The organism is Kribbella sp. NPDC050124 (assembly GCF_044460355.1).
In the GTDB taxonomy this organism is placed as follows: Bacteria; Actinomycetota; Actinomycetes; order Propionibacteriales; family Kribbellaceae; genus Kribbella.
On the sequence record NZ_JBITJU010000004.1, the window covers coordinates 57,672 to 115,177 of the forward strand.

52 protein-coding genes (2 of these 52 cut by a window edge) are annotated in these 57,506 nt (G+C 68.6%); 28 read left to right on the top strand and 24 right to left on the bottom strand.

All coding sequences use genetic code 11. The features are described 5' to 3' along the window. The 4 genes from mptB to ACIBL3_RS12575 form a co-directional block, all read right to left on the bottom strand. Nucleotides 1-81, bottom strand: partial view of a polyprenol phosphomannose-dependent alpha 1,6 mannosyltransferase MptB gene (gene mptB / locus ACIBL3_RS12560; RefSeq protein ID WP_396353416.1) — the start only. The gene continues 1,404 nt to the left of window position 1, outside the view; the window shows 81 of its 1,485 coding nt (coding positions 1-81); its start codon is at nt 79-81; the stop codon falls past the left edge of the window. 50 nt (nt 82-131) lie between these two features. Beyond that, entirely contained in the window at nt 132-896 is a 765-nt protein-coding gene (locus ACIBL3_RS12565) for an ABC transporter permease (protein WP_396353417.1), read from the bottom strand. Continuing rightward, nucleotides 893-1,882 carry an ATP-binding cassette domain-containing protein gene (locus tag ACIBL3_RS12570; protein WP_396353418.1) on the bottom strand — a complete coding sequence of 330 codons (990 nt, stop codon included), beginning with the start codon at nt 1,880-1,882 and terminating at the stop codon, nt 893-895. The genes ACIBL3_RS12565 and ACIBL3_RS12570 overlap by 4 nt, the downstream gene beginning before the upstream one ends. Nucleotides 1,883-2,111: 229 nt before the next feature. After that, on the bottom strand, nt 2,112-2,741 hold the full coding sequence (locus ACIBL3_RS12575) for a PadR family transcriptional regulator (protein ID WP_396353419.1): 630 nt from the start codon (nt 2,739-2,741) through the stop codon (nt 2,112-2,114). A 56-nt stretch (nt 2,742-2,797) separates the two neighbouring features. On the opposite strand from ACIBL3_RS12575, the gene ACIBL3_RS12580 reads away from it, so the two are divergent. After that, nucleotides 2,798-3,619, top strand: coding sequence for a GNAT family N-acetyltransferase (locus ACIBL3_RS12580; RefSeq protein WP_396353420.1), 822 nt, complete (start codon nt 2,798-2,800; stop codon nt 3,617-3,619). Here ACIBL3_RS12580 and ACIBL3_RS12585 read toward each other — a convergent pair whose 3' ends face one another. The 5 genes from ACIBL3_RS12585 to ACIBL3_RS12605 all read right to left on the bottom strand — a co-directional run bounded on the left by ACIBL3_RS12585 (nt 3,620) and on the right by ACIBL3_RS12605 (nt 9,475). Continuing rightward, nucleotides 3,620-4,240 (bottom strand): hypothetical protein, encoded by a 621-nt coding sequence (locus ACIBL3_RS12585; protein WP_396353421.1) that lies wholly within the window; start codon nt 4,238-4,240, stop codon nt 3,620-3,622. A 3-nt stretch (nt 4,241-4,243) separates the two neighbouring features. Next, nucleotides 4,244-5,692, bottom strand: a complete 1,449-nt coding sequence (locus ACIBL3_RS12590; protein WP_396353422.1) for a PASTA domain-containing protein — start codon at nt 5,690-5,692, stop codon at nt 4,244-4,246. A gap of 37 nt (nt 5,693-5,729) precedes the next feature. Further along, nucleotides 5,730-6,206 (bottom strand): hypothetical protein, encoded by a 477-nt coding sequence (locus ACIBL3_RS12595; protein WP_396353423.1) that lies wholly within the window; start codon nt 6,204-6,206, stop codon nt 5,730-5,732. Beyond that, complete coding sequence (locus tag ACIBL3_RS12600) at nt 6,181-6,810, bottom strand: RNA polymerase sigma factor (protein ID WP_396353424.1); 630 nt, start codon at nt 6,808-6,810, stop codon at nt 6,181-6,183. Before ACIBL3_RS12600 ends, ACIBL3_RS12595 begins: the two co-directional genes overlap by 26 nt. A 76-nt stretch (nt 6,811-6,886) precedes the next feature. Continuing rightward, nucleotides 6,887-9,475 carry a CHAT domain-containing protein gene (locus tag ACIBL3_RS12605; RefSeq protein ID WP_396353425.1) on the bottom strand — a complete coding sequence of 863 codons (2,589 nt, stop codon included), beginning with the start codon at nt 9,473-9,475 and terminating at the stop codon, nt 6,887-6,889. Nucleotides 9,476-9,561: 86 nt separating this feature from the next. On the opposite strand from ACIBL3_RS12605, the gene ACIBL3_RS12610 reads away from it, so the two are divergent. Both ACIBL3_RS12610 and ACIBL3_RS12615 read left to right on the top strand, forming a co-directional pair. Next, nucleotides 9,562-10,851: a S8 family peptidase gene (locus ACIBL3_RS12610; protein ID WP_396353426.1), complete on the top strand. Its 1,290-nt coding sequence runs from the start codon at nt 9,562-9,564 to the stop codon at nt 10,849-10,851. A 59-nt stretch (nt 10,852-10,910) separates the two neighbouring features. Continuing rightward, on the top strand, nt 10,911-12,956 hold the full coding sequence (locus tag ACIBL3_RS12615; RefSeq protein WP_396353427.1) for an SGNH/GDSL hydrolase family protein: 2,046 nt from the start codon (nt 10,911-10,913) through the stop codon (nt 12,954-12,956). Here ACIBL3_RS12615 and ACIBL3_RS12620 read toward each other — a convergent pair. Both ACIBL3_RS12620 and ACIBL3_RS12625 read right to left on the bottom strand, forming a co-directional pair. Then, nucleotides 12,949-13,569 (bottom strand): MBL fold metallo-hydrolase, encoded by a 621-nt coding sequence (locus ACIBL3_RS12620; RefSeq protein WP_396353428.1) that lies wholly within the window; start codon nt 13,567-13,569, stop codon nt 12,949-12,951. The two genes, ACIBL3_RS12615 and ACIBL3_RS12620, sit on opposite strands and share 8 nt — an antisense overlap. Nucleotides 13,570-13,571: 2 nt before the next feature. Further along, nucleotides 13,572-14,834, bottom strand: coding sequence for an isochorismate synthase MenF (locus ACIBL3_RS12625; RefSeq protein ID WP_396353429.1), 1,263 nt, complete (start codon nt 14,832-14,834; stop codon nt 13,572-13,574). 143 nt (nt 14,835-14,977) lie between these two features. On the opposite strand from ACIBL3_RS12625, the gene ACIBL3_RS12630 reads away from it, so the two are divergent. The 19 genes from ACIBL3_RS12630 (at nt 14,978) to ACIBL3_RS12720 (ending at nt 36,202) form a co-directional block, all read left to right on the top strand. Further along, on the top strand, nt 14,978-15,676 hold the full coding sequence (locus tag ACIBL3_RS12630; protein WP_396353430.1) for a demethylmenaquinone methyltransferase: 699 nt from the start codon (nt 14,978-14,980) through the stop codon (nt 15,674-15,676). A gap of 159 nt (nt 15,677-15,835) precedes the next feature. Further along, on the top strand, nt 15,836-17,149 hold the full coding sequence (locus tag ACIBL3_RS12635) for a geranylgeranyl reductase family protein (RefSeq protein ID WP_396353431.1): 1,314 nt from the start codon (nt 15,836-15,838) through the stop codon (nt 17,147-17,149). Nucleotides 17,150-17,265: 116 nt separating this feature from the next. After that, on the top strand, nt 17,266-17,625 hold the full coding sequence (locus ACIBL3_RS12640) for an NADH-quinone oxidoreductase subunit A (protein ID WP_132147066.1): 360 nt from the start codon (nt 17,266-17,268) through the stop codon (nt 17,623-17,625). A gap of 3 nt (nt 17,626-17,628) precedes the next feature. Beyond that, nucleotides 17,629-18,183, top strand: coding sequence for a NuoB/complex I 20 kDa subunit family protein (locus ACIBL3_RS12645; RefSeq protein WP_396353432.1), 555 nt, complete (start codon nt 17,629-17,631; stop codon nt 18,181-18,183). After that, entirely contained in the window at nt 18,180-18,887 is a 708-nt protein-coding gene (locus tag ACIBL3_RS12650; protein WP_396353433.1) for an NADH-quinone oxidoreductase subunit C, read from the top strand. The genes ACIBL3_RS12645 and ACIBL3_RS12650 overlap by 4 nt, the downstream gene beginning before the upstream one ends. Next, complete coding sequence (locus tag ACIBL3_RS12655; RefSeq protein ID WP_396353434.1) at nt 18,887-20,224, top strand: NADH-quinone oxidoreductase subunit D; 1,338 nt, start codon at nt 18,887-18,889, stop codon at nt 20,222-20,224. Before ACIBL3_RS12650 ends, ACIBL3_RS12655 begins: the two co-directional genes overlap by 1 nt. Beyond that, nucleotides 20,225-21,031, top strand: a complete 807-nt coding sequence (nuoE, locus tag ACIBL3_RS12660; protein ID WP_396353435.1) for an NADH-quinone oxidoreductase subunit NuoE — start codon at nt 20,225-20,227, stop codon at nt 21,029-21,031. 2 nt (nt 21,032-21,033) lie between these two features. After that, complete coding sequence (nuoF, locus tag ACIBL3_RS12665) at nt 21,034-22,335, top strand: NADH-quinone oxidoreductase subunit NuoF (protein ID WP_396353436.1); 1,302 nt, start codon at nt 21,034-21,036, stop codon at nt 22,333-22,335. Next, the gene (locus ACIBL3_RS12670) at nt 22,332-24,764 is read left to right on the top strand and encodes an NADH-quinone oxidoreductase subunit G (protein ID WP_396353437.1); all 2,433 of its coding nucleotides are present in this window, start codon (nt 22,332-22,334) and stop codon (nt 24,762-24,764) included. Before nuoF ends, ACIBL3_RS12670 begins: the two co-directional genes overlap by 4 nt. Next, entirely contained in the window at nt 24,761-26,089 is a 1,329-nt protein-coding gene (gene nuoH / locus ACIBL3_RS12675; protein ID WP_396353438.1) for an NADH-quinone oxidoreductase subunit NuoH, read from the top strand. The genes ACIBL3_RS12670 and nuoH overlap by 4 nt, the downstream gene beginning before the upstream one ends. Then, a complete protein-coding gene (nuoI, locus tag ACIBL3_RS12680; RefSeq protein WP_396353439.1) occupies nt 26,082-26,645 on the top strand; it encodes an NADH-quinone oxidoreductase subunit NuoI in 564 nt (187 codons plus the stop codon). Before nuoH ends, nuoI begins: the two co-directional genes overlap by 8 nt. Next, nucleotides 26,642-27,487, top strand: a complete 846-nt coding sequence (locus tag ACIBL3_RS12685) for an NADH-quinone oxidoreductase subunit J (protein WP_396353440.1) — start codon at nt 26,642-26,644, stop codon at nt 27,485-27,487. The genes nuoI and ACIBL3_RS12685 overlap by 4 nt, the downstream gene beginning before the upstream one ends. Nucleotides 27,488-27,560: 73 nt before the next feature. Next, nucleotides 27,561-27,860: an NADH-quinone oxidoreductase subunit NuoK gene (gene nuoK / locus ACIBL3_RS12690; RefSeq protein ID WP_360172083.1), complete on the top strand. Its 300-nt coding sequence runs from the start codon at nt 27,561-27,563 to the stop codon at nt 27,858-27,860. An 11-nt stretch (nt 27,861-27,871) separates the two neighbouring features. Beyond that, entirely contained in the window at nt 27,872-29,743 is a 1,872-nt protein-coding gene (nuoL, locus tag ACIBL3_RS12695; protein WP_396353441.1) for an NADH-quinone oxidoreductase subunit L, read from the top strand. Beyond that, nucleotides 29,740-31,263: an NADH-quinone oxidoreductase subunit M gene (locus tag ACIBL3_RS12700; protein WP_396353442.1), complete on the top strand. Its 1,524-nt coding sequence runs from the start codon at nt 29,740-29,742 to the stop codon at nt 31,261-31,263. Before nuoL ends, ACIBL3_RS12700 begins: the two co-directional genes overlap by 4 nt. Nucleotides 31,264-31,271: 8 nt before the next feature. Next, entirely contained in the window at nt 31,272-32,849 is a 1,578-nt protein-coding gene (nuoN, locus tag ACIBL3_RS12705; protein WP_396353805.1) for an NADH-quinone oxidoreductase subunit NuoN, read from the top strand. After that, nucleotides 32,846-33,868 carry a polyprenyl synthetase family protein gene (locus ACIBL3_RS12710; RefSeq protein WP_396353443.1) on the top strand — a complete coding sequence of 341 codons (1,023 nt, stop codon included), beginning with the start codon at nt 32,846-32,848 and terminating at the stop codon, nt 33,866-33,868. Before nuoN ends, ACIBL3_RS12710 begins: the two co-directional genes overlap by 4 nt. Before the next feature lie 52 nt (nt 33,869-33,920). Then, nucleotides 33,921-34,196 (top strand): hypothetical protein, encoded by a 276-nt coding sequence (locus ACIBL3_RS12715; RefSeq protein WP_396353444.1) that lies wholly within the window; start codon nt 33,921-33,923, stop codon nt 34,194-34,196. Then, a complete protein-coding gene (locus ACIBL3_RS12720; RefSeq protein ID WP_396353445.1) occupies nt 34,196-36,202 on the top strand; it encodes a protein kinase in 2,007 nt (668 codons plus the stop codon). Before ACIBL3_RS12715 ends, ACIBL3_RS12720 begins: the two co-directional genes overlap by 1 nt. 281 nt (nt 36,203-36,483) lie before the next feature. Here the strand turns inward: ACIBL3_RS12720 and ACIBL3_RS12725 are convergent, their stop codons facing one another. From ACIBL3_RS12725 to rarD, 6 genes are all read right to left on the bottom strand, one after another. Continuing rightward, on the bottom strand, nt 36,484-38,136 hold the full coding sequence (locus ACIBL3_RS12725; protein ID WP_396353446.1) for a DUF222 domain-containing protein: 1,653 nt from the start codon (nt 38,134-38,136) through the stop codon (nt 36,484-36,486). A 121-nt stretch (nt 38,137-38,257) separates the two neighbouring features. Then, nucleotides 38,258-38,716 (bottom strand): cupin domain-containing protein, encoded by a 459-nt coding sequence (locus ACIBL3_RS12730; protein WP_396353447.1) that lies wholly within the window; start codon nt 38,714-38,716, stop codon nt 38,258-38,260. Nucleotides 38,717-38,733: 17 nt separating this feature from the next. After that, the gene (locus ACIBL3_RS12735; protein WP_396353448.1) at nt 38,734-40,146 is read right to left on the bottom strand and encodes an MFS transporter; all 1,413 of its coding nucleotides are present in this window, start codon (nt 40,144-40,146) and stop codon (nt 38,734-38,736) included. Nucleotides 40,147-40,300: 154 nt separating this feature from the next. Beyond that, a complete protein-coding gene (locus tag ACIBL3_RS12740; protein ID WP_396353449.1) occupies nt 40,301-40,783 on the bottom strand; it encodes an RrF2 family transcriptional regulator in 483 nt (160 codons plus the stop codon). A 78-nt stretch (nt 40,784-40,861) separates the two neighbouring features. Beyond that, on the bottom strand, nt 40,862-42,919 hold the full coding sequence (locus ACIBL3_RS12745) for a PhoX family protein (RefSeq protein WP_396353450.1): 2,058 nt from the start codon (nt 42,917-42,919) through the stop codon (nt 40,862-40,864). Nucleotides 42,920-43,016: 97 nt separating this feature from the next. Beyond that, nucleotides 43,017-43,934 (bottom strand): EamA family transporter RarD, encoded by a 918-nt coding sequence (gene rarD, locus ACIBL3_RS12750; RefSeq protein WP_396353451.1) that lies wholly within the window; start codon nt 43,932-43,934, stop codon nt 43,017-43,019. Between the two features lie 142 nt (nt 43,935-44,076). On the opposite strand from rarD, the gene ACIBL3_RS12755 reads away from it, so the two are divergent. Next, entirely contained in the window at nt 44,077-44,829 is a 753-nt protein-coding gene (locus ACIBL3_RS12755; protein WP_396353452.1) for a sugar phosphate isomerase/epimerase family protein, read from the top strand. Here ACIBL3_RS12755 and ACIBL3_RS12760 read toward each other — a convergent pair whose 3' ends face one another. Beyond that, nucleotides 44,830-44,958 carry a hypothetical protein gene (locus ACIBL3_RS12760; protein ID WP_396353453.1) on the bottom strand — a complete coding sequence of 43 codons (129 nt, stop codon included), beginning with the start codon at nt 44,956-44,958 and terminating at the stop codon, nt 44,830-44,832. It lies immediately after the preceding gene. 134 nt (nt 44,959-45,092) lie between these two features. Between ACIBL3_RS12760 and ACIBL3_RS12765 the strand changes: the two genes are divergently transcribed. Beyond that, nucleotides 45,093-45,854, top strand: coding sequence for a D-Ala-D-Ala carboxypeptidase family metallohydrolase (locus ACIBL3_RS12765; RefSeq protein ID WP_396353454.1), 762 nt, complete (start codon nt 45,093-45,095; stop codon nt 45,852-45,854). Here the strand turns inward: ACIBL3_RS12765 and ACIBL3_RS12770 are convergent. Together ACIBL3_RS12770 and ACIBL3_RS12775 are read right to left on the bottom strand one after the other, a co-directional pair. After that, the gene (locus ACIBL3_RS12770) at nt 45,838-46,494 is read right to left on the bottom strand and encodes an HAD family hydrolase (RefSeq protein ID WP_396353455.1); all 657 of its coding nucleotides are present in this window, start codon (nt 46,492-46,494) and stop codon (nt 45,838-45,840) included. The two genes, ACIBL3_RS12765 and ACIBL3_RS12770, sit on opposite strands and share 17 nt — an antisense overlap. Then, nucleotides 46,491-47,642: an alpha-hydroxy-acid oxidizing protein gene (locus tag ACIBL3_RS12775; protein WP_396353456.1), complete on the bottom strand. Its 1,152-nt coding sequence runs from the start codon at nt 47,640-47,642 to the stop codon at nt 46,491-46,493. The genes ACIBL3_RS12770 and ACIBL3_RS12775 overlap by 4 nt, the downstream gene beginning before the upstream one ends. Before the next feature lie 62 nt (nt 47,643-47,704). On the opposite strand from ACIBL3_RS12775, the gene ACIBL3_RS12780 reads away from it, so the two are divergent. Genes ACIBL3_RS12780 through ACIBL3_RS12790 form a run of 3 tightly spaced genes read left to right on the top strand, consistent with a single transcriptional unit; the run spans nt 47,705 to nt 50,718 of the window. Then, the gene (locus ACIBL3_RS12780; RefSeq protein WP_396353457.1) at nt 47,705-48,895 is read left to right on the top strand and encodes an MFS transporter; all 1,191 of its coding nucleotides are present in this window, start codon (nt 47,705-47,707) and stop codon (nt 48,893-48,895) included. A 27-nt stretch (nt 48,896-48,922) separates the two neighbouring features. Next, nucleotides 48,923-50,170 carry a DUF445 domain-containing protein gene (locus ACIBL3_RS12785; RefSeq protein WP_396353458.1) on the top strand — a complete coding sequence of 416 codons (1,248 nt, stop codon included), beginning with the start codon at nt 48,923-48,925 and terminating at the stop codon, nt 50,168-50,170. Further along, entirely contained in the window at nt 50,167-50,718 is a 552-nt protein-coding gene (locus ACIBL3_RS12790) for a DUF402 domain-containing protein (RefSeq protein ID WP_396353459.1), read from the top strand. Before ACIBL3_RS12785 ends, ACIBL3_RS12790 begins: the two co-directional genes overlap by 4 nt. A 21-nt stretch (nt 50,719-50,739) precedes the next feature. Here the strand turns inward: ACIBL3_RS12790 and ACIBL3_RS12795 are convergent, their stop codons facing one another. Both ACIBL3_RS12795 and ACIBL3_RS12800 read right to left on the bottom strand, forming a co-directional pair. Then, entirely contained in the window at nt 50,740-51,297 is a 558-nt protein-coding gene (locus ACIBL3_RS12795; protein WP_396353460.1) for a hypothetical protein, read from the bottom strand. A gap of 90 nt (nt 51,298-51,387) precedes the next feature. Continuing rightward, complete coding sequence (locus ACIBL3_RS12800) at nt 51,388-52,347, bottom strand: GlxA family transcriptional regulator (protein ID WP_396353461.1); 960 nt, start codon at nt 52,345-52,347, stop codon at nt 51,388-51,390. A 162-nt stretch (nt 52,348-52,509) separates the two neighbouring features. Here ACIBL3_RS12800 and ACIBL3_RS12805 point away from each other — a divergent pair, with 162 nt between their 5' ends. Continuing rightward, nucleotides 52,510-55,851, top strand: a complete 3,342-nt coding sequence (locus ACIBL3_RS12805; protein ID WP_396353462.1) for an NACHT domain-containing protein — start codon at nt 52,510-52,512, stop codon at nt 55,849-55,851. A gap of 89 nt (nt 55,852-55,940) precedes the next feature. Here the strand turns inward: ACIBL3_RS12805 and ACIBL3_RS12810 are convergent, their stop codons facing one another. Continuing rightward, nucleotides 55,941-57,020 carry a 2-oxoacid:ferredoxin oxidoreductase subunit beta gene (locus tag ACIBL3_RS12810; RefSeq protein WP_396353463.1) on the bottom strand — a complete coding sequence of 360 codons (1,080 nt, stop codon included), beginning with the start codon at nt 57,018-57,020 and terminating at the stop codon, nt 55,941-55,943. Continuing rightward, nucleotides 57,017-57,506, bottom strand: partial view of a 2-oxoacid:acceptor oxidoreductase subunit alpha gene (locus ACIBL3_RS12815; protein WP_396353464.1) — the 3' portion only. 1,505 nt of this gene lie beyond the right edge of the window; the window shows 490 of its 1,995 coding nt (coding positions 1,506-1,995); its start codon lies beyond the right edge, outside the window; it ends in the stop codon at nt 57,017-57,019. The genes ACIBL3_RS12810 and ACIBL3_RS12815 overlap by 4 nt, the downstream gene beginning before the upstream one ends.

A 57,506-nucleotide genomic window follows, 5' to 3' on the forward strand; every position in this document is an offset into this window, starting at 1 on the left:
GGCCGGCACCACCGAGGTCACCAGGCTCGCCATGGCGACTACGACGGAGCCGACCACCCCACGGACCATCGGCGAGCGCATGAGCGGAAGCTAGCCGCCCTGGGCGACTCCCCGATGAACAGCGGCTTGCGTCAGGCGGATTCCTTGCGGAAGGTCCGGGCCCCGACGGTCAGGCCGACGATCGTCAGCAGGATCACCCAGAACAGGCCCCACAGCGACGAGCTGTTGTCGATGTCGCCGCGGAACAGCGCCCGCACGCCGTTCACCACGTGCTTCAGCGGGCTGATGTCGGACAGCCGCTGCAGCCACGTCGGACCGATCTGCATCGGCAGCAGGATGCCGGACAGCAGCAGGAGCGGCATGGCGATCCCGTTCAGCAGCGGGGCCAGCGCGTCCTCGCTCTTGGTGATGAGCGCGACCGAGTACGACAGTGAGGCGAACGTCGCGCCCAGCAGGGCCACGATCACCAGCGACAGCAGCACGCCTCCCCACGGCGCCCGTAGACCGAGCGGGATCGCGGCGATCAGCAGCACCAGCGTCTGCACGACCAGTACGACGACATCCCGCAGTACCCGCCCGGCCATCAGCGCCATCCGGGACGCCGGGGTGACCCGGTCGGCCTCGATCACGCCGGCCCGGTACTCCGCGATCAGGCCGAAGCCCACGAACATCGCGCCGAACATGCCGAGCTGGACGATCAGGCCGGGGATGAAGACCTGGTAGGCGTTCGTGGTCGCGCCCTCGCTGATCTGCGCGGTGATCGGCTTCAGCAGCGGGCCGAACAGGAACAGGTACATCAGCGGCTGGCTGAGCATCAGGATGGCCCACATCGGGTTCCGCAGCGTCAGCCGCATCGCCCGCTGGAACACGATCCAGGTCTCGCGCAATACGGTCACGCCACGACCTCCTTCTCCTGCTGCGGTGCCGGGGCTTCCTCGTCCCGCAGCGAGCGCCCGGTCATGGTCAGGAACACATCGTCCAGCGTCGGGCGGTGCACCTCGACGCCGTTCAGCTCGATGCCCTGCGCATCGATTTGGCGGAGCAGGACGGGCAGTACCGACCCGCCGCGTGGGATCCGGAACCCGACCACGTCGCCGTCGGTCTCGAACCCGGTCGCACCCTCCAGCTCCTCGGCGATCTTGGTCACCGCGGGCGCGTGGGCGGCGTCGGCGAGGCTGAGCCGGACCGCGTCGCCGGAGACCTGCTGCTTCAGCGTGTCCGGGGTGCCGGAGGCAACGATCTTGCCGTGGTCGATGACCAGGATCCGGTCGCAGAGCGCGTCCGCCTCGTCCAGGTAGTGCGTGGTGAGGAAGATGGTCGCGCCACGGTCGCGGAGACCGCGGATGTGCTGCCACAGGTTCGCCCGGGCCTGCGGGTCGAGACCGGTGGTCGGCTCGTCCAGGAACACCAGCCGTGGGTCGTGGATCAGCCCCATCACGATGTCGAGCCGGCGCCGCTGGCCGCCGGACAGGGTCTTGCACTGCCGCCGCCACAGCCCCGGCAGGTCGAGCTCCTCGAACAGGCGCTGCCCGTCCGCGGCAGCCTTGGCCTTCGGTACGCCGTACAGCCGGGCGTGGTCGACGACCTCGTCTCCCGCGATCGCCTCCGGCAGCGTCGAACCGCTCTGCGGCACGTACCCGATGCCACGGCGGACGCCGACCGGGTCCTTCGCCAAGTCGTATCCCGCCACGGTCGCGGTGCCGGCGGTCGGCTTGATCAGCGTCGCCAGCATCCGCATCGTGGTGGTCTTGCCGGCCCCGTTGGGCCCCAGAAAGCCGACGATCTCTCCGTCGGCGACATCCAGATCAACCCCCTGCACGGCCTCCACCGGACCGCGCTTGGTCTTGAAAGTGCGCGCCAATCCACGCGCTTCGATCATCATGCGCCCCAGTCTGAGTGATCAACTTTGAATAGTCAATGTTGATCAAACGGTCCTCCCCGCGCGTGCTACCGCGCGCCCCAACCGCCACGTGGTCGCCGACGGGCCGTGGTCGGTTCAGCGGCTCGTGCGGGGCTAGCGGACGGGCGCACCTCACACGGCGAACAGCCCACCCGGCGTGTGCCCCACGTGCCGGGACCCTACCGCCGCAAGCGCTCGCCGTCCGCTGAATTCACTCAGCTGGTGGGGTGGGGATTTCGCCCCAGTGGGTGATCATGCCGGGGTAGGGGGTCCAGTCGGCGGGTTCGCCGGCGAAGGAGTAGTCGCCGTTGGTGACGCGTTCGTGGAAGGCGCGGGTCCAGTCGAGCTCGCCGCGGTCGCGGGCGGTGGTGATGCGGAACATCTCGACGATGTGGTTCGGCGTACCGGGGTCCTCGAACACCTGCCGCTCCGCGAACGGCTCGGCCTTCTGGCGTTGCTCGAGTTGGGTGATGCGCGCCTCGAGTGCGGCCAGCACCTCGTCGCGCTGCAGCGACCAGAGGAAGCTCAGGGTCACCATCATCCGGTCGGGGTGGAAGCCGTCCACGTTCCACAGCATCTGCCGCAGCAGCGAGAAGTACTCCGTGTCGCCGTCGGTGGTCAGCTTGTACGACGTACGCCCGGGCCTGCTCGCCGCGCCGCCCTCGAGCTCCTGCAGGTACCCGTGCTTGGCCAGCGTCCGCAGCCCGGTGTAGATCGAGCCGGGGTTGATGTTCGCCCAGTCCTGCACGTTCCAGGTGAGCAGCTCACGGCGCAGCTGGTACCCGTAGGCCGGCTGGAAGATCCGCACGACCCCGAGCAGCAGCAAGCGCGTGGTGGACATAGTCGCAGTGTAAATCCGCGCGACGCTGCGCCGGTCGAGGCGTAACCTACGTGGGCATGGACGTGCGTGTGACGAGTGACGCGGCCGCCTTCGAAGAGACGGTCTTCCCTTTCCTGCAACAGGATCCGGTCCTGCACACGATCATCATGAGCAACGTCCACGCACAGGCGTCCGGCGGTCGTACGGCGGACGAGCCGTCGTACTTCGCCTCCGTCCACGACGGCGGCAAGGTGGTCGGTGCGGCGATGCGGACCCCCGGGCGGAACGTGTACCTCGGCGCGCTGCCGGCGGAGTTCGCCGAACCGGTCGCCGACGCGTATCTCGACGTACTGCCCGAGCTGGCGGGCGTCGCAGGTGACCGCCCGGCGGCTCTGCGCTTCGCCGACCGATGGTGCGTGCGACGCGGCGGGACGGCGACCGAGACCAAGGGGACCCGCCTCCACAAGCTCGGCACGCTGACCCCGCTGGCCGCCGAGGGCTCGCCGCGGTTGATGAAGGCCGACGAGGTCGACCTGGTGGCGAGCTGGGCGAAGGCAGGATTCGCGGAGGAGCTCGGCGGAGACTACCTGGACTGGGCCAAGGACCACCTGGCGCACGGGACCATGTGGATCTGGGAGGCCGACGGTCAGCCGGTGAGCATGGTCGGGTACCACCTGCCGGTCTACGGGGCCTGCCGGGTCGGGCCGGTCTACACCCCTCCGGAGCGTCGGCGGCACGGGTACGCCGGCGCGCTCACCAGTCACGTGACCGCGGAGATCCTTGCCCAGGGCAACCAGGCGTGCCTCTACACCGACCTGGCCAACCCCACCTCCAACAAGATCTACCACCAAGCCGGCTACCGCCCGGTCGCCGACTTCGTCGAATACTTCTTCAGCTGACTATGCGGTCACGGAGCTCGTGATCAACGGGCGCGGTGGCTGGAGGCGGACCATGAGCTCCAGGTCGACGGGGCGGCTCTTCCGGGCCAGTTGTGCGCCGTCGAGAGACAGCGTTGCCGTGACGACGCACTTGCCGCCGGCGAGGGCGGTCAGGGTGCCGGCTCTGACGACGGCCTGCAGGGCGGTCAGTTCGAAGACGATCTCGAGTTCGAACTTGAACGAGTGGATCAGCAACCCGTTGGCGATGAGATCGACGTGCGGTGAGTACGTCGACCGGACGGTGTGCTGAGCGAGCGGAACGATCTCCTCGCTGCCGCTGATGGCAAGAGTCCGGCGCGCCGCGTCGGTCAGCTTCGCGTACTTGCGCCAGGCCGACAGCAAGACGTCGCCGAGGTCCAGATTCAGCAGACCCCCGGTGATGCTGCCGATCTCACGGTCGACGACCGCGATCGCCGGGCTCGACATCCGTCGGACCGAGAGCATGGCGGTCCGGGTGGTGCCGCGCTCGTTGATCGCGTCGCTGAGTGCTTTGACCGCGCCGGTCGCGGAGCCGAACAGGAGCGCGTCGGCGCTCATCGGCGCCTGGACGACCGGATCGTCGATCAGAGTTGAAGTGGTCATGGCTCAGCCCTCCTCGAGGGTGTGCGTGCCGGTGTCGGCGTGTGGCTCGAGCCGCACGACCGGCAGCGCGGGCGACTGGTTCGATTCCGTGATCCTCGGATCGCGCAGCGCGGACTGCCGTACGGCGACCTTGACCTTGTTGCGGACAAAACTCTGGTCGAGCTGAAGTCGCGCCAGGCGGTAGACGGCGGCGCCGACGCCCAGCAACACCGCCGCTACGACTATGGCCGGCAACGCTGACGGCGACGGATCGAATGTCACGGCGACCGGGGTTCCCACCGGAACGAGAGTGCCGGCCGCAGGCTGCTGGCTCACGATGTCGCCGTCACTGTCCGATCCACCGCCGAACACCAGTCCGACCGCGGACAACGCTGTACGAGCTTGATCAGCGCCGCCCCCGACCAGGTCCGGCACCGGAACCAGCGGGAGTGGGACGAGAGTCACGGTCACCACGCTGCGGGGCTTCACGAACGTGCCTGCTGCCGGCTTCTGACTGGCGACCGTGCGATCGTCGGCCGGCTTGCCACCAAGCACCAGACCGGCGGCCGTCAGCGTTGTGCGGGCGACCCTCACCTTTCGCCCGACCAGTTTCGGGACCTTCACCAGCACCGGCGCAACATTGTCCGATTCGGTCGTGACGCTGACCGCGCTGCCGGCGGGAACCTCGGTTCCGGGCTCCGGGAACTGGTCGCGGATCAGCTCTCCGTCGCCGTCCACCAGGCCCAACACAAGCCCGCGGTCCTCGAGGATCTCGGCGGCGGCCTCGGGCGACCTCCTGATCACCCGCGGTACGACGACCAAGCGCGTCGCCGAGCTGACCGTGATGTCGACAGCGCTGCCGGGAGTCACCTCCTTGCCGGCCTCAGGATCTTGGCTGCGTACGACGTCGCCCTGTCCGGAAACCCGCCCAAGCCGAAGCCCTGCGGTCTTCAGGGCAGTAAGCGCCTTCCCGCGCAGCAATCCGACGATCCGCGGTACAACGGTCAGTTCTGGCGTCGTTGGCACGATCGTCGGCTGCACCTCGGTGACTTCGAACGTCGCGGAGCTCACCAACTTCGAGTTCTGGACGCACTCAGCCCGGACCGTGTAGGGGCCAGGCGCAGCCGTTTCCGGAACCGTGAACGACGCGCTGATCGACCCGTCGGACCCAACCGTGACGGGTTCGCCCATCGGGGTTGTGCCAAAGCTGATCACCACAGTGCCGGGTTCCTCGAGGAGCAGTCCGTTCACCTGGTACTCGTCCACCACGTTCTTCACGCACCCGGCGAACCCATCGGCGGACACACCGACCGGCGTACGGCGCTCGCCACTTCGCGGATCGAGCTTGAGCGGTCCTACCTCACGACTGATTGCGCCTGCCGACTCCGCACCCGCCAGTGCGAGCAGGAGCGCGAGCAGCCCCGCCACCGCAACGGCGGTCAGTCGGCGTATGGAGCAACGGATTCCAGCCATACTGGAACGGAGAACCAGAGGCCGGGACTGATACCTGTTACGGCGAAATCCAGCCGGTGAGCACGGTGACCCCGGCTGCGGTCTGGCAGACCAGCCGGAACGGATGATTCGGGGCCGGGCGGACGATGAAGAAGCCGAGGTCGTCGATCGGCGCGGTTCCGACGTCATCGACGTCGGTGCCGAGGCTCTCGGTGGCCAGTCGGGCCGTGCCGCGTTGCGGTGGGCTGATCTGCCCGAGGACTTCGTGCGGAGTCAGCTCGAGCTCGATGGTCAGGGCATCCGAGCTGAACGTCAGAGTGCGAAGCACCGCACTCTCGGCCCGGGTCAGCGTGAGCTCCTCGGCATCCCACGCGGAGTCGTAGGTGAGCGCGGCAAGCTCCGCATCGATCGTGCGCCAGGCATAGGCTGCCTTGCCCACTTCGACAAAGCCGGCCGGCAGCTCCCGCGCCGTACTCAGGGCATCGCGCAACTGCTCCAGCAGTTGATCGTCATCGCTCCACCATTGGCTGCTCATGGTGATCACCTTCTTCCGGTTCGTGGGCGGAGGCGGTCCGGACAGCGGTCAGCGTGGCGAGCGCCGGCGTCCGGCGCAATCGATCCAGGCAGCGGGCCCGGTTGGGGCCGATGCTGCCGATCGGCATGTGCAGCTTCTGGCTGATCTCGGAGTACGGCGCAGGCGGGTCCTGGACGAGCATCGACAGCAACGCCTGACAGCGCGGCGACAGTTGCGCGAACGCGGCCCGAACCAGCTCACGACGCTCGTGTGCCAGCAGTTCCTCGTCGACCGAGGGCACCATGTCCGGCGTGTCCGCGGGCACGTCCGCCGGATCGAGCGGCTCTGTACGCCTGCCGGTCCGCAACAACCGCAGGCACTCGCGATGAGTCGTGGTGACGATCCAGCCCGGTAGCGCGGCCGGATCTCGCAGGTCGGGCAAGTGCTCGATCAGCAGCAGCCAAACGGTCTGCCCGACGTCGTTGACGTCCTCGGCCGACAGCCGGAACCGTCTGCTGACCGTCCAGACCAGTGGCGCGTACCGTTCCACCAACGCGTCCCAGGCGCCTTTGTCGCCGTTTCTGGCGCCCGCGACCATCCGGATCACGGTTGGGTCATCGCGCATACCGTGACTCCTTCGCGGGCGATAGGAACGTTCTAATGGGACGGAGTCGCGCGGGCTGACGGTGATACATGCCGACTCACACTCCGAGCACGACGAACGAGCAAGCAGTGGCGACGGCGACCGGGTCGTCACCACAACCGGCCCGGACCAGGGCCAGCGACTCGGCGAGTGCGTGACCCGTGTGCAGGTTGTCGTGCAGCAGTGTCATCACCGGTACGGCGGCCCGATCGTTCACCGGCACCACACTGGCCATGATCCCGGCGGCGCCCAGCGGCACCAGACTGCTGGTCAGGCCGAGCAGCTCATCCGCACCGACCGGCTGTGCGAGCGCTGACTCGCAGCTGGACAAGATCAGCCGGTACGGCGCCTGCTTTAGCCGTTCGAAGTCATACACAGTCAGGGGTCCGTCGTCCAGCCGAAGCGACGAGAACAGCGGACTGTCCGCACGGAACGTTCCGTGCGCCGCGATATGCGCCAACCAGGCGCCGTCCAGCGCATCCAGGACTCCCTCCGCGGTAGCTGCTCCGCTGCCGAGCACCGTCGCCTCGGGGTACTGCTCGGACAGCTGCGAAATCTCGGCGCCACCCGAAGGCAGTCCAGGCCCCAGAACCAACGCCACCCGGCGTCCGGTCGGCGGCCGTAGCCGGCGAGCCCGCAGCCAGGTCGCCGCGGACGGCGCCACGCTCACCGCCCGGTTCGCGAGTTCCGGGAGGAGGTGCCACGGCAACGCCTGCAACCGCCCCGGCGGAACGATCACGACCGGCCCGTGCCCCAGATCGCGTGCGGCATCGCCGAGGAGCGCGGACGAGAGCCGCGTACCGATGACGTCCAGGGGTGGCCCCGCCGTCCGACGGGCGCGGGCCAGCCACCGCAGACTGAACAAAGCACGCTGAACCTCGACGACAGCATCGGACAGCGGTCCCACTGGGTGAAGTCGCGGACGTCGATCACGGACCACGACGACGGACAGGAAGTCGTCCACGTCGACCATCTCGACCAGCGTCGTGTCGCGCTGTTCCGCGAAGAGTTGGCCGAGGTCGAACCCGGCGATGGCTCGCGCGTCGTCGCCGTGGGCCTTCAAGGTGCGGGATCGGACGGCGTCCTCCAGCCGTCTCCGTTCCCGCTCCAACGCCGTACCACCAGGTGTTCCGGGAGCCAGGCCTTCAGCTCGCCGTACGACGTCGCGAAGGGCGGCCAGGTCGGCGAGCAACTGCTTGTTGCCGGGCGGACGCAGCGGTGCCGCCGCCAGCGCGGTCGCCCGCCACCGCTCGCTTCGAGTGATCAGCCGGATCGGGTCATTTCGCCGTACGGCGTCTCGGAGGGTCAGCCTGGCCAGCTCAGCGCCATGCGCAGTGGCCCGGGCGCGTAGCTCCGTCGCGCCCATCATCAGACGATGCTCGTCGAGCGCGTCCAATCCACGAGCGCACGCGGTCACCATCCGGTCCATGTTGCCGAGAGCCTCTGCCTGCAACGCCTTGCCGAGCAGGGCCGCAGCGCGTGCAAGAGGTGGTGCGCCTCGGCGCAGCTCGCCAGAGCGTTTCAGTTGGCGGTCGGCCGTCGCGCGGCGGTCCGCGGCCAGCGCGAGCCGGCCGGCGAGCAAGTGCGCGGCAGGGGCTTCCGCAGCCGCCAAACCATCGAGGCGAGTCGCTGACGAGACGGCCTGGCGCAGAAGGTGCGGTCCGCGTTCGCCGGCCAGGAAGCGGGCCTCGAGTTGGGCGGCCGTTGCCCGGGCCGACCACCAGGACCGGCGCTGGGCGGCGAACAGCCGGCGTGCCTCTTCTGCGCGCTTACGCGCGGTCTGCGGATCCGCCGCGGCCAACGCGGCCGTTGCTGCCGTGAAGAGCAGCTCGGCTCGCTTTGTCGGCTGCCCGCCCTCCTTCTCCATCTCGACCACCGCGCGATCGGCTTCGGCTTTCGCTTCGGCGGTCAGCCCGGCAGCAAGCAGTACGCGGCAGCGGTCGATCGCCAAATCGGGCCACGCGACACCCAACTGCTCGAATCGCTTGCCGGCCTCGCCGAGATACTCCAGCGCGAGCGGCAGGTCTCCGCGCGCGAATGCGACCAGACCCCGGTTCTGCCTGGCCTCGGCAAACTCGAACGCCTGCTTGGCCGACGCATACAGGCGTTCGGCGACCGCGAAATCCGCATCGGCCTGACGGGTCTTGCCGAGAGCGAGGTGCGCGAATCCGCGGTAGTTGCGCGAACGCGCCTCCCAGACCGGATCGCCGGCGCGGCGGAGCCGAATCACGGCGCCCCGAAGATCTTCGAGCGCGTCCTGGTGCCTCCCCAGAACCAGGAGTACGTCGGCTCGCCTGATCAGGATCCGCCCGGCAAGGGCTCCGCTGCTGCCCGCGACCGCGCGTTCGAGACAAGCAAGCCCTTGTTTTCCGTAGCCCGCTCGTCCGAGCGTGGCGCCCAACGTGGCCAGTGCGTCGAGCTCGCGTCTGCGATCACCCGACTGTTCTGCGAGCCGCAGGGCCATCCGCAGCTCCCGGATTGCGGTGTCGACGTCACCCAACTGGCGCAGCCCGATGCCCCGGGCTTGGTGAGCGATCGACGCAGCCAACTGGGGCGGACCGCTCGCCAGCAGCCGTTGCGCACCGGAAATCGCCTCCAGCGGACGTGACAAGGCCAGGGGCAGTAGATCCTCCGGCGCCGCCGTCACCTCGACACACCCCCCGGTTTGTCGGCACAGTGAAATGTTAACTGGCCGGATAGTCCCCGCCAGTGATCACAGGGGGAGGAAACAAGATGCCGGACGACAAGAACCCGGGAGGAAACAACAACCAGCCGGGAAATGGTTCAAACGATAAATTCGAAGACCAGATCAATCTGCTGCTGGACGCATTCGGCAATCAGATCGAGATCGATCCGCCGAACTGGCGGACGGCAGGGGTGAACGCGATCTATCGGGCCGGCAGCGTACTGGTTCGGGAACACGACGCACCCAGGACACTCGGCCTGTTCGGCGGCGGGACGCCTCGGCAAAGCAGCCTCGGAGTGACCCGGCTCGACTTGCCGGCGAACGTACCCGCCGACGCACCGGGCCGCGACGCCGGCCTCAGTCCGACGCAACGCTTCCTCGCGCACGCCGACGAACAGTTCGGGCGCGGCACCGTCACACCGGATCACCTGGTCTGGATCTGCAAGAGCGTCAGCCCATGCCCCGCGACAGAACCCGAAACGGTGTCCAACGGCGCGGGTCCGGAGCCGTTCCTGACCGGGGTCGGTAAAGCCGACGGACGTGGTGTGAAAGTAGTCGTCCTGGACGTCGGCTGGACCGAGGCGCCGCACGCAGACTGGCTGAACGGTGTGACCGGCGACGACGAGGACGAATTCGACGACGCGGGCATGATTCGCCCGTACGCCGGTCATGGAACCTTCATCGCGGGCGTCATCCGCGCGATCGCGCCGAAGACCGAGGTGGTGGTCAAGAGCTACTTCGACAAAGCGGGGGCGATGTTCGAAGTGGATCTGGCCGAGCGGTTGGCCGAGGTCGTGGCCGGCAATCCGGACATCATCAGTCTCTCGGCCGGCTCCAAGACGCGCTTCGACCTTCCGGCGCTGGGGCTCGGCACTTTCACCACGCCGAGGGAAGGCACTCTGGACGGCCCGGTCCTCGTCGCCGCGGCGGGTAACGACGGTGACGACCGGAAGTTCTGGCCGGCCGCGCACGACGAGACGGTGTCGGTCGGTGCACTGGCCGCCGACGGAGTCTCCCGCGCGTCCTTCAGCAATTTCGGCAGTTGGGTCGACGTCTACGCGCCGGGAGAGAACCTGATCAACGCGTTCCTGAGCGGCGAGTACCGCTGCACCGAACGGCCGAACAAGGGGAAGCTGCGCGAGTTCGCCGGGATGGCGCGCTGGAGCGGCACCTCGTTCTCGACTCCACTGGTCGTCGGCCTGATCGCCGGCCGGATGTCGTTGACCGGCGAGCGCCCCAAGCAGGCCGCCAACGCCCTGCTCGCCTACAGCCGGACGCGGGTCCTGCCGAAGGTGGGGCCGGTCTTGTTGCCAGGTGACGCGGCTACGCCGAGCTGACAGGCAGCGTGTATCTGGACACCCTCACTGCACCTCCGACTCGTCAGAGGGGGTGTCTGATGACAACACAGTCAGAAGCAACCACAGCGCCGACGAACCCGCCGCCCCAGGAGAGTTGGATCGACAACGCCAAACGGTGGCAGGTCTGGGGCCCGCTGCTCCTTGGCCTGCTGGTGGTCATCGGCTTCAACCTGATCGGCGGCAGTGCACCGGGCGCCTTCTACATCGCCTTGGGCTCTGCCCTGGTCGTCTTGAGCATCCTGCAGCTCCTCGGACGCAGAGATGACGCCAGGCCCGCCCGCCGCAGCCGCGACGTCTGGCTGGCGGTCGCCGTACTCGCGATCGGTCTTGTCCTCGTCGCTGTCTGGTTCTTCGTCGCCAAGGTCGACGGCCTGGGCCTGATCGGCGGGATCGTTGCGTACGTGGCCGCGGGGCACCTTCTGCTGGTCGCGCGCAGCAGCACACGCTGGGCACCCGCGCGCGGGCCAGGGGTGCTCGCCGCCTGTTCCGCACTGTTCCTCGCCGCCTGGCTGTTGCTCGTTCCGGGCGGCGTAGAGCCACCCAGGATGCCGAGGCTGGCGCTGGGCCTGCTGGCGTTTTCGATGCTCTTGGCCCCTGTCGGTGTCTCGCTGGTGTCAGAAGACGTGTTGCGCAAACCGAGCGACCTCGTACGACGCCGCAAGACGATCATCCTGCTCTCCGGATTCGGGATCGTCGCCGTGGCGATCGCCGTGGTCGCGATCCTCGCTGCCCCGGGGCAGATCTACACGCCGTTCGTGTTCGCAGCGGTCGGCGCCTTTCTGTTCGTCGGTCTGATCACCGCCAAGACGCCTGCGGACACCTTGCTGGTCGCCGCCGTACTGGTCGTGCTGACTGCTCTGGGAGCGGACCAGGTGTCCGGACCTCCCGCGGCAGCGAATGGTCGCGTCCTTGTGGCCCTCGGCGACTCCTACATGTCAGGCGAGGGCGCAGAGGCCTTCTACACCGGCACGGACGACTCCGGGGAGAACGAGTGCCGGCGCGCGTCGACGGCGTACCCCTTCGTCTACGGGCGCAGTGATGCGGGCAAGCGGGAGTTCCCGGGCGGGGTCGTCTCCTTCGCTTGCTCAGGCGCCCGGACCGTGCACCTGAACACACGGGAGAACCGCGGCAAACCGCAGTACGACGGCGAGCCGATCGGCGGCCCGGGTCGGACCCAGTTCGAGCAGCTCGAGTCGCTCGTGCAGGCTGACCCCTCGAAGGTCGGACTGATCCTGTTGTCCATCGGCGGAAACGACTCAGGGTTCGCAACCATCGGGCTCACCTGTCTGGCTCCGGGGAACTGCGCCACCCAGTCGGGTCTCTGGCTCAGCAACCTTGCCAACGTGCAGAATTCCCTCAAGGCGACCTACGCGGGTCTCAACGCGATCCTCGCCAAGGCGAACGCCGACATCCCCGTGGTCGTGGTGCCGTATCCAGACCCGTTGGGCGACAACAAGTGCGGTGACGTCGCCTTGTCCCAGACCGAGATCGGATTCGTCCACACCTTCGTCAGCCGGTTGAACAACGTGGTGCGGGTCGAGGCCGCAGCGGCGAAGTTCAAGTACTTGAACACGATGCCGACCGCGCTCGAGGACGCGCAGTTGCGGTTGTGCGACCACGGGCCGAAGACCGGCGTCAACTTCCTGAGCGCACAGTCCATGAACGGCTCGGCGGAGGCGCAGATCAACCCGAAGAACTGGGTGCACAACAGCCTGCACCCCGACGAGGACGGCCACGCCCGGATGAGCACGGTCCTCGCGGACTGGATCGCATCCCAGGCCCTGCCGGCGCAGGAGCACACCGTACCGGCGACGAACGACGAAACCCTGCAGACCGAGCCACAGTGCGGTCTGACCGAGCTCGACGTCCAGCAGACGGGTCTGAGCTGTGCCAGTGCAGCCCGAAAGTGGGTTGTGCGCGAGACCAGCGACTGGCTGAAGGACGTCGCACCGTTCGTCGCCCTTGGCCTGCTTGGCGCCTGGGCGATCTGGCTGGCCGAGCTGGGCCGCTACCGCAACGGCAACGGCATCCTCCACCGCCTTCGCTCTGTGAAGGAGGCGATCCGGGCCTCGCTCCTCAGCTGAGCTCCGTGGACTCGCCTGGGGTGAGGGCGAGGTAAGGGTGGCCGCCGTGTTCGGTCAGGAAGCGCTTGAGCATGCCGAGACCGACCGGGTTGAGGAGGCCGTCGTGGATGCCGACGGTCTGCTGGGACTTGACCGTACGGGCGTACTCGATGGCCGGCGGGAGTGAGAACCACGGACCGGAGATCGGCACCAGGTTGGTGTGGACCTCGCGGTCGGGTCGGGTGAAGGAGTCGCCGGGGTGGTAGACGGCGTCCTCGATCAGGTAGCCGACGTTCTCGCAGGGGACGCCGAGCTCCGGGAGGATGACGGCGTGGTCCTTGCCATAGGCACGTACTGCGTAGCCGGCCGCCTCGAAGGACTGGCCGTCGGCGACCACGGTGACCCGGTCGCCGAGGTCCTCGAGCTGAGCGGCGACGCCGGCGTTCGTGTAGATCGGCGCGTCCAGGGCAGCGATGCGCTCGACGTCCAGGTGGTCGGGGTGCTCGTGGGTGACCAGGATCGCGTCGGCGCGCTCGAAGACCGCGTCCTCGCTGAACGTTCCCGGGTCGACGAGCAGCACCTTGCCGTCCTTCTCCAGCCGGACACAGGCATGCGCGAACTTCGTGAGCTTCACAGTCAGTCTCCCAACGCGTCTCTCATCGGAACCAGCTTGGCGTTCGTCTCGGCGAGCTCGGCGACCGGGTCGGAGCCGGCCACGATGCCCGCGCCGGCGAACAGGCGCATCCGTCGGGGGTCGTCCGGGTCGGCCTGACCGCAGCGCAGCGCGATGCACCACTCGCCGTCGCCCGCCGCGTCCATCCAGCCCACCGGTCCGCTGAACCGGCCACGGCGCATCCCCTCGATCTCACCGATCAGGTCGCGCGCCAGGTCCGTCGGCGTACCGCAGACCGCGGCCGACGGGTGCAGCGCGGCGGCCAGGCCGAGCGCGGAGGCGCCGTTGTTCGCGACGCCGGCCACGTCGGTGGCCAGGTGCATCACGTTCGGCAGGTGCAGCACGAACGGGGTCTCCGGGACGTTCATCGACTTGCAGTGCGGCTTCAGCGCGTCGGCGACCGAGCGGACCGCGAACTCGTGCTCCTCGAGGTCCTTGCTGGACCGCGCCAGCGACGCGGCCAGCGCGAGGTCGTGCGCGTCGTCGCCGGTACGGCGAATGGTCCCGGCCAGCACCCGGGACGTGATCAGGCCCTTCTCCCGCCGGACCAGCAGCTCGGGAGTCGCGCCGATCAGCCCGTCGACGGAGAACGTCCAGCAGTTCGGGTACGCCGACGCGAGCCGGCGCAACGGCCAGCGCAGGTCGATCGGCTGCTCGGCGATCGCGATCAGGTCGCGGGCCAGCACCACCTTGTCGAGCTCGCCGGCGGTGATCCGCTTGATCGCGTCGGCGACGATGCTCGACCAGTCGGTGCCGGACCGGGCGCCGTCGGCGAACGCGACGTCGGACACCGGTGACGGCTCGTGAACGGCGAGCTCCGGCGGCACGGCCAGTGAGGACGCCGGCGAGATCGTGGTCACCCAGGTGGTCCCGCCGCGGCGGCCGACGATCACCTCGGGCACGACCAGCTCGCTCGGGTCGTTGTCGGTGAACCCGAACGATCCGAAGCAGACCAGCCCGGACCCTGGTACGCCGACCTCGTCGCGAACCACCGCGGCCGCGACCAGGTTCTGCCACCAGGTCACCGCCTCCTGGAAGCGGTTGCCACCGGCAACGTCGAGCCGCGCGGCGACGCCCCAGCCGACGTGGCCGTCGGCGCGCCGTACCCAGGCCAGCCCGCCCTCGGCCGGCAGATGGTCCATCAGCTGGGCCGACACTCCGTCGACCCGCTGGCTGCGGATGACCAGATGGGGAGCCTGGCTCCCGACCGGCTCGGACAAGCTCACCGCACCACTCCTCGCTCACGGCGTGGCCCCGGGTCTCGATGGCCGGCCGGTTCCCTGGAGATACCCCTCACGAGATGCAAGCGTATGCCTGCCCGATGTCCGGCGAATTTCGGAGCCCGTCGAGGCCGTGATCAACTAGACAGGTGACCCGCGCAGATCTGAGCAAGGACCCGCAGGCCGTCGCGGCCATGTTCGACAACGTGGCCGAGGGGTACGACCGGACGAACGCGGTCGCGACGATGGGCCTGGAGAAGCTGCACTGGCGGCCGCAGACGTTCGCCGAGATCGCGCCCCGGAAGGGGATGAAGATCCTCGACCTGGCCGCCGGGACCGGTGCGTCGAGCATCAAGTTGCTGGAGGCAGGCGCCGAGGTGGTGTCGTGCGACTTCTCGGTCGGCATGCTGCGGGTCGGCAAGCGGCGCAACCCGGGGCTGGACCTGGTCGCCGGGGACGCGCTGCGGCTGCCGTTCGCGGACGACACGTTCGACGTGGTGACGATCTCCTGGGCGCTGCGGAACGTGAACGACGTCACGGTCGCGCTCCAGGAGATGCTCCGGGTGACCCGGCCGGGCGGGCGGCTCGTCGTACTGGAGCAGTCGCACCCGACCTGGAAGCCGTTCCGGGTGGTGTACCTGGAGTACATGATGCGCGCCGTGCCGGCGGTGGCGAAGGTGGTGTCGACGAACCCGGAGGCCTACGAGTACCTGGCCGAGTCGACCCGGGCCTGGCTCCCGCAGGAGCCGCTCGCACGCGCGATCGAGGCCTCCGGCTGGACTCGCGTGCAGTGGCGCAATCTGACCGGTGGCCTGGTGGCCATCCACCGGGCGGTCAAGCCCGCTTAATTACGCAAGGAAAATCGCGCGTAAATCGCTTGTGGACAAGGGGAAGTGGGCCGGTTTCGTGTCCGAGTCAGGCAGTCCTAGACTGTCGGGTGTCGAGGCTTCGTGAATCCCTTCACGAGCGCACATAGCCCCATGAAACCTTCCAGGCCGGGAATCGAGATGAGCCAGAGCGTGCCGAGCGGGCAGCAGGCGGAGACCGCCGATGTGATCGTCGTCGGCGCCGGACCCGCAGGATCGGCGGCCGCGTACCACCTGGCCAACGCCGGACTCGACGTCCTGCTGCTGGAGAAGACCGCGTTCCCCCGGGAGAAGGTCTGCGGCGACGGGCTCACCCCGCGCGGCACCAAGCAGCTGATCAACATGGGCATCGACATCTCCGAAGAGGCCGGCTGGATCCGCAACTACGGCCTCCGCATCCAGGGTGCCGGGCACGTGCTCCAGCTCGACTGGCCGGACCTGTCCAGCCACCCGAACTACGGGCTGACCCGGAACCGGATGGACTTCGACGACATGCTCGCCCGGCAGGCCGTCAAGGCCGGCGCCCGGCTGCGCGAGCGGACCAACGTGACCGCCCCGATCCTGGACGACCGGGGCTTCATCGTCGGCGTCACCGCCAAGCCGGTCGACGACAACGGCCGCCGCGCCGGCGCCGACGTCGAGTTCCGCGCGCCGCTGGTGATGGCCGCCGACGGCAACTCGTCGCGGCTCAGCATCGCGATGGGCCTGCACAAGCGCGACGACCGCCCGATGGGGGTCGCCGTCCGCACCTACTTCACCAGCCCGCGCCACGACGACGACTACCTCGAGTCGTGGCTGGAGCTGTGGGCCGACGACCCGCAGAACCCGGGCCAGCGCAACCTGCTGCCCGGCTACGGCTGGATCTTCGGGATGGGCGACGGCACCGTCAACGTCGGCCTCGGCATCCTGAACACGTCCGAGGCGTTCGGCAAGGTCGACTACTCCGACCTGCTGAAGCAGTGGCTGAAGAACACCCCGGAGGAGTGGCAGTTCCGGGACGAGTTCCAGACCATCCCGATCCGGGGCGCGGCGCTGCCGATGGGCTTCAACCGGCAGCCGCACTACACCCGCGGCCTGATGCTGCTCGGCGACGCCGGCGGCATGGTCAACCCGTTCAACGGCGAAGGCATCCCGTACGCGATGGAGTCCGGGGCGTTCGCCGCCGAGGTCGCCGCCCAGGCGCTGCACCGGCAGCCGAACCAGCGCGAGCGCGCGCTGTCGGCGTACCCGAAGGCGCTGAAGCAGGAGTACGGCGGCTACTACACGCTCGGCCGGATCTTCGTGAAGCTGATCGGAAATCCGGAGGTGATGCGGCTGTGCACGAAGTACGGTCTGCCGCGCACCACCCTGATGAAGTTCACCCTGAAGTTGCTGGCCAACCTCACCGACCCGCGCGACGGCGACGTGATGGACAAGATCATCAACGGGCTCACCAAGGTCGCCCCGGCCGCCTGAAACCGGCGGGGCGAGTGAGATGGGCCACAGCGGTACTGATAACACAGTGCTGGTAACACAGCTGACCGGAAACGCAGACAGACAGACCACCGGCTGAAGGAGGGAGCACGAACCCGATGCACCCTTACGTACCGATCCTCGTTCTCGGTGTGCTCGCGGCGATCTTCGTGGCGGGCACCTTGGTGACGAGCGCGCTGGTCGGACCCAAGCGCTACAACCGGGCCAAGCTCGACTCCTACGAGTGCGGGATCGAGCCGACCCCGCAACCGGTCGGTGGCGGGCGGTTCCCGGTGAAGTACTACATCACCGCGATGCTCTTCATCGTGTTCGACATCGAGATCATCTTCCTCTACCCGTGGGCGGTCGCCTTCGACCAGATGGCGCTGTTCGGGCTGATCGAGATGGTCATCTTCATCGTCACCGTCTTCGTCGCGTACGCCTACGTGTGGCGCCGCGGCGGACTGGAGTGGGACTGAGCCATGGGTGTTGAGGAACAGCTTCCGGCCGGCGTGCTGCTGACCACGATCGAGGGCCTGTCCGGCTACATGCGGAAGGCGTCGTTGTGGCCGGCAACCTTCGGGCTGGCCTGCTGCGCGATCGAGATGATGACCACCGGCGCGCCGAGGTACGACGCCGCCCGGTTCGGCATGGAGGTCTTCCGGGCGTCGCCGCGGCAGGCCGACCTGATGATCGTGGCCGGCCGGGTGAGCCAGAAAATGGCGCCCGTACTGCGTCAGATCTACGACCAGATGCCGAACCCGAAGTGGGTGCTCGCGATGGGTGTCTGCGCGTCGTCGGGCGGCATGTTCAACAACTACGCGATCGTGCAGGGCGTGGACCACGTGGTCCCGGTCGACATGTACCTGCCCGGCTGCCCGCCGCGGCCGGAGATGCTGCTGGACGCGTTCCTCAAGCTGCACGACGACATCCAGCACAGCAAGCTCGGCGCGCACAAGCGGGCGGAGCTGCAGGAGCGTGAGGCGGCCGCGTTGGCAGCCTCGCCGACCCTCGAGATGAAGGGGCTGCTCCGGTGAGCGACACGCAACCCGAGAACCTGCCGGCGACGTCGGCGGCCGGTGACGCTCAGACCCCGGCGGCCGAGGTGGTGGACCAGCGGAAGGGCATGTTCGGTGTCCGCGGCACCGGTGACACCTCCGGCTTCGGCGGCCTGCGCCGCCAGGTCGCGTTGCCCGGCGGTACGCCGAAGCCGTACGGCTCCTGGTTCGACGGCGCGACCGACCGGCTGGAGGGCCTGGTCGGCGACGGCGCGATCGAGAAGGTCGTGGTCGACCGCGGCGAGCTGACCCTGCACGTCCAGCGCGAGCGCCTGGTCGAGGTCTGCAAGCACCTGCGCGACGACGAGGCGCTGCGGTTCGAGTTCTGCTCCGGCGTCAGCGGCGTGCACTACCCGAACGAGACCGGCCGCGAGCTGCACGCGGTCTACCACCTGATGTCGATGACGCACAACCGGCGGATCCGGCTGGAGGTGTCCGCCCCGGACGCCGACCCGCACATCCCGTCGATCGTCTCGGTCTACCCGGCCAACGACTGGCACGAGCGCGAGACCTGGGACTTCTTCGGCATCATCTTCGACGGTCACCCGGCGCTGACCCGGATCCAGATGCCGGACGACTGGCCGGGCCACCCGCAGCGCAAGGACTACCCGCTCGGCGGTATCGACGTCGAGTACAAGGGCGCCGTCATCCCGCCGCCCGACACGCGGAGGTCGTACAACTGATGACCACAACAGACCCGTACGCGACCACTCGCGACACCACCGAGGGCAAGGTCTTCACCGTCACCGGCCAGGACTGGGACTCGGTCGTGGCCGGCCTCGGCGAGGAGCCCGAAGAGCGCGTCGTCGTCAACATGGGCCCGCAGCACCCGTCCACCCACGGCGTGCTCCGGCTCATCCTCGAGCTCGACGGCGAGACGGTGACCGAGGCCCGCTGCGGCATCGGCTACCTGCACACCGGGATCGAGAAGAACATGGAGTTCCGCTCCTGGACGCAGGGCGTCACGTTCTGCACCCGGATGGACTACCTGTCGCCGTTCTACAACGAGACCGCCTACTGCCTCGCGGTCGAGCGGCTGCTCGGGATCGAGGACCAGATCCCGGACAAGGCGAATGTGATGCGGGTGCTCCTGATGGAGCTCAACCGGATCAGCAGCCACCTGGTCTGCATCGCCACCGGTGGCATGGAGATCGGCGCGCTCACCGTGATGACGATCGGCTTCCGGGAGCGGGAGATGACGCTCGACCTGTTCGAGCTGATCACCGGCCTGCGGATGAACCACGCGTTCATCCGGCCGGGCGGGGTCGCCCAGGACCTGCCGCCGGGTGCGCTGGACAAGATCCGCGAGTACATCACCTGGATGAACAAGCACCTGCCCGAGTACGCCGAGCTGTGCAACGCGAACCCGATCTTCAAGGGGCGGCTGCAGAACGTCGGCTACCTGGACCTGGCCGGCTGCATGGCGCTGGGCATCACCGGCCCGCCGCTGCGCTCGACCGGGTACGCGATGGACCTGCGCAAGACCCAGCCGTACTGCGGCTACGAGACGTACGACTTCGACGTCCCGACCTGGGACACCGCCGACTCCTACGGGCGGTTCCGGGTCCGGCTGCAGGAGATGCACGAGTCGCTGAAGATCGTCGAGCAGTGCGCCGACCGGCTGGCCAAGATGGAGGGCGAGCCGGTGATGGTGGCCGACAAGAAGATCGGCTGGCCGAGCCAGCTGGCCGTCGGCACCGACGGGATGGGCAACTCGCTCGACCACATCAAGCACATCATGGGCGAGTCGATGGAAGCCCTGATTCATCACTTCAAGCTGGTCACCGAGGGCTTCCGGGTGCCGGCCGGGCAGGCCTACGTGGGGATCGAGTCGCCGCGCGGCGAGCTCGGCTGCCACGTGGTCTCCGACGGCGGCACCAAGCCGTACCGGGCGCACTTCCGTGACCCGTCCTTCGCAAACCTGCAGGCGATGCCGATCATGTGCGAGGGCGGCCAGGTCGCCGACGTGATCGTCGCCGTCGCCAGCCTTGACCCGGTGATGGGTGGAGTGGACCGATAGATGGCCGAGAACCACGCGACTGCAACCGACAAGCCGGTGCCGTACAGCACCGGTGACTCGAACATCACCGACACCACGATCGCGGAGATGCGCGAGCTGGCCGCCCGCTACCCGCAGGGCCGGTCGGCGCTGCTGCCGATGCTGCACCTGGTGCAGTCGGTCGAGGGCCGGGTCACCCCGGAGGGCATCGAGGCGTGTGCCGAGGTGCTCGGGCTGACCGGTGCCGAGGTGTCCGCGGTGGCGACCTTCTACACGATGTACAAGCGCCGCCCGGTCGGTGACTACCACGTCGGCGTCTGCACCAACACGCTGTGCGCCGTGATGGGTGGCGACCTGATCTTCGAGCGGCTGAAGCAGCACCTGGACGTCGGCAACGACGAGACCACCGAGGACGGCAAGATCACCCTCGAGCACCTGGAGTGCAACGCCGCCTGCGACTACGCGCCGGTGATGATGGTGAACTGGGAGTTCTTCGACGACATGACGCCGGAGTCGGCCACCCAGCTGGTCGACGACCTGCGCGAGGGCGCCGAGGTGAAGTCGCCGCGCGGCGCCACCATCTGCACCTGGCGCGAGGCCGAGCGGGTGCTCGCCGGGTTCCCGGACGGCCGGGCCGACGAGGGCCCGACCGGCGGCAAGGCGACGCTGGCCGGTCTCCGGCTGGCCCGCGAGCGGAACTGGACGGCTCCGGGTGGCCGCGGCGGTTCGCCGGCGCCGCTCGACGCCGTTCCGGGTCCGCGTCCCGAGGACCAGCCGGGACGTGAGTCGCAGGCCGTCCACACCGACGACCCGCGCAAGGAGGACTGACCATGCTGACCCCGGTACTGTCCGACAACTGGGACCAGATCCGCTCCTGGCAGCTGGCGTCGTACCAGCGCGCCGGTGGGTACGACGCACTGCAGAGCGCACTGCGGATGCAGCCGGCCGACGTGGTCGCCGCGGTCAAGGACTCGGGTCTGCGCGGCCGTGGCGGCGCCGGCTTCCCGACCGGGATGAAGTGGTCCTTCATCCCGCAGGACAACCCGAAGCCGAAGTACCTGGTGGTGAACGCGGACGAGTCCGAGCCGGGCACCTGCAAGGACATCCCGCTGATGCTGGCCTCGCCGCACACGCTGGTCGAGGGCGTCATCATCTCGTCGTACGCGATCCGCGCGAGCACCGCGTTCATCTATGTCCGCGGTGAGGTGCTGCACGTGATCCGCCGGCTGCAGCAGGCGGTCGAGGAGGCGAAGGCGGCCGGTTACATCGGCGCCAACATCCTCGGCTCCGGCTACGACCTGGACGTGATCGTGCACGCCGGCGCGGGCGCCTACATCTGCGGCGAGGAGACGGCGCTGCTCGACTCGCTGGAAGGCCGTCGCGGTCAACCCCGGCTGCGTCCTCCCTTCCCGGCGGTGGCCGGTCTGTACGGCTGCCCCACTGTGATCAACAACGTCGAGTCGATCGCATCCGTTCCCGCCATCATCAAGAACGGCGCGGACTGGTTCTCATCGATGGGCACCGAGAAGTCCAAGGGCATGACGCTGTACTCGCTGTCCGGGCACGTCACCCGGCCGGGTCAGTACGAGGCGCCGATGGGGATCACGCTGCGACAGCTGATCGACCTGGCCGGCGGGATCCGCGAGGGCCACGAGCTGAAGTTCTGGACCCCGGGCGGGTCCTCGACTCCGCTGCTGACCGCCGAGCACCTCGACGTACCGCTGGACTACGAGGGCGTCGGCTCGGTCGGCTCGATGCTGGGCACGAAGGCGCTGCAGATCTTCGACGAGACCACCTGCGTGGTCCGCTCGGTGCTGCGCTGGACCGAGTTCTACAAGCACGAGTCCTGCGGCAAGTGCACCCCGTGCCGTGAGGGCACCTGGTGGCTGGTGCAGATCCTCGAGCGGCTGGAGCACGGCAAGGGCACCGAGGATGACCTGGCCGAGTTGCTCGACCTGTGCGAGAACATCACCGGCCGCTCGTTCTGTGCGCTGGCCGACGGTGCGACGGCGCCGATCAGCAGCTCGATCCAGCACTTCAAGGACGAGTACCTGGCGCACTTCGAGAACGGCGGCTGCCCGTTCGACCCGATGGCAAGCACTGTCTTCGCTACCGCTGGAGCAAGCGCATGACGATCGTCTCCAACACAGGGAATCCGCCCGCTGAGGTGGAGCGCACCGATCTGGTGACCGTGACCATCGACGACATCGAGGTCAAGGTTCCGAAGAACACCCTGCTGATCCGGGCCGCGGAGCAGATCGGGATCCAGATCCCGCGGTTCTGCGACCACCCGCTGCTCGACCCGGTCGGCGCCTGCCGGCAGTGTCTGGTCGAGATCACCGACGCCGGGAACGGCCGGGGCATGCCGAAGCCGCAGGCCTCCTGCACGATCACCGTTGCCGACGGCATGGTGGTCCGCACCCAGGTGACCTCGCCGGTCGCGGACAAGGCGCAGCACGGGATCATGGAGTTCCTGCTGATCAACCACCCGCTGGACTGCCCGGTCTGCGACAAGGGCGGCGAGTGCCCGCTGCAGAACCAGGCGATGACCAACGGGCGCGGCGAGACCCGGTTCACCGAGGTCAAGCGGACCTACCCGAAGCCGATCAACATCTCGGCCGAGGTGCTGCTCGACCGCGAGCGCTGCGTGCTGTGCGCCCGCTGCACCCGGTTCTCCGAGCAGATCGCCGGCGACCCGTTCATCGCGCTGATCGAGCGCGGTGCGCTGCAGCAGGTCGGCATCTACGAGAAGGAGCCGTTCGAGAGCTACTTCTCCGGCAACACCATCCAGATCTGCCCGGTGGGCGCGCTGACCAGCGCCGCGTACCGGTTCCGGTCCCGGCCGTTCGACCTGGTCTCGGTTCCGTCGGTGGCGGAGCACGACTCCTCCGGCGCGGCGATCCGGGTCGACTACCGGCGCGGCAAGGTGATGCGCCGGCTGGCCGGCGACGACCCGTTGGTCAACGAGGAGTGGATCTCGGACAAGGACCGGTTCGCGTTCAACTACGCGACCACCGGTGACCGGCTGACCCACCCGCTGATCCGCGAGGACGGCGAGCTCCGGCCGGCGTCCTGGCCGGAGGCGCTGACCTTCGCCGCGGAGAAGCTGACCGCGGCCCGCGGCAACGCGGCGGTGCTGACCGGTGGCCGGCTCACCCTCGAGGACTCCTACGCGTACTCGAAGTTCGCCCGGGTCGCGCTCGGCACCAACGACATCGACTTCCGGGCCCGGCCGCACTCCGCGGAGGAGGCGGACTTCCTCGCCGCCGCGGTGGCCGGCACCGGTCTCGGGACGTCGTTCGCCGACCTGGAGAAGGCCGGATCGGTTCTGCTCGTCGGGTTCGAGCCCGAGGAGGAGGCGCCGTCGGTGTTCCTGCGGCTCCGCAAGGGCGTCCGCGCGCACGGCACCAAGGTCTTCACGGTCGCGGCCTACGGGTCGCGCGGCGTGGAGAAGCTCGACGGCGTCGTCGTACCGGCGTCGCCTGGGACCGAGGCCGCCGTACTGACCGACCTGGGCAACGCAGGTGAGACCGGTGCGGCCGCGCTGGCCGCGCTCGGGCCGGACTCGATCATCATCGTCGGCGAGCGGTTGGCGAGCGCTCCGGGTGGGTACTCGACGGCGCTGCGGCTGGCCCTGGACACGGGTGCTCAGCTGGCCTGGATCCCGCGTCGTGCGGGTGACCGGGCCGCGCTCGAGGCCGGCTGCCTGCCGGGTCTGCTGCCCGGTGGCCGGCTGGTGTCGGACCCGCACGCTCGGGTCGACATGCAGGCCGCATGGGGTGTCGAAAGCCTGCCGGCGAACGTCGGCCGGGACCTGACCGAGATCCTCGCCGCGGCGGGTTCGCTGCAGGCGCTGGTGGTCGCGGGGGTCGAGATCGACGACCTGCCGGATCCGGCGGCGGCGTTGGCCGCGCTGGAGGCCGCGCCGTTCGTGGTCAGCTTCGAGGTCCGCAACTCGCAGGTCACCGAGCACGCCGACGTCGTCTTCCCGGTGGTTCCGCCGGCGGAGAAGGACGGCACCTTCGTCAACTGGGAGGGTCGCGAGCGGCCGTTCCCGGTGGTGCTGAAGGTCCCGGCCGCGATGCCGGACGTGCGGGCGCTGGCCGCGCTGGCGCAGGAGATGGACCGCTCGCTCGGGTTCACCACTCCGGCCGGCGCGAAGAAGGAGTTCGACGAGCTCGGCCGCTGGGACGGCGACCGTGCGCAGGAGCCGACGTACCAGGCCGGTCCGTCGCTCGGCGCCTTCGACTCCACCCGGCTGGCGACCTGGCGGATGCTGATCGACGACAGCCGCGCGAACGACGGCGAGCCGCACCTGACCGCGACGGCCCGCAAGCCGGTCGCCCGGATCTCGCTCACCACCGCGCACCGGGTCGGTGTCGCCGACGGTGACGAGCTGGTGGTCAGCACCGACGCCGGGTCGATCCGGCTGCCGGTGGTGATCAGCCCGATGACCGACAACGTGGTGTGGCTGCCGGCCAACTCGGCCGACTCCCACGTCCGCCGGTCGCTGCACGCCGACCATGGCTCGATCGTGACGATCGCCGGAGGGAACGCATGAACATCCCGCTCGCGGTGCCGGACGCAGGCGTCGGCAACGACCCGTGGTGGGTCGTCGGCCTGAAGGTGCTGCTGGTCTTCGTCTTCCTGGTCGTGCTGACGCTGTTCAACATCTGGTGGGAGCGCCGGGTGGTAGCCCGGATGCAGCACCGGATCGGCCCGAACGTGCACGGACCGCAGGGTCTGCTGCAGTCGCTCGCCGACGGCATGAAGCTGATGTTCAAGGAAGACCTGATGCCGAAGGGCGTCGACAAGCTCGTCTTCGTCGCCGCCCCGGTGATCGTGTCGATCCCGGCCTTCCTGACCTTCGCGGTGATCCCGTTCGGCCCGACGGTGAAGATCCCGTTCACCGACACCTACACCCGGCTGCAGATCACCGACCTGCCGGTGTCGGTGCTGTACGTGATGGCGGTCGCCTCGATCGGCATCTACGGCATCGTGCTCGGCGGCTGGTCGTCCAACTCGACGTACTCGCTGCTCGGCGGCCTGCGGTCCAGCGCGCAGATGATCTCCTACGAGGTCGGCATGGGCCTGGCGCTGGTGACGGTGTTCCTGTTCGCCGGCTCGATGTCCACCTCGGAGATCGTCGCGGCGCAGGGCTCGAACCAGTCGATCAACCTGTTCGGTGCGGAGATCCCGATCCCGGGCTGGTACGCGTTCCTGCTGTTCCCGTCGTTCGTGATCTACGTGATCTCGATGGTCGGCGAGACGAACCGGGCGCCGTTCGACCTGCCGGAGGCCGAGGGCGAGCTGGTGGCCGGCTTCCTGACCGAGTACTCGTCGATGAAGTACGCGATGTTCTTCCTGGCCGAGTACATCAACATGGCGACCGTGTCGGCGCTGGCGACCACGCTGTTCCTGGGCGGCTGGCGGGCGCCGTGGCCGATCTCGATCTGGGACGGCGCGAACTCCGGCTTCTGGCCGGTGCTGTGGTTCGTCGGCAAGATGATGTGCTTCATCTTCTTCTACATCTGGCTGCGCGGAACCCTGCCGCGACTGCGCTACGACCAGTTCATGAAGCTGGGCTGGAAGATCCTGATCCCGGTCTCGCTGGGCTGGATCCTGCTGGTCGCCACCGTCCGCGCGGTCGGCCGGGAGACCACCTTCAGCCGGACGACGCTGCTGGTGGCCGCGGGTGTGGTACTGGCGATCGCGATCGTCACGATGTTCGTCCCGCAGAAGCCCAAGCCCGAGAAGCTCACCGAGGACGACCGCGCGAGGGACTTCGACGCCTTCGCGGGTGGGTACCCGGTGCCCCCACCGCTCGTTCACACGGAGCGCCGAAGCGAGCCTGAAACCCGTAGCAAGGAAGGCAGCCGTGGCTAGTGTCAAAGAGTCCCTCTGGGACCCGGTAGCCGGGTTCGGGGTCACCTTCCGGACGATGTTCCGCAAGGTGTTCACCGAGCAGTACCCGTTCGACAAGAAGCCGACCGCGCCGCGTTTCCACGGCCGCCACCAGCTGAACCGCTGGCCGGACGGTCTGGAGAAGTGCATCGGCTGCGAGCTCTGCGCGTGGGCCTGCCCGGCGGACGCGATCTACGTCGAGGGCGCGGACAACGCAGATGACACGGCGGGCGGCTCCGGTCGTTTCTCCCCGGGCGAGCGCTACGGCCGCGTCTACCAGATCAACTACCTGCGCTGCATCCTCTGCGGTCTGTGCATCGAGGCCTGCCCGACCCGGGCGCTCACCATGACCAATGAGTACGAGCTGGCCGACCGCACCCGCGAGTCCCTCATCTACGAGAAGAAAGACCTGCTGGCGCCGCTGCTGCCCGGGATGCAGGAGCCGCCGCACGAGATGCAGCTCGGCAGCACCGAGAAGGACTACTACCTCGGCCTGACCGGCGCCGCCGCGCCGGCCGAGGGCGGTGACGCCAAATGATCGGCCTCGTCACCGGCGCCCAGGTGGCGTTCTGGACGCTGGCGCCGATCATGGTGCTGGCCGCGATCGGGATGGTGCTGGTCCGCAAGGCGGTGCACTCGGCGCTGCTGCTGGCCACCGTGATGGTCTGCCTGGCGGCCCAGTACGCCGCTCAGGACGCGCCGTTCCTGTTCGCCGTACAGATCATCGTCTACACCGGCGCGATCCTGATGCTGTTCCTGTTCGTGCTGATGCTGGTCGGTGTGGACGCGAGCGACTCCCTGGTGGAGACGATCCGCGGGCAGCGGCTGCTGGCCGGCCTGGCGTTCCTCGGCTTCGGCGCCCTGCTGGTCGCGGCGGTCGGCAACGCGGTGTACGGCAACCCGGTCGGGCTGGCCGACGCGCAGCCGGAGGGCAACCCGAAGGGGATCGCGCAGCTGCTGTTCGGCAAGTACGTGTTCGCCTTCGAGGCGACCTCGGCGCTGCTGATCACCGCGGCGCTCGGCGCGATGATGCTGGCGCACCGCGAGCGGCTGACCAAGAAGCGCACCCAGCGCGACCACGCCGAGGACCGGATCCGCAAGTACGCCGAGTCCGGCGTGCACCCCGGTCCGCTGCCGACCCCGGGTGTGCTGGCCCGGCACAACGCCGTCGACACGCCGGCGCTGCTGCCGGACGGATCGATCGCACCGACCTCGGTTTCGCGGGTGCTGCAGGCCCGTGGCACGGTGTACCCCGAGGCGCAGGAGCGGTCGGACGTCGAAGAGGTCCGTGAGATCAGCGAGGGCGACCCGGGTGACAAGGTCCCGTCCGAGCCCGAGGGCACGGACCTCTCCGGTTATGGCGAAGGAGACAAGGCGTGAGCGAGCGGAGCGAGCGAACAATCAAGCGCAGCACGCTCTCGGCATGCGCGCCCGGAGCGAAGCGAGGACGCGCATGACGACCGAGCCGTACATCGTGCTCGCGGCGATCTTGTTCAGCATCGGCGCGCTCGGCGTGCTGGTGCGCCGTAACGCCATCGTCGTCTTCATGTGTGTCGAGCTGATGCTGAACGCGTGCAACCTGGCGTTCGTCAGCTTCGCCCGTCAGCATGGCAACCTCGACGGCCAGATCGCCGCCTTCTTCGTGATGGTGGTGGCCGCGGCCGAGGTGGTCATCGGGCTGGCGATCATCATGGCCATCTTCCGCACCCGTCGCTCGGCCTCGGTCGACGACGCCAACCTGCTCAAGTACTGAGGTAATCACCGATGAGTCATGAGCTGACGTGGCTGCTGGTCGCGGTCCCGGCCGTGTCCGCGGCGATCCTGCTGCTCGGTGGCAAGGCCACCAACGCGTGGGGTCACCTGCTGGGGACGCTGGCGCCGCTGGTCTCGTTCGCCTTCGGCGTTGTGCTGTTCATCCAGATGCAGGGCCTGGGATCCGAGGAGCGGTCCGAGACCATCCGGCTGTTCGAGTGGTTCTCGGTCGGCGGCATCAAGGTGGACTTCAGCCTGCTGATCGACCCGCTGTCGATCCTGTTCGTGTTGCTGATCACCGGTGTGGGCTCGCTGATCCACATCTACTCGGTCGGCTACATGGAGCACGACGCGCGGCGGCGCCGGTTCTTCGGGTACCTGAACCTGTTCATCGCGTCGATGCTGCTGCTGGTGCTCGCGGCCGACTACCTGCTGGTGTTCGTCGGCTGGGAGGGCGTCGGCCTGGCGTCGTACCTGCTGATCGGGTTCTGGCAGCACAAGAACTCGGCCGCGGTCGCCGCGAAGAAGGCGTTCGTGGTGAACCGGGTCGGTGACATCGGCCTCTCGCTCGCGGTGATGAGCATGTGGGCGCTGTTCGGCTCGTCCGCCTTCGCCACCGTGGACGCCGGCGCCGAGCACGTCTCCTCGACGTGGGCGACGCTGCTGGGCCTGATGCTGCTGCTGGCGGCCTGCGGCAAGTCCGCGCAGGTGCCGCTGCAGTCCTGGCTGCTGGACGCGATGGAGGGCCCGACCCCGGTGTCGGCGCTGATCCACGCGGCGACGATGGTCACCGCGGGCGTGTACCTGGTGGTCCGCTCGAACGCGATCTACGAGGTCACCGACGCCGCGTCCACCGCGGTCGTGGTCGTCGGCACGGTGACCGCGCTGACCGGTGCGATCATCGGGTGCGCCAAGGACGACATCAAGAAGGCGCTGGCCGGTTCGACGATGAGCCAGATCGGCTACATGATGATCGCCGCCGGTCTCGGTCCGGTGGGATACGCGTTCGCGATCTTCCACCTGCTCACGCACGGGTTCTTCAAGGCCAACATGTTCCTCGGCGCCGGCTCGGTGATGCACGGCATGAACGACGACGTGAACATGCGGCGGTACGGCGCGCTGCGCAAGTACATGAAGGTCACCTACGTGACGTTCGCCTTCGGCTACCTGGCGATCCTCGGCATCCCGCCGTTCTCCGGCTTCTTCAGCAAGGACCACATCATCGAGGTCGCCTTCGCGGAGAACACCGTGGTCGGTCTGTGTGCGCTGCTCGGCGCCGGGATCACCGCGTTCTACATGACCCGGCTGATGATGATGACCTTCTTCGGTGAGAAGCGCTGGGAGGAGGACGTGCACCCGCACGAGTCGCCGAAGGTGATGACGTGGCCGCTGATCGTCCTGGCGATCCTGTCGCTGGTCGGCGGTGCGCTCTACTTCGTCAACGACTGGATCGTCACCTGGCTGGAGCCGGTGACCGGCTTCGAGGAAGCCCACCCGCCGATCAGCGCGCTGGCGATGACGGTGATCATCCTCGCGGTCGTGGTCGTCGGCGCCGCCATCGGTGTGTGGCTGTTCCGCCGGGACATCCCGCGGGAGGCGCCGGTCAAGGTCTCCCCGGTCACCACCTTCGCCCGCCGTGACGTGTACGGCGACGCGCTGAACGAGGCGGTCCTGATGCGTCCGGGCCAGTACCTCACCCGGACGCTGGTCTGGCTGGACAACCGTGGCGTGGACGGCCTGGTCAACGGGCTGGCCGCGTTGTTCGGCGGGCTGTCCGGCCGGCTCCGCCGATTCCAGACGGGCTTCGTCCGTTCCTACGCACTCAGCATGGTCTTCGGCGCCGCATTCGTGGTCGTCGCCCTCCTCGCGGTGAGGTTGTCGTGAACATCGGTTGGCTGACCCTGTTACTGCTCCTGCCGTTCGTCGGGGCACTGGCGACGATGCTGGTGCCGACGGCGAAGGCGCTGCTGGCCAAGCAGATCGCGCTCGCGTTCTCGCTGGTCACGCTGGTGCTGACCGCGATCATCGCGATCGGCTACCAGCGCAACGGCGCCGCGGACTACGCCGAGGTGCACACCTGGATCGAGCCGTTCGGCGCGCACTTCGCGCTCGGCCTGGACGGGATCGGCATCGTCTTGCTGGTGCTGACCGCGCTGCTCACGCCGATCGTGATCATCGCGTCCTGGAACGACGCGCAGGACGGCCGCTGGTCGGAGAAGTCCTTCTTCGCCTGGATCCTCGGCCTGGAGGCGCTGTCGCTCGGCGTGTTCGCCGCCACCGACGTGTTCCTGTTCTACGTGCTGTTCGAGGCCACGCTGATCCCGATGTACTTCCTGATCGGCGGCTTCGGCGGTGCGCAGCGCTCGTACGCCGCGGTGAAGTTCCTGCTGTACTCGCTGCTCGGCGGTCTGCTGATGCTGGCCTCGGTGGTCGGCCTGTACGTCGTCTCGGCCAAGCAGGGCGAGCCGTCGTACCTGCTGACCGACATGATGAAGCTCGACATGAGCCAGAACACCGAGCGCTGGTTGTTCCTCGGCTTCATGTTCGCCTTCGTGGTGAAGGCGCCGATGGTGCCGTTCCACACCTGGCTGCCGGACGCCGCCGCCGAGGCGACGCCGGGCACGTCGGTGCTGCTGGTCGGCATCCTGGACAAGATCGGCACCTTCGGGATGCTCCGGTACTGCCTGGGCCTGTTCCCGAACGCGTCCGAGTGGGCCACCCCGGTGGTGCTGGTGCTCGCCCTGATCTCGGTCCTGTACGGCGCCCTGGTGGCGATCGGCCAGACCGATATCAAGCGGCTGATCGCCTACACCTCGATCTCGCACTTCGGCTTCATCGTGATGGGCATCTTCGCGCTGACCTCGCAGGGCATGACCGGGTCGACGCTCTACATGTTCAACCACGGCCTGTCCACGGCGGCGCTGTTCCTGATCGCCGGGTACCTGATCTCGCGGCGCGGGTCGGCCCGGATCGCCGACTACGGCGGGGTCGAGAAGGTGGCCCCGGTGCTGGCCGGCACGTTCCTGTTCGCCGGCCTGTCCAGCCTGGCGCTGCCCGGCCTGTCGCCGTTCATCTCCGAGTTCATGGTGCTGGCCGGGACGTTCAGCCGGCACAGGGCGCTCGCGGTGATCGCGGTGCTGGGGATCGTGCTGGCCGCGCTCTACATCCTGCTCATGTACCAACGCCTGATGACCGGGCCGGTCCGCGACGGGGTCGAGAAACTGAAGGACCTGAACGTGCGCGAGCTGGTCGCGATCGCGCCGCTCGTCGTACTGATCATCGGCCTGGGACTGTTCCCGAAGCCGGTGGTGGACATCATCAAGCCGGCCGTGGAGTCGACGATGCAGCACGTGGGCGTCACTGACAAGGCTCCGGAGATCCCCGTGACGGAGGGACAGAAGTGATCGCGCAGATGCTGCCGCTGGCGGACTTCACCGCGCCGAAGATCGAGTACGGCGAACTGATGCCACTGTTCGTCGTGTTCGGCGCGGCCTGCGTCGGTGTGGTCGCCGAGGCGTTCCTGCCCCGGCCGCTGCGGCACCTGGTCCAGTTGGCGATCACGATCGTGTCGATCGTCGTGGCCGGGGTGCTGACCGCGATCCTGATGGCCGACAACACCGAACTGATCGCGGCGCAGGGCGAGATCTCGGTCGACGGCCCGGCGCTGTTCACCTGGATCGTGCTGCTGGCGCTGACGCTGATCAGCGTGCTGCTGTTCGCCGAGCGGTCGGTCGACGGCGGACTGTCCGCGTTCGCCGGCCAGGCGGCCGCCGTACCGGGGTCCGAGGCCGAGCGTGAGGGGACCGCGGCCAAGGTCGAGCACACCGAGGTGTTCCCGCTGACGCTGTTCGCGGTCTTCGGCATGATGCTGTTCGCGTCGGCCAACGACCTGCTGCTGCTGTTCGTCGCGCTCGAGGTGTTCTCGCTGCCGCTGTACCTGCTCTGCGGGCTGGCCCGGCGGCGCCGGCTGATCTCGCAGGAAGCGGCGATGAAGTACTTCCTGCTCGGCGCGTTCGCGTCGGCGTTCCTGCTGTTCGGGATCGCGCTGCTCTACGGGTACGCCGGGACGATGTCGCTCGGCGGGATCTCGGACGCGCTGGCCACCCAGACCGGTGGCGACGCGATCCTGCTGGCCGGGACCGGCCTGATCGGTGTCGGCCTGCTGTTCAAGGTGGGCGCCGTACCGTTCCACTCCTGGACCCCGGACGTGTACCAGGGTGCGCCGACGCCGGTCACCGGGTTCATGGCGGCCTGCACCAAGATCGCCGCGTTCATCGGGCTGATGCGGGTCTTCTACGTCGCCCTCGGCGGCACCCGCTGGGACTGGGCGCCGATGATGTGGATCGTCGCGATCCTCACCATGGTGGTCGGCTCGATCGTCGCGATCACCCAGACCGACGTGAAGCGGATGCTGGCCTACTCGTCGATCGCGCACGCGGGCTTCCTGCTGACCGCGTTCGTCGGCCTGGCGCAGACCGGGAACGGCGTGACCACCGGGGTCACCTCGACCCAGGCGGTGCTGTTCTACCTGGTCACCTACGGCTTCCCGACGGTCGGCGCGTTCGCCGTCGTCACGCTGGTGCGCGACGCCGGCGGTGAGGCGACGCACCTGTCCCGGTGGGCCGGGCTGGGCAAGAAGTCGCCGCTGCTGGCCGGCATCTTCGCGTTCTTCCTGCTGTCCTTCGCCGGGATCCCGCTGACCGCCGGCTTCACCGGGAAGTGGGCCGTGTTCAGCGCGGCCTGGTCCGGGGACGCGTGGCCGCTGGTGGTGGTCGCCGTACTGTGCAGCCTGGTCGCCGCGTTCTTCTACGTCCGGGTGATCGTGCTGATGTTCTTCTCCGACCTCCCGGCGGACGCGCCGGACGTGGCGCTGCCCGGGTGGCAGACCACGACCGCCGTCGCCCTCGGTCTCGCCGCCACGGTGGTGCTCGGCCTGGTTCCCGGGCCGGTGCTCGACCTGGCGGCCCGCGCGGGTGAGTTCATCCGTTGAGTCCGAAACCGCTGCCGGCCGAGAGCCTGGGCTTCGCGTTCGCCGACGAGGCGCTCGAAGCCCGGGTTCGGGCTGGGCTGGAGTCGGTCGAGCAGGCGCTGCACGACTCGACCCAGTCCGAGGCGCCGTTCGTCACCGCGGCCGCCCAGCACGTCATGGTTGCCGGCGGCAAGCGGTTCCGGCCGCTGCTGGTGCTGCTGGCGGCCGAGTTCGGGCCGGCGCCGGCCGCTGACGACGTGGTGAAGGCGGCCGTCGTGGTCGAGTTGACTCACGTCGCGACGCTGCATCACGACGACGTGATGGACGAGGCGGCGCTGCGGCGCGGCTCGTCCACCGCGAACGCGGCCTGGGACAACTCGGTCGCCATCCTGTCCGGCGACTGGCTGTTCGCCCGGGCCTCCGACCTGGTCGCCGACCTCGGCCCGGAGGCGGTCCGGATCCAGGCCCGCACCTTCGGCCGGCTGGTCGAGGGCCAGATCCGGGAGACCCTCGGCGTCGGCGAGGGCCAGGACCCGCTGGCGCACTACCTGTCCGTCGTCGCCGACAAGACCGGCTCCTTGATCGCGACGTCCGCCCTCTTCGGCTCCCGGTACGCCGGGGCGCCCGACGAGGTCCAGGAGTCGCTGCGCGCCTTCGGCGAGGAGATCGGCGTCGCCTTCCAGCTGGCCGACGACATCCTCGACATCGCGTCGGAGTCCGGCCAGTCCGGCAAGACTCCCGGCACCGACCTGCGCGAGGGCGTGCCCACCCTGCCGGTGCTGATCTTCCGCGCCCAGGCCGACCCGTCCGACCCCACGGACGCCCGCCTGCTCGAGCTCCTCGACTCGGACCTGTCCGACGACGCCCGCCTGGCCGAGACCCTCGAGCTGCTCCGCGCCCACCCGGCGTTCCGCCAGGCCGAGGACGACGTCCGCCGCCGCGCGACCGACGCCCGCAAACTCCTCTCCCCGCTCCCCGAAGGCGCCGCCCGCGACGCCCTCGACTCCCTCTGCGACCTGGTAGTCACCCGCTCCGTCTGACCGACACGCGAACGGCCGGTCGTGGAACCTGCCCGCGGCTAGGGTCTGGTGGGTGAGTGAGCGCACCCTGGCCGGTGGCCGGTACCTGCTGAGTGAGCCGCCGATCGGCGTGGGTGGGATGGGTACGGTGTGGAAGGCGTTCGACCGCGTTCTGCATCGTGAGGTGGCCGTCAAGGAGCTGCGGATCCCGGAAGGGCTGAATCCGGAGGAGCGCGAGAAGCTGCGGGCTCGGGCGCTCCGGGAGGCACGGGCCGCGGCGGGGCTGGATCACCCGGGGATCGTCACGATTCACGACGTGATCGACGGGGCGGGCGGCCGTGGATCGTGATGCGGCTGCTGCCCGGACAGTCGCTCGATCAGGGCGTGCGTGCCAACGGGCCGCTGAGTCCGCGAGGCGCGGCCGAGCTCGGTGCGCGGCTGGTCGAGGCACTCGCCGCCGCGCATGCCAAGGGCGTGCTGCACCGGGACGTGAAGCCGCAGAACGTGATGCTGGGCAGCGACGGTCGCTGGATGTTGACCGACCTCGGCATCGCCTCGGTCGCCGGCGCCACGCGCACCCTGACCGGCACCGGCATCGTGACCGGCACCCTCGGCTACATCGCACCGGAACGGCTCTCGGGTGGCGAGCCCGGCCCTGCGGCTGACCTGTGGGCCGTGGGCGCGACGCTGTACTTCGCCGTCGAGGGACAGCACGCGTACGACTACGACGACCTGCCCGCGATGATCGCCGCCGTACTGACTCGCGATCCCAACCCTCCGAAGCACGCCGGACCGCTCGCGCCGGTCATTGCCGGCTTGATGGAGCGCGACCCGGCCAAGCGCCTGGATGCTGCTACCGCCAAGCAACAACTGCTCGCCATCGCCGGCGGCTACCCCACCTTCGAGAACCCGACCGCACAACTACCCGACACCGACAAGCCCACGGAGAGGTACGGCGGCGGCACCAAGCAGCTACCGGACGGCGGCGGCGGCACCAACCTGCTGCCGGACGGCGGCGGCACCAACCTGCTGCCGGACGGCGGCGGCACCAACCTGCTTCCGGACGGCGGGGGCACCAACCTGCTGCCGGACGGCGGCGGCACCAACCTGCTGCCGGACGGCGGGAGCGCCAAGCTGCTGTCCGACGGTGGCACACCCGCTGTAGCTGGGGTTTGGGGTCATCGCGTGCTGCGTGCGTTGGCTGGTGTGATGGTGGTGATGCACCTGGCGATCGGTGCGCTGCTGGCCCTGATCGGGTACGCCTTGTCCGACGGCATGCCGATCTGGATCGCCGGTGCCCTGGCGGTCGCGATCACCGTCGGCGCGGCCCTCGGTGCCTGGCTCGCACCCGGCCTCGCCCGGTGGCTCGGCCTTCCGGTGGCGCTGGCCGGCAGCGCTGTGCTGATGGGCGAGTCGATCATCGGCGCGAGTGTGGTGGTGGACCCGGAGCGACCGATCGCGGCCACCGTGCTGTCCGGGATCGCTCTGGTGTCGTTCGCGATCTGGCATCGGCTGGCCCGCGTACTGCGCGGGCGCATCGTGCCGGAGGACCAGCTCGGCCGGGTGACCACGACCTTCCGGGTGACCGGGTTCGCCGGGTTGCTGCTCGGCGCGGCCACCGCGATCACCTACTTCGTGCTGGTCGAGACTCGTCAGGTGAACCCTGCCGGCGGCGACTACATCACCCCGCTTCTGATGGGCTCCGGCGTCGTCGTGCTGGTCGCCGCGCTGCTGGCGATTCCCGTCGTACGGTCCGCATCGACGGCACCAGGCAAGCGGTGGGCGGCGGTCGTCACCTTCGTGGTCGCGCTCGTCCTCCCGGTATTCGTCGGCTTCCAGGCCACCGCGCGGTACGTCGACCGCCAGGACGACTTCACCGCCGTACCGGATGTCTGTGGGGCGGACATCTTGTCGGAGGACCGCATCGCGGAGTTCATCGAGAGTCCTCCGGAGCCGGTCCGGAACTCCTACACCAACGAGATCTCCTGCCAGTGGCAGCGCGTCGACGACGAGGACGAGTACGGCAACGCCGCCGAGCTCTACGTCAACGTCAAGAAGTACGACGACTCGCGCGCGGCGGCCTCCCGGCTGCAGGCCGAGCGCGACGACGCAGATGGCGACGGCGACACCATCGTCGAGGTGCAACTCGGCGACGACGCCGTACGGACGACCGACGACGATGCCAGCGCGCCCGAGGACCTGGACGGTTACAGCTACCTGATCCGCATCGACAACGTCGTACTCCGAGCCGATGCAGATCAGGCGCAGGCGCTCGGAATGCCCGACTCCGGCCGCCTGGAGTCGCTGGCGACCGACCTAGCCCGCGAGATCGAGAGCCGGCACCCCAACCGCTGACCACGCCGGCACCGACCAGCCGCCGGTAGCAGACCTGACAAGCCTCCGCCGCGATGCGCCACAAGCCGCCGACCGGTTGCGTCGCGTCGAGGACGCGCCGAGTCGTGGTCAGGTCCCGTCGCGTGGTGGTCAGGTCCCGCCGTGTGCGGCCAGGGAAACCGGGTCGCGGTCAGGGCCCGTCGCGTGGGTATGTCCAGGTGGGCGAGGCGTCCCACCCTCGGTTCTGACGCGAGGTTCCTGGGTGGGCGTGAGCGGCGGAGGTCGCCGAGTGGGCTCGCGTGTCAGGGTACGGCGGCGGTGGTGGGTGGGCGTGGTCGGGTGGTTGGCCCTTCCTGGTCGCCCCAGATTGCCCGGCGGGCTGCGTCTGGTGAAGAGGTACGGGCGAGGGCGACTGTCTGGGCTGAGAGTGGAGTCGCGTTACCGCCTACGGAACCGACCGCATCGTGCGGTGCCGGGGACGGTTGGTAGGAGACCGGCTGGTAGTGATCGCGGGTGATGCGTGCGGGAGTTGCCCAGGTGGGGCGGGACACGTGGACCACCTCGTCGATGATCTCGATGCGCCAGTGGCCGGAGTGCAGGTCGAGGTGGTGGCGTTTGCAGAGTAGGACGAGGTTCGAGACTGCGGTATCTCCGCCGTCGATCCAGTGGACGAGGTGGTGGGCTTCGCACTGGATGGGTGGTGCTCCACAGACAACGCAGCCGCGGTCGCGGGCGTTCAAGGCCAGCCGCATCGGGGCGGTGACCAGACGCTTCGTGGTGCCGACATCGAGTGGTTGGGACTTGGAACCGAGCACCACCGGGATGACCTGAGCGTCACACGCTAGGCGGCGCACTGCGGCCGCCGAGAGCGGGTCACCGAAGACCGCGTCGCCGGTGGACCGAGCGGTCGCGGCTTTCAGTTCGTTGTAGTCGATGGTGATCGTGAGATGAGCCTTCGAGCCGTGGCCAGGAACGTAGCCGCCGGTCGCGCCAACCGCGCCGACTGCGTCGGTCGTTGAGGCAGCGCCGGTGTCGACAGCACGATCCGCGGCGGCGTTCTCAGCGGTTGCCGGGTGGCCGACGGTGGGCGTCGTACCGCGGGTCGGCGTCGTACCGCGGGTCGATGTCGAATCGCGGGATGGTGTCGAATCGCGGGTCGTGTTGATGACGGTGGCTGCGGTGGTGAGGAGGCTGGTCAGGGCGTCGGCCTGACGTTTGTCGCGGGGGCGTGGGTCCGGCTGGTCGTCACAGGTCTTGCGAGGCTTGGCGCCGGCGTGGATGAGTGCGCGGAAGAGTTCGGCATTCTCGTTCGCCAGGAAGCGGCGGAACTTGACACCTTTGTCGGCGGGCTGCAGTGTCAGGGACTCGCGCTGGTAGGCGCGGTGCTCGTCGGGCTCGGGGCCGTCGGTGTCGAGGATGTTGCGCATCCGGTCGCCGGCATCGCGGAGCTGCTTGGGTGTGAAACTCCGGGCGAGCTTCACGAGTTGGCGCTCGGCGGCTTGGAGGTTCTCGACCGGGACCGAGGTGGGCACCTTCTCCAAGGCCGACACAATGGCTGCGGCTTGGGCTGGGGCCATCGGCCGGCCCAGGCGGGGTGCGAGCGAGTTGCCATCGGCCGCGGACTCCGCGTCGACCGGTCGGTCCGCGTCGTCCTGGTCGTCGAATGGGTGGGCCGGGTCGGGGAGTGCTTCGGCGACGGCGTCGTACTTGCGGAGGTTGTTGGCGAGGCGGAGGTCGCGGCGGGCTTTGGCGGAGTCGAGGCGGTAGCGGGTGGAAAGGAAGCGCGCGGTGTCGCCGGCGCCGAGGTCCTTGGCGTGGCCGGAGGCGTCGAGGTCGGCGATCAGATGCAGGTAGTAGGTCTCCAGTCGCGCGAGCTCGGCAACGGTCGCGTCGAGTCGCGACAGCTTCTCGCTGTCGGTCATCGACCAGGCGGGCCGTTCGCCGAGGATCTCCATGCCGCCAACCCTAGGCACCCCAGCCGACAGATTCCAAGCCGGAATCTCCTTGAAAACAAGGGAATCCCGGCTGTCCACAGGAATCAATCTCACAGCTCCGGCGAGCTGAAACCGGGTAGGTTTACCGGTTCTGCCAGTTGGGGCTTTCGACGTAGTGGTTGTCGTAGAGGTCGCTGGTCTTGGCGAGCTCGGCTGGTTCGGTGTCGCCGCGGTAGACAGACTCCAGCAGGCGGTAGTAGTCGAAGCGCGGCTTGGCGTGGGTGAGGACGAAGAGCACCTCGGTGTCCTCGGCGCCGGCGGCTTCGAAGGCGTGTGGCGTGTTCGGCGGTACGACGAGGAAGTCGCCCGGCGTCAGCGTGATCACGTCCTCGCCGGTGAGTACCCGGAGCGAGCCGGTCAGCACGAAGAACAGCTCGGCGGCCTCCTTGTGCAGGTGCGGGGGAGCGCCTTCCTTGCCAGGCTTGAAGATCGACCGGTGACTGGTGAGGTGGCCGTTCGTGTCGGGTACGTCGGCGAACAGCGTGACTCCGCTGGCGGACAGGACCTCGGCCTCGGTGGCGCGGATCAGGACAGGCTTCATGATGTTCTCCCTACGGGTTAGTTGCTGACGGCATCGACGAGTGCCGGTGCCGGAGTCTTGCGGGCGGTGAGGGCGAGGAAGGCGGTCAGGACGATGCCGGCGGCAGCGATCAGTACGGCGACGCGCAGGCCGTGGGTGCTCGCCGTACGCAGGGCTTCGCCGGTCAGGCCGTCGATGCCGCGGTTGGCGATCGCCACCAGGACGGCGAGCCCGACCGCGTTGCCGACCTGCTGACCGGTCGACGCGATCCCGGACCCGATGCCCTGGTACTCGGCCGCCACTCCGGTGGACGCGGCGGCGTACATCGTGGTGAACGCGCTGCCCTGGCCGAGCCCGAGGATCAACAGTGCGGGTACGAGGACGCCGTACGACGCCGTGGTGGAGACGACCAGACCGAGGAACGCAGTGCCGGCACCGGCGACCGCGAAGCTCACGGCTAGGGTGCGATGCAAGCCGAACCGGGTCGCCAACCGGCCACCCAGGTTGGCGCCGACGAAGATCGCGACCGTGGGAACGAGATACGCGAGCCCGGTCTCGAGTGCGCTGTAGCCGTGAATGTCCTGGAAGTAGACGGTCTCGAAGTAGAGCAGCGGCCCAAGGGTCGCCGCGAACATCGTGATCACCAAGACGCCGGTGCGGAGGTTGCGCACCTTCAGCAATCCCAGTGGCAGCAGGGGATCCGGCGACCGCACCTCGATCACGACGAACGCCGTCAGCAGTACGGCGCCGACCGCAGCGGCGAGCAGACTGACGACATCCCACCCCGTGGCCGGACCCTGAACCAGGGCGAACACAACCGACGTGATCCCGGCTGTCGCCGTCACTGCACCCGGTACGTCGAACCGACGGCCACGTCTCGCGGCAGCGTCAGCCGGAAGCAGGACGAACGCGGCGACCACTCCGAGAGCGGCCAACGGCACGTTCACGAAGAACACGGCCGGCCATCCGAAGGACTGCGTCAGTACGCCGCCCAGCAGCGAACCGAGCGCCATCCCACTGCCCCCGGCAGCACCCCAGATCGAGAAGGCCCGGTTGCGTTCCCGTCCCTCGGCGAAGAGCGTCCCGATCAGCGACAGTACGGCGGGAGCGAGGATTGCACCGCCGAAGCCCTGGACTCCACGAGCCGCGACCAGCAGCCCGGGGTCCGTGGCGAAACCGCCGGCCAGCGACGAGACGCCGTACAGGAAGAGGCCGAGGGTGAACATCCGGCGGCGGCCGAGCAGGTCGGACATCCGGCCGCCGAGCAGCAGGAAGCCGCCGAACGCGACCGCGTACCCGCTGACCACCCACTGCAGGTTGTGCGCGGCGAAGCCGAGCTCCCGGCCGATGTCCGGGACGGCGACGAACACGATGGTGTAGTCGATCGCGATGATCAGCTGCGCGAACGCGAGCAGCGCCAGCACGTAAGGCTTATTTCGGATATCAAACATCCAGAATCAACTCCGGCGGAAGTAGCTATGGACAAGGAAGAAGCTGAGGGAGTGGGGGGAATCAACTCCGGCGGAAGTGGCTGTGGATAAGGGAAGAAGCTGAGGGAGTGGGAAGAATCAACTCTGGCGGAACGGTTGATGAAGGCAAGGAAAGTCAGGACTTGAGGTTGGCGAAGCGGGTGCGGGTGTTCTCGGGAGCCTCGGGGCTCTGGCTCACCACGCGGCCGGCGATGTCCGCGATGCTCTGGCCTGCCAGCTCACGACGGTAGGCCAACTCGGCGGACCGCATCGCCTGGGAGACCAGGCAGACCTTCGTGTAGTCGGCCTTCGGGTCCGCGCCCGGGCCCGCCTTGAGGATCTGGAGGCAGCGGAAGGCTTCGTCCGGGCCGTCGATGGCGACCACGATGTCGAGCAGCGAGATGTTGCGCGGGTCGCGGGCGAGCTGGAAGCCGCCCTTCGGTCCGGAGATCGAGGTGAGGATGCCGGCCCGGGTGAGCGCCTGGAGCTGCTTGTTCAGGTACGCCGTGGGAAGGTCGTAGAAGGCGGCGAGGTGCTTGGCGGTAACCGGCCGGCCCGGCAGCCAGCTGAGGTTCACGCAGCTGTGCATGGCCCACTCGACACCCTCGTTCATCTTCATATCCTGGATACTAGATGTCCTAAATAGGCCCAGTCAAGAGGCCCGGCGCCGAGAGCGCCGGGCCTCCCGGGTGAAACGTCAGCTACCCACGCGGCCGCCGTCGCGGCGCCACACGCAGGCGATCGCCGGACGCGGGTAGTCGTGCGTGTGCGGCCAGGTCGAGGTCGGCTTCTCGAAGGTCGCGCCGTCGGTCTCGCCCGGGTGCTGGACGGCGACGAACGCGGTCTTGTCGTCGTCGGAGATGAGCGGTCCGCAGGCCTCGGCGGCGAAGGGCACGGACAGGAACTGCTTGACCTGGCCGCGGTACGGGCCGGCCACCGGAACGGTGAAGATCCCGTCGTTGGAGCCGAGTACGTTGCCGTCGGTGGAGATCCACAGGTTTCCGGAGCCGTCGAAGGCGACGTTGTCCGGGCAGGAGATCGGGCTGACCTTGGTCTTGTCGAACCCGCCGAAGTACGTCTCCTGCGCGGCCGGGTCGCCGCAGACGAGGAACAGGTTCCAGAAGAACCCGGTCTTGGCCGCGTCGTCGCCCTCCTCGGACAGTTCCAGGACGTACCCGTTCCGGTTGCCGGACTGCTCGACCAGCGGAGCGCCGAGGCTGGGGCGGGTGTGCGACTTCGCCAGCGGGTTGGCCTCGTCGACCGGGAAGGTGCCGCCGCGGTTGGAGTTGTTCGTCAGCGCCGCGTAGACCTTGCCGTTGACCGGGTTGCGCTCGATGTCCTCCGGCCGGTCCATCCGGGTCGGGCTGACCTTGTCGGCCGCGAGCCGGGTGTTGATCAGCACGTCGGCGACGCTCATCCCGGGGACGAAGGACTCCTTGTCGGAGGTCAGCGGGATCCACTGGCCGGTGCCGTCGTACAGACCGTCCGCCGCGCCGTCGCCGGTGAACTTGGCGACGTACAAGGTGCCCTCGTCGAGCAGGCCGAAGTTCTTCTTCCGGTTGTCCGGGTCGTACTTCCCGGTGGAGACGAACTTGTAGATGTACTCGCCGCGCTCGTCGTCACCGGTGTACGCCGCGATCCGGCCGTCGGCGGTGATGGTGATGGTGGCGCCCTCGTGCTTGAGCCGGCCGAGCATGCTGCGCTTCTTCGGTGTCGACTTCGGGTCGTACGGGTCGACCTCGACGATCCACCCGAACCGGTACGCCTCGGTCGGGGTCTTGGTCAGGTCGAACCTCGCGTCGACAGTGCTCCAGCCCTTCTGCGTCGCCTTCGCGGTCGGTACGCCGTACCGCTTGAAGCTGGCCACATGCTCGGCCGCGACCGTGTCGGAGACGTCGAAGTACCCCTGGAAGTTCTCCTCGCCGGACAGGATCGTGCCCCACGGCGTCACGCCGCCGGCGCAGTTGCCGAACGTGCCGGTCGCCTTCTTGCCGACCCGGGCGTCGGCCGCGGCCGGGCCGGTGACCTCGAACTCGGTGTGCACGGTGATCCGGCGGTTGTACTTCGGCAGCTGCTTGTCCTGGCGCCATTGACCACTGCGGCCGACGCGCTCCAGACCGACGACGGCCATGCCGTGCGCGGCCATCGCGATCTTCTTGATCGTGGCGTCGTCGTACTTGCCGGTCGGGAACATCAGGTACTCGTCGGTGTACTCGTGGTTGCAGACGAGCAATGCCTTCCGGTCGTCGCGGAGCGGCACGATCATCGTGTAGTCGTTGTTGTAGCCGAACTGCTTCGACTGCGCCTCGGGCGTCTGCCGGTTGACGTCGAACTTCGGCGCGCCGGGCACGACCGGGTCGCCCCAGCCGATGATGACGGCCTGCTCGTAACCGCGCGGGATGAGGATGTCGTCCTTGCGGTTCGGCGGTACGACGCCGTGCGTCAGTTCGCCGCGGCCTCCGAAGCCGGGGAACTCACCGTTGCCCTGGCCACCGCTGCCGGTCAGCATGTCGGCTGCGGCCGGGGCGTTGACGGCGAGGGTGGCCACACCGGCGGCGGCGACACCGGCGGCGCCGACCTTCAGCATGCCGCGGCGGGAGATCGCCGAGCGCAGCACGCTCTGGATGTGCTCGTTGCCGGAGGTGTTCGGCTCCGGGTGGTCACACTGGTTGGCGCACTTGAGCTCGCAGGTGCGGAAGCTTCGGGACCCGTGGCGGGTGCCGATCTGGCTGATCAGCGGCAGGAACTTGGTCACGCCCGGGACCCTAGGGAGGTCAGGCGGTGACTGAGTGAAGGTCAGATGAACGTCGCAAGGCTTAGGTTGCCCTAAGTAGCAAGGAGGAGCCGAACGGTCACACTGCGGAAGCGGTCAGCGCGGTCCGCTCCAGCGACTGGATCCGGCGCCGGTGCATCATGCTGTCCCAGGTGAAGAGCGCCAGCGCGAACCACACCAGCCCGAACCCGGCCCAGCGCATCGGCGACATCGCCTCGTGGTACAGCAGCACGGCGAGCGCGAACTGCATGCTCGGGGTGATGTAGTTCAGCAGTCCGAGCGTCGTCATCGACACCCGCGTCGAGGCCGCCCCGAACAGCATCAGCGGGATCGAGGTGATCGGCCCGGCCAGCATCACGACGATCAGGTACCAGGCGCCGTGGTCCGCGACCGTCGACTGTCCCTGCAGTCCCAGTACGACGATCGCCCCCAGCGCGACCGGTGCCACGGTGGCGGTCTCGATCGCCATCCCCTCGATCGCCCCGGCGCCGGCCTGCTTCTTCGCCAGCCCGTACAGGCCGAACGAGAACGTCAGGATGATCGCCACCCACGGCGGCCGCCCGTTCTCGATGGTCAGGCCGATGACGGCCAGGAAGGCGATCGCGAGCGCGGTCCACTGCCACCCGCGCAACTTCTCCTTCAGCACCAGGACGCCCAGCAGCACGGTGAACAGCGGAGTGATGAAGTAGCCGAGGGACGTCTCCACGATCCGGTCGTTGTGCACGCCCCAGATGTAGGTGCCCCAGTTGACCGAGATCAGCACCGCCGCCCCGATCAACGGCCACCGCCGCCGCGGCTCCCGCAGCAACGCCTTCACCGGGCCGATCTTCCGCAGTACGACGACCAGGACCGCGATGGTCACCATCGACCAGAACACGCGGTGCGCGAGCACCTCGATCGCGCCGGAGTGGCCCAGCAGCTTCCAGTACAGCGGGAACAGGCCCCAGACGAGATAGGCGGTGAGGCCGTAGACGAACCCTCTCCGCTGCTCTGGCACGTGCTACACCCTATGCCCGTAGTCAGTGGCATCCAAAGGCTTTGCTCATGACGTGAGACGGGCTGGCCGTCATCGGCCGCCGTCGCTGCGGACCGGCTGGCGTGATGGGGTTGGATAGAGAGGTGAACACGAGGAGGCACGCGTGGGTGTGAGGACCGGTCTGGTCTCGGTGACGTTCCGCCAGTTGCCGGCCGCCGAGGTGGTGGAGGTCGCAGCCGGCGCGGGGCTGGCGGCGATCGAGTGGGGTGGCGACGTGCACGTGCCGCTCGGCAACCTGAACACCGCCAAGCGGGTGAAGGCCCTGTGTGACGACCGTGGGCTCGCGATCGCGGCGTACGGCTCCTACCTGCGGGCCGGCAGCGTCGACCGCGAGGAGATGCGGTCCGCCGTCGCCACCGCCGAGGCGCTCGGCGCACCCCGGATCCGGGTCTGGGCCGGCAACGTCGGTACGGCGGACGCCGGGGTGGGGGACCGGATGGCGGTGACCCGCGGGCTGGCCGAGCTCGCCGATATGGCGGCCGGGTCCGGGATCGAGATCGCGATGGAGTTCCACCGCAACACGCTGACCGACGAGGTCGACTCGACCATCACGCTGCTGCTCGACGTCGGCGCGCCGAACCTGAAGACCTACTGGCAGCCGCCGGTCGACCTGTCCGACGCCGAGTGCCTCGGGCAACTCGAGGCGCTCATGCCGTGGCTGACCACCGTGCACGTCTTCTCCTGGTGGCCGTCCAACAATCGCCTCCCCTTGTCTGGCCGCGAGTCGCTGTGGCGCCCTGTCCTCAATCGTCTCGCCGCCGAGGACCGGGAGATCAACGCCTTGCTGGAGTTCGTCGCCGACGACTCCCCGGACCGCCTGACCAAGGACGCAGCGGACCTGCACTCCTGGATCTGATCAGCGCGCGTCGTACACCCCGACCCTTAGTGCCCGGGTCCGGGCCGCGACGAACGCGTCGAAGGTGTCCGCAGCCCGCACCGCCACCCCCGTCTCCCCGGCGACCAACGTGCCGTCCTCGATGCTCACATCCTGCTCGACCGGGTGGTCACCACGATTGGTTGCCTGGGGTTGTCAGAAAGTTTTGCTGAGGGGTGGTCAAGGGGTGGATTGTGCCGTAATGCTGGGCCGGACAGGTTCCTTCACCGCCCCGGAGGTGTCCGATGTCCCGACTCTTCAGCAAACCCCTGCCGCGCATTGCGGCGATCCTGATGTTGTTCGCGGCGATGCTGGCCGCGACGGTCACCACCCAAGTGGTGACTGCCACCAAGGCCCATGCGGACGGTTGCTACACGTGGGGTCGCACGTTGTCGCAGGGGATGAGTGGTGAAGACGTGCGACAGCTGCAGATCCGGGTGGCCGGCTGGCCCGGGTACGGCGGCCATCTGGCGACGGACGGTGCTTTCGGGCCGGCCACGAAGGCGGCTGTGCAGCGGTTCCAGTCGGCGTACGGGCTGGGTGCGGACGGGATCGCCGGGCCGGCAACGTTCAGCAAGATCTACTCGTTGCAGGACGACGACTGCACACCGATCCACTTCACCTACTCCGAGCTGGACGACGGCTGCGGTGGGTCCGGATTCGACGGCGGGCCGCTGAGCGAGGCGGCGACCAAGGCCAATGCGTTGCAGACCATGTGGCAACTGGAAGCGATGCGGCACGCGCTCGGCGACGCACCGCTGAACGTCACCAGCGGGTTCCGCAGCATCGCGTGCAACAACGCGGTCGGTGGCGCGAGCAACAGTCAGCACCTGTACGGGCGGGCGGCCGATCTGGTCGGTTCGCACTCCCTGTGCACGCTGGCCAGGCAGGCCCGCAACCACGGCTTCGGCGGCATCTTCGGCCCGGGCTACCCGGGTCACAACGACCACACGCACGTCGACATCCGGACGAGCAACGTGTGGGACGCGCCTAACTGCGGAGTCTGAGCAGGTCGAGCAATGAGATCCCGGCGGCCCGGTCCAGGTGGTGCGCGGTCAGCCCCGCCTGACGGGCCGCCAGTACGTCGAGCTCGAGGTTGTCGCCGATCATCACGGTGTCGGCCGGGTCGACGCCCAGCGCCTCGCAGGTCATGAGGTAGGCCTGGGGATCGGGCTTGCTGACACCGAGGCTTTCCGAGGTGCAGACGACGTCGATGAGGTCGGTCAACCCGATCGCGGCCAGCTTGGCATTCTGCTGCGTCGTACTCCCGTTCGTCAGCACCCCGATCCGGAAGCCGTTGCTGCGGGCAACCTCCAGCGCGGGCTTGGCATCCGGGTAGGCGGCCCAGCTCGCCTGGTAGTGACGCAGGAACCCGGTGAAGATCAGGTCCAGCTCGTCGTCGAGCGCCGGGACCGGATGCCCGACCAGCGGCAGGAAGTCGCGCATCCGGCCGCGACGCTGACCTTGATGGGTGACGGCCCCGCTCAGCCACTGGTTGAAGTTGCGTTCCTCGACGACGAACCACTGCGCGACCAGCTCGTCCGACGGTGTGCCGCCGAGTTCGGGAACCCAGCCGTGGATCGCCGCCGTGGCGGACGCGGTGTGGTCGAAGAGCGTGTTGTCGAGGTCGAAGACGACGGCCTTCATGCCCGGACCAGGGAGTCGCGGTTGAGCTCGCGGTGGTTCGCGTAGCCGGACAGCGCCAGCGTGAGGTCGAGCTCGGCCAGGAAGCACCGCAGGACGTGTTCCACACCCGCCTGCCCGGCCAGCGCCAGCCCGTACAGCAGCGGCCGTCCGAGCAGCACCGCCTTCGCGCCGAGGGCGAGCGCCTTCGCTGCGTCGGCGCCGGTGCGGACACCTGAGTCGAACAGGACGGTCAACTGCTCGCCCACCGCTTCGGCGATCGCCGGCAGCGCGTCGAGCGAGGCGACCGCGCCGTCGACCTGGCGACCACCGTGGTTCGACACCACGATGCCGTCGACACCGTTCTCGGCTGCGAGCTTGGCATCTTCGACCGCGGTAATGCCCTTCAGCACGATCGGGCCGTCCCAGTTGTCCCGCAGGAACGACAGTTCGTCCCAGCTCAGGCCGACGTTCGGGAACATCTGGGCCCAGTGCATGACCGCCGCGGCCGGGTCCTCGGCGACCGGCTTGACCAGCTTGGCCTGGAACGCCGGGTCGCTGAAGTAGTTCGCCAGCCCTTCACCCTTGAGGAAGGGCAGGAACCCGCGGTCGAGGTCGGCGGGACGCCAGCCGAGGGTCCCGGTGTCCAGGGTGACGACGAGTACGCCGTACCCGCTGGCCTTTGCACGTTGCAGGAAGCTGAGGCAGACGTCGCGATCGGTCGGCCAGTAGAGCTGGTACCACTTGCTGCTGGCCTCGATCTGCTCGAATGCGTGACTCGCCTGGGTCGAGTGCGTGTAGGTCAGCCCGAGTGCGTCGGCCGCCCGGGCGGTCGCGAGCTCGCCGTCCGGGTGGGCGAGCGTCTGGACGCCGATCGGCGCGATCAGCACCGGCGCCGGCATCGACGTACCGAGGATGGTGCAGGACAGGTCGCGCTCGGTGCTGCCACGGAGCATCCGCGGCACCAGCCGCCAGCGGTCGAACGCGGCCTGGTTCGCCCGCGCAGTCGCTCCGCTGCCCGCGCTTGGCACGATGTACCCCATCGCCTCGGCGGACAGCTTCCCGGCGGCCTGGGACTCCAGCCGAGCCAGGTCGGTGGTGATCTCCGGCGTGATGCCTTGCAGCATGCCCTGCAGGTAGATGCCCAACTGGTGGTCTCCGAAGTTGCCCATGCCGGATCCTTGCATGGCCGGGCGGTCCGCACCACATGCGACAATCAGGTGTGACAGCTCCAGTGACCCCTGACACCCGGACCACTTCACGGAATGTCGGACTGGCGTTGTTCGCGCTGGCGACCGGTGGGTTCGCGATCGGGACGACCGAGTTCGTCACCATGGGCCTGTTGCCGCAGATCGCCGACGGGGTGAACATCTCGATCCCGACGGCCGGTCACGTCATCTCGGCGTACGCGCTGGGGGTCGTCGTCGGCGCGCCGGTGATCGCGGCGCTGGGCGCGCGGACCGGGCGGAAGCGGTTGCTGCTCGGGCTGATGGCGGTCTTCGTGGTCGGCAACGTGCTGTCGGCGGTTGCCTCCAGCTACGAGTTCCTGATGGCCGCGCGGTTCCTGACCGGTGTGCCGCACGGCGCGTTCTTCGGGATCGGCGCGGTGGTCGGCGCCTCGCTGGTGCCCACCCGGCGCGCCTGGGCGGTCTCGATGACCATGGTCGGGCTGCCGGTGTCGAACATCATCGGCGTGCCGGTGACCACGCTGATGGGGCAGAAGCTCGGCTGGCAGGCGCCGTTTCTGGCGGTCGGCGTTCTCGGGTTGCTCACGTTGGTGGCGGTGTGGTTCTGGGTGGCGCCGCAACCGGTCGGCAGTGACGTCAACATCCGCAGCGAGCTGAGCACGCTGTCCCGCCCGCAGGTGTGGATGGCGTTGCTGGTCGGCATGGTCGGGTTCGGCGGCATGTTCGCGACGTACTCCTACATCACCCCGACGATGACGGAACTGGCCGGTTTCTCCGAGGCCGCGGTCACCATCGTGCTGGCCGTGTACGGCGTGGGCATGACGTGCGGCACCGTCGTCGGCGGACGGCTGGCCGACCGGGCGCTGATGGCGAGCCTGTACGGCGGCCTGATCGCGATCATGGTCGTGCTCGGCACGTTCGGCTGGCTCGCGCAGACCAAGCCGGGCGCGCTCGCCGGGGTGTTCGCGATGGGTTTCTCGGCGAGCATTCTGGTCCCCGCGCTGCAGACCCGGCTGATGGACGTCGCCCACGAAGGACAGTCGCTGGCCGCCTCACTCAACCACTCGACCCTGAACGTCGCGAACGCGCTCGGTGCCTGGCTCGGCAGCGTCGTACTGGCCGCCGGCTACGGCTACGAGTGGCCCAGCCGCCTCGGCGCAGCCCTCGCCCTGGCCGGCCTCGCTCTCGCCCTGATCTCGGGTTTCATGGATCGCCGAGGGACTCGCCTGAGGCCGTGATCACCAGCGACTTGGTTGAATCGGGGTATGGCGACCTTGGCGTTGAGTGCGGCCGACGAGGTACGGCGGCGCGGACTGCGGCAGATGCGGTCGGTGGCGTTGTCGTTGCTGCTGCTGGCCGCGGTGATCTACGTGGTCACGCTGCACCGCGACGGCGGCTGGGGGTACCTGAACGCGGCGGCCGAGGCGGCGATGGTGGGTGCGCTGGCGGACTGGTTCGCGGTCACCGCGTTGTTCCGCCGGCCGCTCGGGCTGCCGATCCCGCACACCGCGATCGTGCCGACCCGCAAGGACAGCCTGGCCGAGAGCCTCGAGCAGTTCGTCACCGAGAACTTCCTGTCCGAGGAAGTGGTGGCGGAGAAGATGCGCACCGCCGAGGTGAGCCGCCGGGCCGGTGAGTGGCTTGCCTCCGGCAACCATGCGGAGCGGATCGTGGCTGAGGGGGCGCGGACGATCGGCGCGGCGCTGCCGAGGCTCGGCGACGAGGACGTGACCGCGTTCGTGCGCGGGTCGCTGCTGCCGCGGTTCGTGAAGGAGCCGCTGAGCCCGATCGCCGGCCACTTCCTGGAGTCGGTCGTCGACGACGGCGCGCACCACGCGCTGTTCGACCTGCTGATGGTCGAGGCACACGACTGGCTGCGCGACAACCGGGAGTTGCTGGCCGAGGTGGTCGGTCCGCGGGCGCCGCGCTGGTCGCCGCATTGGGTCGACCGGCTGGTGATCGACCGGATTCACCGCGAGGCGCTGGCTTGGCTGGCCGACGTACGAGACGACCAGTCGCATGCGGCCCGCAAGGCGATCGACCGGCTGCTCGGCCAGCTCGCCGACGACCTGCAGCACGACCCGGAGGTGATGGGCCGCTTCGAGGCGTTCAAGGCGCGGATGCTGACCCATCCTGACATGGGGTCCAGCCTCACGGCTGTGTGGGACGCCGTACGGACTGCTCTCATCGATTCGATCGCGGACCCCGCGAGCACGTTGCGGGTGCGCGGGACCAAGGCTTTGCAGGATCTCGGGAAGCGGCTTCAGGACGACGAGGCGCTGCGGGCGAAGGTGGATGCCCGAGCGGCCGAGGCGGTCGGGTACGTGATCCGCACCTACGGCAGCGAGATCGTCTCGGTCATCTCCGACACCATCGAACGCTGGGACGGCCGCGAAGCCGCCGCCCGCATCGAGCTCCACGTCGGCCGCGACCTCCAGTTCATCCGCATCAACGGCACCGTCGTAGGCGCCCTGGTCGGCCTCCTCATCCACACCGTGAGCGAACTGCTGTGACCTTCATCCGAAAGCGCAAACGCCCCGCGGGCTCAGGACTCTGGCCGACGTACGAGCTGGAGACCGACGAGCACGGCACCTGGTTTTTCACCCCGCAACACACGCCCCACCGCGGCGACGACGGCACCTTCTGCGAGGTGGCAGAGACGAGACCGGGGGGCCCGGGGCAACACGCGCTCCATCTCGTCCCACCGGACGGCTGGTGGTTCGCGACCTGGCTGGACAGCGGGCGGCTGGTCGCGGACGTGAGCACGCCGCCGACGCTGATCGACAACGAGTGGGTGTACGTCGACCTCGAACTCGACCCGTTCCGCCGGCCGAGCGGAACCGTGGGTGTCCGGGACTGGGACGACCTCGCTGAGGCTCACCGTGCCGGGCTCATCGATGACGTCGAGCGCGAGGTCGCCGTACGAGCGGCTCTGAATCTGTTGCAGCAGTTCACCGATGCGATGGAGCCGTTCGGTGCTGTCGGCTGGGATCGGTTGCGGGCGGCGATCGCGCGGGGTCTCCCGCCGCTCACCGAGTTCGGGGACCGGCCGCTGTCTTGAGGTTGCGTTCCTCGGTGTCGGTCATTGGGTGGCGGCGACGACGAGGAGGGAGGTGCCTACGGCGACGTCGATGATGCCGCAGTACTCGGACCAGGAACGGTTGACGACCTTGTCGATGCGGAAGTGGTAGGCGTCCCAGGCGCCGTGGCACAGCCAGCCGAGGCCGGCCAGGGCGACCGAGCCGGTGGCGACTGTGAGGATCGTCATCGCGCCGAAGAAGAGCATGCCGGCAGTCTCCAGCGTGAAGGTCGGCTCGGTGTAGCGGCGCCGTATGATCGCCCACACCCACAGCACGCCCAGCACGACCGACATGCCGACACCGGGGGCGACTCCCCACACGTCCACGGCATAGAGGGTGTGGAAGATCGACGCCACCACACTCAGTACGGCGAACGCGACCCAGGCGGTCCACGGACGGCCGATCGCGTACGCGAACAGGTAGATCCCGGCCATGGTCGCGACCGCCGGCCCGAAGAACTCCGCCTCCCGATCCGTGATGATGATCAGCCCGAGTGCGCCGGCGATGGTGACCAAGGCCAGCGCGGTCGGCCACCTGGCCGCCAACCCCCTGTTCGTCATGGGCCGATCCTCCGGAACACCGCCGGTCAAGCGGCCCGGACCGCGCCGATCAGGTCCGGATCCCTGCGGAAACGGGCCGGAATCCTGCGGTCAGCCGGCCCGCTCCCGCCGGTACGTCGACGGAGGTACGCCGTACCGGTCGAGGAACGCCTGGCGCAACGACTCGGTCGACCCGAACCCGCATTGCCGCGCGACCGCAGCGAGCGGAAGCTCGGCCGACACCACGAGCTGCGCGGCGGCCTCGGTCCGGACGCCGCGCACGTACTGCTCCGGCGTCTTCTCCACATGGGTCAGGAACAACCGTGACAGGTGCCGCTCGCTGACTCCGGCGAACCGCGCCAGCGCCGGCGTACTCAGGTCGGTGCCGAGGTGGCTGACGATGTGGTCCCGGATCCGCCGTACCAGCAGGTCACCGCTCAGCCGGGTCGCGACGAACATGCTCATCTGCGACTGCCCGCCCGGTCGCTGGAGGTACGCGACCGTGCCCATCGCGACCCCACGGGCCAGCGCCTCGCCGTGGTCCTCCTCGATGAACGCCAGCGTCAGGTCGAGCGCACTCGTGACTCCGCCGGACGTCGCGACATGCCCGTCCCGGACGTAGATCGGGTCGGCGTCGACCTGGACCTCCGGGTAGTTCGCGGCGAGTTGGTCGGCGTACATCCAGTGCGTCGTCGCCCGTCGCCCGGTCAGCAGACCGGCTTCGGCCAGCACGGTCGCGCCGGTGCATGCGGACGACACGCGACGGGCCAGTGCGGCGAGGCGCCGTACGTGGCCGACCAGTCGGCGATCCGCGGCGGCCTTCTCGTGCCCGAGCCCGCCGGACACGAGCAACGTGTCGAAGGGTTCCTTGAACCGCTCGAGCGCCGCGTCGGCCTGCAGCCGCAGCCCCGAGTCGCACGCGACCGCCTGACCGCCCAGTGTCAGCAGCACGGCCTGGTACGGCGGACTCGCGCCGATCCGGTTGGCGATGTCCAGACACGACGTCACACAGGCGATGTCGAGCAGCTCGACACCGTCGTACCCCACCACCAGCACCACACGCTGATCCACCCAGCCAAGCTAGCCTGCCATTGCTCGGTAATAACCATTTCAGATACGTTCCGCGCCAACACCGGCCACGAGCGGGTTGCTTGCGTGACCGACAGGCAGCACGCGGGTTCTGGCGTGCGCCGTCGGCGCCCTCGTAGTATTCGCTGTTCGAAAGGGGGGCACTTGCGACGAGATCCCAGTCTGACCTTCGAAGGAGCGCTACGCCTTCTCGGGCAGTACGAACCGAAGTACGTGGGTGCCATCGACAAGATCCTGGGCGGCGCCCTGCTCGCTGCAGGTGGCGTGGGCGTTGCGGCGGTCGTCAACTCTCCGCTCGCGCTGCTCGCACCGCTGTGGGGATGGATCGATCAGAAGAGTGAGGCACTCGGCCTGCTCCGGCAGGTCCGGGCGAACCTGTCCGAGCGGCTCGACGGTACGGCGGGACGCGATCGGATCCAGTTGGTCCATGCCGCGCACACGGTGATCGCGGTGAGCTCGTTCTTCGACGCGCTCGAGGCTCACGTCGGGCGGAAGAACCTCAAGGCCCTGATGATCACCGATGGGGAGAAGCTCAGGCTCCTCGACGGACGTGCGCGCTCGGTCCGGCATGACGTGATCAGCGACCTCTACGAGGCCGAGGTGCCGGCTCCATCTGCCGCCCGGGGGTATGTCGAGAACCTTGCGGAGATCGAGGAATGGGCAGGCGGTCTCGTTCGCCGAACGGAGGTGTTCCTCTCCGGCCTGGTCGCCTGGCAGAGGATGCAGCGGGATTTGCTGCCGGTCGCCAGGATCGCGCGGCGACGCTACGAAGCCCAGTTCATCGAGTTGGCCTCGACAGTGACCGAGTTCCAGATCTGGGCATCGCTGCACGAGCACGCCGCGACTCGTGAGTCGGTGCGTGTCCTGGATGCCGGGCTGAGGGACATGCTCACCGTCCAGCGCGGCGCGCTGAGTCGCGTCGAAGCGTTGCTGGCATCGTTGCCCGGCAACCCTCGGACCGAGCAAGACCTGCGCCTTGTGCTGGCGCGAGCGCACCGCGGTGACCTCGACCAGTCTGTGGTTCCCAGCGGCTCCCTGCAGTCGGACCTGCCGCTGACGTTTCCGACCATCGGCCGCGCCTTCATCACGCCGAGGTACCGAGTCGCGTCGATGAGCCCGACGGTCAGACCAGCCGAGGAACGGTGGTGGGCCGGGCAGCCGGTCCGGGACGACCTGGAGATGATGCTGGCAAGTCATGTTCTGGCCGCCGGCTCGACCCGGTTGCCCATGCTGTTGCTCGGTCATCCCGGTGCCGGAAAATCGATGCTCACCAAGGTGCTGGCGGCTCGGCTGCCGTCGAACGACTACTCGACCGTGCGGGTGTCTCTTCGAGGGGTCAACGCGAACTCGCCGGTGCTGGACCAGATCCAGGAGGGCCTGGACCTGGCCACCAATCGGCGCGTCGAGTGGTCCCGACTGGCCGACCAGTGTGCGAACACGACCCGGGTCGTCCTGCTGGACGGACTGGACGAACTGCTGCAGGCGTCGAACGCGGACCGCACCGGCTATCTCCAGGATGTCGCCCGATTCCAGCAGATCGAGGCCGATCAGGAACGACCGGTGGTGGTGATCATCACGTCCAGGACGGTGGTGGCCGACCGGGTGGAGATCCCTGACGGTTGTGCGATCGTCAAGCTCGAGGGCTTCGACTCCGACCAGGTCGCCAGCTGGCTCGAGACCTGGCGGGAAGTCAATCAGGTCCAGATCACGCGCACCGAGCTCCGGGCAGTGACGGTGGTCGAAGCGGATCTCCAGCCGGAGCTCGCGAAGCAGCCCCTGCTGTTGTTGATGCTGGCGATCTACCTGTCCGATCCGAACTCGCCGAAGCTCGACGAGAACACGGTGACCGCGGAGCTCTACCAGCGGATCATCGAGAACTTCGCGCGCCGCGAGGTACTGAAGGATCCTGCCGTCAACCCGGCGTCAGGAACCTTCGACGAGCTCGTCGACCAGCAGGTCGAGCGGCTGGCTGTCGCTGCGATGGCGATGTTCAATCGCGGCACCCAGTACGTCAGCGAGACAGAACTGAGCGATGACCTGGGGGCGCTGCTCGGCCGACCCGCTGATCGGAGCGTCGCCGGCGAGCTCGGAAAGCGGCTGTTGGCGGAGTTCTTCTTCATCCACGCTTCCGAGGCGATCGTGCTGGGTTCCGCTGGTCGTGCCAAGTCGGATGCCGGGACCGCGCGGCGTCCGCAGGGTGAGCGGACTTACGAGTTCTTGCACGCGACCTTCGGCGAATACCTGGTGGCCAGGTACATCCTCGACGTACTCGCAGACGTCGCCGCGACCTCGTCAGCCGCCAGACGTTCGCGCGAGCCCGAGGACGACCTGCTCTTTGCTCTGCTGTCCCATCAGCCGTTGGCGGTCCGACTGACGTCCTTGACGTTCTTGGCCGAGTTGGCGAGCCTCTTGCCGGACCATACGCGCAGGGAGATTCTCGCGATCCTCGAGCGGATCCTGCGCGGGTACCGCAGTCGCTTCACTTCTGGCAAGTACGCCGAATACCGCCCGACCGACCGAGACCGCGTCCGGGAGTTGGCCGCATACTCGGCCAACCTGATCATGGCCGCCATCGCAATCGAGGACGATCCGGACGGAAGCGCCCGGTTCCCCGCCCGGGAACTGGATGCCTGGCGATCCATGGTCAACCTTTGGCAGGCAGGGCTCGACGTCGACGGCTGGCAGGCAATGCTGTCCAGCCTCGAGTGGGAAGGCCACCGTCTCTTCATCTCCGACGGACATGGCGTCCTGCACGCAGCGCTGGCGGATCTGCACCGGGCTCAGCTCGCCCGAGACCCCGACGGGGCGGCGAGGGTACGCCTCGGCGCGGCGCTCTACGACAAGGTCGGATACCTCTCCGCAGAGGCCGACTGGCCGCTGTCCACAATTTCCTGGTTCATCCCGGTCACCGTCGGACTGGGCGAACCGGTCGACCTTCCGTTCGGGCCACCCGGTGACCTGACGGCGGGCGAACGGACCGCCGTGGCAACTCAGATCTGCCTGCTCCTCCGTGCCCGTCGGCTGCCGTACGCCTTCGTCCGCAGCGTTGTCGAGCTGTACTTGGAGCTGGTCTCCGAAGCTGCTGTGGACTCGGTCGCGCTCGCCCTCGCGGTCAGCGACTGGCCCGAGTTGCTGCGGGAGCTACCCACCCTGCGCCAGCCTGTTCTGTACATGGGCGGCGATTCGCTTGCCAGTCTCTGCCTGGTGTCTGCGGTTGAGGAGCAGTTCTCGGGCGCCGCGTCGGGTGACGAGACTGGAGCGTTGCTCGGCGCGCTGGTGAAGGATCTCGGTCGCATGATTGGAAACGGCGGCGAAGATGTCACCGCGAGAGACATGAGGCTGGTGAGATACGTCGTGCGCAGCGTCAGGCCCCAGGCCTCCTCCGCATCACTACCGAACATGCTGTCACGCTCAGCCGAGCACCCGACGGCGGAGAACCAGACAGACCACGGCACCCCCGGGGACCCCACCGGGGGACCGTCCTAGTCGCGGAGCGACCGCGCTGACCTCGGCTGACATACCCCCCGCGCGTCGACCACGTGCGGTGGTCGAACAGCGCCCGCGTGGGGAAACTTCTAGGCGACGGTCCAGGTGTCGGAGCCGGTGACTAGTGCCTGGAGGTCGCCGGTGCCTTGGGCCTCCTGGGCGGTGGTGATTTGCTGGCGGACCATGTCGTCGTACGCGGGCCGGTCTACCTTGCGGAAGACGCCGATGGGGGCCCGGTGCAGGACGCCGGCGTCGGTGAGGCGGGAGAGGGCGAAGGCGTACGCCGGGTCGTCGGTGTGGGCGTCGTGGACGACCAGGTCGGACTCGCCGCCGGGGAGGTCCGCGACCTCGCGTACGGCGAGGGAGGCGAAGCCGTCGCGGACGACGCCGAGGCGGCCGTCCTTGCCGAAGCGGATGGGTTCGCCGTGGACGAGCGGGATGATCGCGTCGTCGCGGGTCTCCGGGTCCTTGAACGCCTCGAACGCGTTGTCGTTGAAGATCGGGCAGTTCTGGTAGATCTCCACGAACGCCGTCCCCCGGTGCTCCGCGGCTTCGCGCAGTACCGAGGTCAGGTGCTTGCGGTCGGAGTCGACCGTGCGCGCCACGAACGTCGCCTCCGCGCCGAGTGCCAGCGAGACCGGGTTGAACGGGTTGTCGACCGAGCCCATCGGGGTCGACTTGGTCACCTTGCCCGGCTCCGAGGTCGGCGAGTACTGGCCCTTGGTGAGGCCGTAGATCCGGTTGTTGAACAGCAGGATCTTCAGGTTCACGTTCCGCCGGAGCGTGTGGATCAGGTGGTTGCCGCCGATCGACAGCGCGTCGCCGTCACCGGTCACCACCCAGACGCTCAGGTCGGGCCGCGCCGTCGCGAGACCGGTCGCGATCGCCGGCGCGCGTCCGTGGATGGAGTGCATGCCGTATGTCGACAGGTAGTACGGGAACCGCGACGAGCAGCCGATACCGGAGACCATCGCCACGTTCTCCCGCTTGATCCCGAGTTCCGGCAGGAACCCCTGGAAAGCGGCGAGTACGGCGTAGTCACCGCAACCGGGGCACCACCGGACCTCCTGGTCCGACACGTACTCCTTGCGGTTCTGCGGCTCGGTCGCGGCGGGGACGCCGTGCAGACCGTTCGGCAGGCTCGGCATGCCGAGCTCGACCGTGCTCATCGTGCTCCCTCCTGGTGGTGCAGTTGGCCGTTGGGACGGCCGTTCGACTCGTTGTGCAGCGCTTCGCCGTGGGTCAGGGCGGCCGCGGCCTCACCCATGTGCCGGGCGTCGTCGTCGATGCCCTCGGCCTCCTCGACCAGGTTGCCGATCACCTCGGCCAGCTCCGCGGCGCCGAGCGGCATGCCCCGGACCTGCGCGTACGAGACCACATCGACCAGGTACTTGGCGCGCAGCAGCATCGCCAGTTGGCCGAGGTTCATCTCGGGCACGAGCACCTTGTCGTAGGACTTCAGCACCTCGCCCAGGTTCGCCGGGAACGGGTTCAGGTGCCGCAGGTGGGCCTGCGCCACCTTGCCGCCGACCTTGCGGACCCGGCGGCAGCCGGCGCCGATCGGCCCGTAGGTGCTGCCCCACCCGAGGACGAGGACCTTCGCGGCGCCGTCCGGGTCGTCGACCTCGAGCGGCGGGACGGTGATCCCGTCCACC

Bases quoted from the DNA above. Each gene is read 5' to 3' on its own strand.
- ACIBL3_RS12570 (WP_396353418.1), bottom strand. From the start codon at position 1,882: ATGATGATCGAAGCGCGTGGATTGGCGCGCACTTTCAAGACCAAGCGC.
- ACIBL3_RS12575 (WP_396353419.1), bottom strand. From the start codon at position 2,741: ATGTCCACCACGCGCTTGCTGCTGCTCGGGGTCGTGCGGATCTTCCAG.
- ACIBL3_RS12580 (WP_396353420.1), top strand. From the start codon at position 2,798: ATGGACGTGCGTGTGACGAGTGACGCGGCCGCCTTCGAAGAGACGGTC.
- ACIBL3_RS12585 (WP_396353421.1), bottom strand. From the start codon at position 4,240: ATGACCACTTCAACTCTGATCGACGATCCGGTCGTCCAGGCGCCGATG.
- ACIBL3_RS12590 (WP_396353422.1), bottom strand. From the start codon at position 5,692: ATGGCTGGAATCCGTTGCTCCATACGCCGACTGACCGCCGTTGCGGTG.
- ACIBL3_RS12595 (WP_396353423.1), bottom strand. From the start codon at position 6,206: ATGAGCAGCCAATGGTGGAGCGATGACGATCAACTGCTGGAGCAGTTG.
- ACIBL3_RS12600 (WP_396353424.1), bottom strand. From the start codon at position 6,810: ATGCGCGATGACCCAACCGTGATCCGGATGGTCGCGGGCGCCAGAAAC.
- ACIBL3_RS12610 (WP_396353426.1), top strand. From the start codon at position 9,562: ATGCCGGACGACAAGAACCCGGGAGGAAACAACAACCAGCCGGGAAAT.
- ACIBL3_RS12615 (WP_396353427.1), top strand. From the start codon at position 10,911: ATGACAACACAGTCAGAAGCAACCACAGCGCCGACGAACCCGCCGCCC.
- ACIBL3_RS12635 (WP_396353431.1), top strand. From the start codon at position 15,836: ATGAGCCAGAGCGTGCCGAGCGGGCAGCAGGCGGAGACCGCCGATGTG.
- ACIBL3_RS12640 (WP_132147066.1), top strand. From the start codon at position 17,266: ATGCACCCTTACGTACCGATCCTCGTTCTCGGTGTGCTCGCGGCGATC.
- ACIBL3_RS12645 (WP_396353432.1), top strand. From the start codon at position 17,629: ATGGGTGTTGAGGAACAGCTTCCGGCCGGCGTGCTGCTGACCACGATC.
- ACIBL3_RS12655 (WP_396353434.1), top strand. From the start codon at position 18,887: ATGACCACAACAGACCCGTACGCGACCACTCGCGACACCACCGAGGGC.
- nuoE (WP_396353435.1), top strand. From the start codon at position 20,225: ATGGCCGAGAACCACGCGACTGCAACCGACAAGCCGGTGCCGTACAGC.
- nuoF (WP_396353436.1), top strand. From the start codon at position 21,034: ATGCTGACCCCGGTACTGTCCGACAACTGGGACCAGATCCGCTCCTGG.
- ACIBL3_RS12670 (WP_396353437.1), top strand. From the start codon at position 22,332: ATGACGATCGTCTCCAACACAGGGAATCCGCCCGCTGAGGTGGAGCGC.
- nuoH (WP_396353438.1), top strand. From the start codon at position 24,761: ATGAACATCCCGCTCGCGGTGCCGGACGCAGGCGTCGGCAACGACCCG.
- ACIBL3_RS12685 (WP_396353440.1), top strand. From the start codon at position 26,642: ATGATCGGCCTCGTCACCGGCGCCCAGGTGGCGTTCTGGACGCTGGCG.
- nuoK (WP_360172083.1), top strand. From the start codon at position 27,561: ATGACGACCGAGCCGTACATCGTGCTCGCGGCGATCTTGTTCAGCATC.
- nuoL (WP_396353441.1), top strand. From the start codon at position 27,872: ATGAGTCATGAGCTGACGTGGCTGCTGGTCGCGGTCCCGGCCGTGTCC.
- nuoN (WP_396353805.1), top strand. From the start codon at position 31,272: ATGCTGCCGCTGGCGGACTTCACCGCGCCGAAGATCGAGTACGGCGAA.
- ACIBL3_RS12720 (WP_396353445.1), top strand. From the start codon at position 34,196: ATGCGGCTGCTGCCCGGACAGTCGCTCGATCAGGGCGTGCGTGCCAAC.
- ACIBL3_RS12725 (WP_396353446.1), bottom strand. From the start codon at position 38,136: ATGGAGATCCTCGGCGAACGGCCCGCCTGGTCGATGACCGACAGCGAG.
- ACIBL3_RS12730 (WP_396353447.1), bottom strand. From the start codon at position 38,716: ATGAAGCCTGTCCTGATCCGCGCCACCGAGGCCGAGGTCCTGTCCGCC.
- ACIBL3_RS12735 (WP_396353448.1), bottom strand. From the start codon at position 40,146: ATGTTTGATATCCGAAATAAGCCTTACGTGCTGGCGCTGCTCGCGTTC.
- ACIBL3_RS12740 (WP_396353449.1), bottom strand. From the start codon at position 40,783: ATGAAGATGAACGAGGGTGTCGAGTGGGCCATGCACAGCTGCGTGAAC.
- ACIBL3_RS12765 (WP_396353454.1), top strand. From the start codon at position 45,093: ATGTCCCGACTCTTCAGCAAACCCCTGCCGCGCATTGCGGCGATCCTG.
- ACIBL3_RS12770 (WP_396353455.1), bottom strand. From the start codon at position 46,494: ATGAAGGCCGTCGTCTTCGACCTCGACAACACGCTCTTCGACCACACC.
- ACIBL3_RS12775 (WP_396353456.1), bottom strand. From the start codon at position 47,642: ATGGGCAACTTCGGAGACCACCAGTTGGGCATCTACCTGCAGGGCATG.
- ACIBL3_RS12785 (WP_396353458.1), top strand. From the start codon at position 48,923: ATGGCGACCTTGGCGTTGAGTGCGGCCGACGAGGTACGGCGGCGCGGA.
- ACIBL3_RS12795 (WP_396353460.1), bottom strand. From the start codon at position 51,297: ATGACGAACAGGGGGTTGGCGGCCAGGTGGCCGACCGCGCTGGCCTTG.
- ACIBL3_RS12810 (WP_396353463.1), bottom strand. From the start codon at position 57,020: ATGAGCACGGTCGAGCTCGGCATGCCGAGCCTGCCGAACGGTCTGCAC.